The sequence below is a fragment of the Persicitalea jodogahamensis genome (genome assembly GCF_014651615.1).
In the GTDB taxonomy this organism is placed as follows: Bacteria; Bacteroidota; Bacteroidia; order Cytophagales; family Spirosomataceae; genus Persicitalea; species Persicitalea jodogahamensis.
Genome location: NZ_BMXF01000004.1, coordinates 1 through 57,671, shown reverse-complemented (window position 1 = coordinate 57,671; position 57,671 = coordinate 1). Strand labels below are relative to the sequence as shown.

General features: G+C 49.3%; 47 protein-coding genes and 2 tRNA genes (1 of these 49 running past the window's edge). 27 read left to right on the top strand and 22 right to left on the bottom strand.

What is annotated here, in order from left to right; translation table 11 throughout:
• Positions 1-912, top strand: the final stretch of a protein-coding gene (locus IE117_RS18675; RefSeq protein ID WP_189566037.1) for a PAS domain-containing sensor histidine kinase. 948 nt of this gene lie to the left of the window's left edge; only the last 912 of its 1,860 coding nucleotides appear in the window; its start codon lies off the left edge, out of view; it ends in the stop codon at positions 910-912.
• Between the two features lie 26 nt (positions 913-938).
• Here the strand turns inward: IE117_RS18675 and IE117_RS18670 are convergent, their stop codons facing one another.
• The 4 genes from IE117_RS18670 to IE117_RS18655 all read right to left on the bottom strand — a co-directional run bounded on the left by IE117_RS18670 (position 939) and on the right by IE117_RS18655 (position 4,530).
• Complete coding sequence (locus tag IE117_RS18670; RefSeq protein ID WP_189566036.1) at positions 939-1,829, bottom strand: sulfate/molybdate ABC transporter ATP-binding protein; 891 nt, start codon at positions 1,827-1,829, stop codon at positions 939-941.
• Positions 1,810-2,484: a molybdate ABC transporter permease subunit gene (modB, locus tag IE117_RS18665; protein WP_189566035.1), complete on the bottom strand. Its 675-nt coding sequence runs from the start codon at positions 2,482-2,484 to the stop codon at positions 1,810-1,812. Before modB ends, IE117_RS18670 begins: the two co-directional genes overlap by 20 nt.
• Before the next feature lie 48 nt (positions 2,485-2,532).
• Positions 2,533-3,300 carry a molybdate ABC transporter substrate-binding protein gene (gene modA / locus IE117_RS18660; protein ID WP_229581138.1) on the bottom strand — a complete coding sequence of 256 codons (768 nt, stop codon included), beginning with the start codon at positions 3,298-3,300 and terminating at the stop codon, positions 2,533-2,535.
• 75 nt (positions 3,301-3,375) lie between these two features.
• Complete coding sequence (locus tag IE117_RS18655; protein ID WP_189566034.1) at positions 3,376-4,530, bottom strand: FAD-dependent oxidoreductase; 1,155 nt, start codon at positions 4,528-4,530, stop codon at positions 3,376-3,378.
• Between the two features lie 183 nt (positions 4,531-4,713).
• Here IE117_RS18655 and IE117_RS18650 point away from each other — a divergent pair, with 183 nt between their 5' ends.
• From IE117_RS18650 to IE117_RS18630, 5 genes are all read left to right on the top strand, one after another.
• Positions 4,714-5,175 (top strand): Rid family hydrolase, encoded by a 462-nt coding sequence (locus IE117_RS18650; protein WP_189566033.1) that lies wholly within the window; start codon positions 4,714-4,716, stop codon positions 5,173-5,175.
• A gap of 143 nt (positions 5,176-5,318) precedes the next feature.
• Positions 5,319-5,394, top strand: a tRNA-Thr gene (locus IE117_RS18645).
• Between the two features lie 160 nt (positions 5,395-5,554).
• Complete coding sequence (locus IE117_RS18640) at positions 5,555-6,457, top strand: carbon-nitrogen hydrolase (protein WP_189566032.1); 903 nt, start codon at positions 5,555-5,557, stop codon at positions 6,455-6,457.
• Positions 6,458-6,564: 107 nt separating this feature from the next.
• Positions 6,565-7,989, top strand: a complete 1,425-nt coding sequence (locus IE117_RS18635) for a phytoene desaturase family protein (RefSeq protein WP_189566031.1) — start codon at positions 6,565-6,567, stop codon at positions 7,987-7,989.
• 381 nt (positions 7,990-8,370) lie between these two features.
• On the top strand, positions 8,371-9,609 hold the full coding sequence (locus tag IE117_RS18630; RefSeq protein ID WP_189566030.1) for a sensor histidine kinase: 1,239 nt from the start codon (positions 8,371-8,373) through the stop codon (positions 9,607-9,609).
• 228 nt (positions 9,610-9,837) lie between these two features.
• On the opposite strand, the gene IE117_RS18625 is transcribed toward IE117_RS18630, so the two are convergent.
• A complete protein-coding gene (locus IE117_RS18625; RefSeq protein ID WP_189566029.1) occupies positions 9,838-10,485 on the bottom strand; it encodes a response regulator transcription factor in 648 nt (215 codons plus the stop codon).
• A gap of 338 nt (positions 10,486-10,823) precedes the next feature.
• Here IE117_RS18625 and IE117_RS18620 point away from each other — a divergent pair, with 338 nt between their 5' ends.
• The 3 genes from IE117_RS18620 (at position 10,824) to IE117_RS18610 (ending at position 15,083) form a co-directional block, all read left to right on the top strand.
• A complete protein-coding gene (locus IE117_RS18620; protein ID WP_189566028.1) occupies positions 10,824-11,933 on the top strand; it encodes a fatty acid desaturase family protein in 1,110 nt (369 codons plus the stop codon).
• A 65-nt stretch (positions 11,934-11,998) separates the two neighbouring features.
• Entirely contained in the window at positions 11,999-12,211 is a 213-nt protein-coding gene (locus IE117_RS18615) for a hypothetical protein (protein WP_189566027.1), read from the top strand.
• 343 nt (positions 12,212-12,554) lie between these two features.
• Positions 12,555-15,083: a glycosyl hydrolase gene (locus IE117_RS18610; RefSeq protein ID WP_189566026.1), complete on the top strand. Its 2,529-nt coding sequence runs from the start codon at positions 12,555-12,557 to the stop codon at positions 15,081-15,083.
• 96 nt (positions 15,084-15,179) lie between these two features.
• Here the strand turns inward: IE117_RS18610 and IE117_RS18605 are convergent, their stop codons facing one another.
• Together IE117_RS18605 and IE117_RS18600 are read right to left on the bottom strand one after the other, a co-directional pair.
• Positions 15,180-16,838 (bottom strand): N-acyl-D-amino-acid deacylase family protein, encoded by a 1,659-nt coding sequence (locus IE117_RS18605; protein WP_189566025.1) that lies wholly within the window; start codon positions 16,836-16,838, stop codon positions 15,180-15,182.
• A 95-nt stretch (positions 16,839-16,933) separates the two neighbouring features.
• Positions 16,934-18,514 carry an N-acyl-D-amino-acid deacylase family protein gene (locus tag IE117_RS18600; RefSeq protein ID WP_189566024.1) on the bottom strand — a complete coding sequence of 527 codons (1,581 nt, stop codon included), beginning with the start codon at positions 18,512-18,514 and terminating at the stop codon, positions 16,934-16,936.
• 150 nt (positions 18,515-18,664) lie between these two features.
• Between IE117_RS18600 and IE117_RS18595 the strand changes: the two genes are divergently transcribed.
• The gene (locus IE117_RS18595) at positions 18,665-19,525 is read left to right on the top strand and encodes an NHL repeat-containing protein (RefSeq protein ID WP_189566023.1); all 861 of its coding nucleotides are present in this window, start codon (positions 18,665-18,667) and stop codon (positions 19,523-19,525) included.
• 187 nt (positions 19,526-19,712) lie between these two features.
• Here IE117_RS18595 and IE117_RS18590 read toward each other — a convergent pair whose 3' ends face one another.
• The 4 genes from IE117_RS18590 to IE117_RS18575 form a co-directional block, all read right to left on the bottom strand.
• On the bottom strand, positions 19,713-21,428 hold the full coding sequence (locus tag IE117_RS18590) for a GMC oxidoreductase (RefSeq protein ID WP_189566022.1): 1,716 nt from the start codon (positions 21,426-21,428) through the stop codon (positions 19,713-19,715).
• 97 nt (positions 21,429-21,525) lie between these two features.
• Positions 21,526-22,062: a gluconate 2-dehydrogenase subunit 3 family protein gene (locus IE117_RS18585; RefSeq protein WP_189566021.1), complete on the bottom strand. Its 537-nt coding sequence runs from the start codon at positions 22,060-22,062 to the stop codon at positions 21,526-21,528.
• 143 nt (positions 22,063-22,205) lie between these two features.
• Positions 22,206-23,921: a GMC oxidoreductase gene (locus tag IE117_RS18580; protein ID WP_189566020.1), complete on the bottom strand. Its 1,716-nt coding sequence runs from the start codon at positions 23,919-23,921 to the stop codon at positions 22,206-22,208.
• Between the two features lie 128 nt (positions 23,922-24,049).
• Positions 24,050-25,528 carry a sulfatase family protein gene (locus IE117_RS18575; protein ID WP_189566019.1) on the bottom strand — a complete coding sequence of 493 codons (1,479 nt, stop codon included), beginning with the start codon at positions 25,526-25,528 and terminating at the stop codon, positions 24,050-24,052.
• Between the two features lie 89 nt (positions 25,529-25,617).
• Between IE117_RS18575 and IE117_RS18570 the strand changes: the two genes are divergently transcribed.
• Positions 25,618-26,736 carry a D-TA family PLP-dependent enzyme gene (locus tag IE117_RS18570; protein WP_189566018.1) on the top strand — a complete coding sequence of 373 codons (1,119 nt, stop codon included), beginning with the start codon at positions 25,618-25,620 and terminating at the stop codon, positions 26,734-26,736.
• 5 nt (positions 26,737-26,741) lie between these two features.
• Here the strand turns inward: IE117_RS18570 and IE117_RS18565 are convergent, their stop codons facing one another.
• The 3 genes from IE117_RS18565 to IE117_RS18555 all read right to left on the bottom strand — a co-directional run bounded on the left by IE117_RS18565 (position 26,742) and on the right by IE117_RS18555 (position 28,507).
• Entirely contained in the window at positions 26,742-27,038 is a 297-nt protein-coding gene (locus IE117_RS18565; RefSeq protein WP_189566017.1) for a winged helix-turn-helix domain-containing protein, read from the bottom strand.
• 69 nt (positions 27,039-27,107) lie between these two features.
• On the bottom strand, positions 27,108-27,755 hold the full coding sequence (locus IE117_RS18560) for a hypothetical protein (RefSeq protein WP_189566016.1): 648 nt from the start codon (positions 27,753-27,755) through the stop codon (positions 27,108-27,110).
• Positions 27,756-27,811: 56 nt separating this feature from the next.
• Positions 27,812-28,507, bottom strand: coding sequence for a DUF1361 domain-containing protein (locus tag IE117_RS18555; RefSeq protein ID WP_189566015.1), 696 nt, complete (start codon positions 28,505-28,507; stop codon positions 27,812-27,814).
• A gap of 310 nt (positions 28,508-28,817) precedes the next feature.
• Between IE117_RS18555 and IE117_RS18550 the strand changes: the two genes are divergently transcribed.
• The 5 genes from IE117_RS18550 to IE117_RS18530 all read left to right on the top strand — a co-directional run bounded on the left by IE117_RS18550 (position 28,818) and on the right by IE117_RS18530 (position 37,480).
• Positions 28,818-30,527 (top strand): type I restriction-modification system subunit M, encoded by a 1,710-nt coding sequence (locus IE117_RS18550; RefSeq protein WP_189566014.1) that lies wholly within the window; start codon positions 28,818-28,820, stop codon positions 30,525-30,527.
• Positions 30,524-31,450, top strand: coding sequence for a DUF5655 domain-containing protein (locus IE117_RS18545; protein WP_189566013.1), 927 nt, complete (start codon positions 30,524-30,526; stop codon positions 31,448-31,450). The genes IE117_RS18550 and IE117_RS18545 overlap by 4 nt, the downstream gene beginning before the upstream one ends.
• Complete coding sequence (locus IE117_RS18540; protein ID WP_189566012.1) at positions 31,447-32,703, top strand: restriction endonuclease subunit S; 1,257 nt, start codon at positions 31,447-31,449, stop codon at positions 32,701-32,703. Before IE117_RS18545 ends, IE117_RS18540 begins: the two co-directional genes overlap by 4 nt.
• 30 nt (positions 32,704-32,733) lie before the next feature.
• The gene (locus tag IE117_RS18535; RefSeq protein ID WP_189566011.1) at positions 32,734-35,694 is read left to right on the top strand and encodes a type I restriction endonuclease subunit R; all 2,961 of its coding nucleotides are present in this window, start codon (positions 32,734-32,736) and stop codon (positions 35,692-35,694) included.
• A 76-nt stretch (positions 35,695-35,770) separates the two neighbouring features.
• Positions 35,771-37,480: an RNA/DNA-binding domain-containing protein gene (locus IE117_RS18530; protein ID WP_229581134.1), complete on the top strand. Its 1,710-nt coding sequence runs from the start codon at positions 35,771-35,773 to the stop codon at positions 37,478-37,480.
• Positions 37,481-37,822: 342 nt separating this feature from the next.
• Here IE117_RS18530 and IE117_RS18525 read toward each other — a convergent pair.
• Both IE117_RS18525 and IE117_RS18520 read right to left on the bottom strand, forming a co-directional pair.
• Positions 37,823-37,895: transfer RNA gene (locus IE117_RS18525), tRNA-Thr, on the bottom strand.
• A gap of 108 nt (positions 37,896-38,003) precedes the next feature.
• Entirely contained in the window at positions 38,004-40,547 is a 2,544-nt protein-coding gene (locus IE117_RS18520) for a DUF349 domain-containing protein (RefSeq protein ID WP_229581132.1), read from the bottom strand.
• A gap of 98 nt (positions 40,548-40,645) precedes the next feature.
• Here IE117_RS18520 and pdxH point away from each other — a divergent pair, with 98 nt between their 5' ends.
• Positions 40,646-41,287 carry a pyridoxamine 5'-phosphate oxidase gene (gene pdxH, locus IE117_RS18515; RefSeq protein ID WP_189566009.1) on the top strand — a complete coding sequence of 214 codons (642 nt, stop codon included), beginning with the start codon at positions 40,646-40,648 and terminating at the stop codon, positions 41,285-41,287.
• 34 nt (positions 41,288-41,321) lie between these two features.
• On the opposite strand, the gene bshB1 is transcribed toward pdxH, so the two are convergent.
• The 5 genes from bshB1 to IE117_RS18490 all read right to left on the bottom strand — a co-directional run bounded on the left by bshB1 (position 41,322) and on the right by IE117_RS18490 (position 47,112).
• Complete coding sequence (gene bshB1, locus IE117_RS18510) at positions 41,322-42,056, bottom strand: bacillithiol biosynthesis deacetylase BshB1 (protein ID WP_189566008.1); 735 nt, start codon at positions 42,054-42,056, stop codon at positions 41,322-41,324.
• A gap of 133 nt (positions 42,057-42,189) precedes the next feature.
• Entirely contained in the window at positions 42,190-43,272 is a 1,083-nt protein-coding gene (locus tag IE117_RS18505) for a M23 family metallopeptidase (protein ID WP_189566007.1), read from the bottom strand.
• A 139-nt stretch (positions 43,273-43,411) separates the two neighbouring features.
• On the bottom strand, positions 43,412-44,368 hold the full coding sequence (gene trxB / locus IE117_RS18500) for a thioredoxin-disulfide reductase (RefSeq protein WP_189566006.1): 957 nt from the start codon (positions 44,366-44,368) through the stop codon (positions 43,412-43,414).
• Positions 44,369-44,578: 210 nt separating this feature from the next.
• The gene (locus IE117_RS18495; RefSeq protein WP_189566005.1) at positions 44,579-46,477 is read right to left on the bottom strand and encodes an OmpA family protein; all 1,899 of its coding nucleotides are present in this window, start codon (positions 46,475-46,477) and stop codon (positions 44,579-44,581) included.
• Positions 46,474-47,112, bottom strand: coding sequence for a 7-carboxy-7-deazaguanine synthase QueE (locus IE117_RS18490; protein WP_229581130.1), 639 nt, complete (start codon positions 47,110-47,112; stop codon positions 46,474-46,476). Before IE117_RS18490 ends, IE117_RS18495 begins: the two co-directional genes overlap by 4 nt.
• A gap of 191 nt (positions 47,113-47,303) precedes the next feature.
• On the opposite strand from IE117_RS18490, the gene IE117_RS18485 reads away from it, so the two are divergent.
• The gene (locus tag IE117_RS18485) at positions 47,304-48,341 is read left to right on the top strand and encodes an oxygenase MpaB family protein (protein WP_189566004.1); all 1,038 of its coding nucleotides are present in this window, start codon (positions 47,304-47,306) and stop codon (positions 48,339-48,341) included.
• A gap of 100 nt (positions 48,342-48,441) precedes the next feature.
• Here the strand turns inward: IE117_RS18485 and IE117_RS18480 are convergent, their stop codons facing one another.
• Entirely contained in the window at positions 48,442-48,963 is a 522-nt protein-coding gene (locus IE117_RS18480) for a SixA phosphatase family protein (RefSeq protein ID WP_189566003.1), read from the bottom strand.
• A gap of 112 nt (positions 48,964-49,075) precedes the next feature.
• Between IE117_RS18480 and mnmE the strand changes: the two genes are divergently transcribed.
• The 9 genes from mnmE to msrA all read left to right on the top strand — a co-directional run bounded on the left by mnmE (position 49,076) and on the right by msrA (position 57,519).
• Positions 49,076-50,431, top strand: a complete 1,356-nt coding sequence (gene mnmE, locus IE117_RS18475) for a tRNA uridine-5-carboxymethylaminomethyl(34) synthesis GTPase MnmE (protein ID WP_189566002.1) — start codon at positions 49,076-49,078, stop codon at positions 50,429-50,431.
• Positions 50,432-50,451: 20 nt separating this feature from the next.
• A complete protein-coding gene (locus tag IE117_RS18470; protein WP_189566001.1) occupies positions 50,452-51,279 on the top strand; it encodes an SGNH/GDSL hydrolase family protein in 828 nt (275 codons plus the stop codon).
• Positions 51,276-52,133, top strand: coding sequence for a hypothetical protein (locus tag IE117_RS18465; protein ID WP_189566000.1), 858 nt, complete (start codon positions 51,276-51,278; stop codon positions 52,131-52,133). Before IE117_RS18470 ends, IE117_RS18465 begins: the two co-directional genes overlap by 4 nt.
• Positions 52,134-52,149: 16 nt before the next feature.
• Positions 52,150-53,058 (top strand): tRNA (adenosine(37)-N6)-dimethylallyltransferase MiaA, encoded by a 909-nt coding sequence (miaA, locus tag IE117_RS18460; protein WP_189565999.1) that lies wholly within the window; start codon positions 52,150-52,152, stop codon positions 53,056-53,058.
• A gap of 12 nt (positions 53,059-53,070) precedes the next feature.
• Positions 53,071-53,493, top strand: a complete 423-nt coding sequence (locus tag IE117_RS18455; protein WP_189565998.1) for a hypothetical protein — start codon at positions 53,071-53,073, stop codon at positions 53,491-53,493.
• Positions 53,490-54,755 (top strand): metal-dependent hydrolase family protein, encoded by a 1,266-nt coding sequence (locus tag IE117_RS18450; RefSeq protein ID WP_189565997.1) that lies wholly within the window; start codon positions 53,490-53,492, stop codon positions 54,753-54,755. The genes IE117_RS18455 and IE117_RS18450 overlap by 4 nt, the downstream gene beginning before the upstream one ends.
• A 244-nt stretch (positions 54,756-54,999) precedes the next feature.
• The gene (locus IE117_RS18445) at positions 55,000-56,283 is read left to right on the top strand and encodes a citrate synthase (protein ID WP_189565996.1); all 1,284 of its coding nucleotides are present in this window, start codon (positions 55,000-55,002) and stop codon (positions 56,281-56,283) included.
• Positions 56,284-56,349: 66 nt separating this feature from the next.
• Positions 56,350-56,625, top strand: a complete 276-nt coding sequence (locus IE117_RS18440; RefSeq protein WP_189565995.1) for a YidH family protein — start codon at positions 56,350-56,352, stop codon at positions 56,623-56,625.
• A 399-nt stretch (positions 56,626-57,024) separates the two neighbouring features.
• Positions 57,025-57,519 (top strand): peptide-methionine (S)-S-oxide reductase MsrA, encoded by a 495-nt coding sequence (gene msrA, locus IE117_RS18435; protein WP_189565994.1) that lies wholly within the window; start codon positions 57,025-57,027, stop codon positions 57,517-57,519.
• The last annotated feature ends 152 nt before the right edge of the window (positions 57,520-57,671 follow it).

Here is a 57,671-nt window from a genome sequence, read left to right as displayed (position 1 = left end):
TACCGGATGAAAAGGGCCGATGGAGAATACCGCTGGCTGCTGGCCCGGGCCACCGCGCTTACCAACGAGGCCGGCGAAACCATACGTTGGTTTGGAACCTGCACGGATATTCATGACCAGAAGGTTGCCAATGACACTCTGGAACAGAAGGTAGCCGAACGGACGCACGAACTGGAAACCGCCAACGAGCATTTAAGAAGCGTAAATGATGAACTCCAGCAATTCAACTACGTCGCGTCGCATGACTTACAGGAACCGCTGCGAAAAATAAAGATATTTTCGGAGCGCATAAAACTCCTTGACTTCGAAAACCTTAGTTCTGCTTCCCAGGGATCGCTCGACCGGATTATGGATTCAGTGGACAGAATGTCCAATCTGTTGAAGGATCTGCTGGATTTCAGTAGCGCCAGCCGTGAGGATCTCTTCACTAGGGTGAATTTGAATGAGATCATAGTAGATATTCAAAGTGACCTTGAACTACTCATCGCGCAGAAGTCTGCGACACTTGATGTGGCGGATTTGCCCACGATCGAGGCTATTCCGTTGCAAATGCACCAGTTGTTTTATAATCTTATCAATAATGCGGTGAAGTTCGCCATCCCTGATCGCAAACCCCTGATACGTATATCGTGCATGGCACTGACAGGAAAAGCAATTGAACAATTGCGGTTATCACGCAAAAAAAAATATTTCCAATTGACCATTCAGGATAATGGAATTGGGTTTGAACCACAGTACGCCGAAAAAATCTTCGAACTCTTCAAACGCCTGCATGGCAAGCAGTCTTACCCGGGAACGGGTGTGGGGCTGGCACTATGCAAGAAGGTAGTCGAAAATCACCTGGGACGAATTTGGGCTGAGTCGGAATATGGGAAAGGAGCCACTTTTCACGTGATTTTACCTCTAAAATAAGACTTCGGCCCCCTTCCGGCGGATTGTCAGCGTACTTTTTCAAACACAGGTTTGTCTACTGAATATCTCAGTACAAAAGGTTGCCCGACGACCAGGCTGGTTGCTTCAGCGGCTGATAACCTGAACTTGTGAATCCTCTGATCTATCAGCGCCTGCACTGTGGCCATGCCATTTTCAACATGGCAGGAAAGTACTTCTCCGTAAAGTACAGGGCCCGGGGATGGTTCAAATTCGCTGGTGTAAACCTGCTCAGGCGTGCCCTGATTCATTATTTTCCCCTCATCCATTTTCACCACCTGATCGGCGAGTCGGAAAATTTCGCCCAAATCGTGGGTAACCAGAAGTATGGTAAGTTGGTACCGGCGGTGGATCTCTAACAAATAATCCTGCAATCGCAGTCGCATTGCGCGATCCAGCGCGGAGAGGGGTTCATCCAGCAACAGTAGTTCCGGATTGGGTAGTAAAGCCCTGGCCAGCGCAACACGTTGCTGCTGTCCACCGGAAAGCTGATGAGGGCGGCGGTCGGCTAGCTTCGTGAGTTCAACTTCTCGCAGCAGTTCGTCCACACGGCCCTGGTCTTCTCCTTTTTTTAAAGCGAAAGATACGTTTTGGCGCACGTTAAGGTGCGGAAAAAGTGCATAATCCTGGAAAACCAAGCCCACCCGGCGCTGTTGGGGAATCTTGAAAATCTGTTTGTCAGAATCAAACCAAACTTCCTGCCCAAACGCTATTCGTCCCGACTGAGGCTTTACCAGACCAGCGATACTACGCAAAAGGGTAGTTTTCCCCACTCCCGAAGGCCCGGTCAAAGCGGTGATCGAACCGCGCTCCAACCGCAATTCCACGTTCAGAGTCACAAGGCCTTCGGCGGTGCGAAGGTCGTGACATAATTGGAGTTCAAGCGGGGTGTCGGACACGGAAAAGGCGATTGTTCACGGAATAAACCAACAGCAGAATGGCAAAGGTAATCACAAAAAGCACGAGCGCATACTGGTTGGCAGCTGAGTAGTTGAGGGCTTCTACCTCGTTGTAAATTGCCAGGGATGCCACCCTCGTCACGCCGGGAATGTTCCCACCGATCATGAGTACTACGCCAAACTCGCCGACGGTATGGGCAAAAGTCAAAACGATGGCCGTAAGGATCGCCGACTTGGCATTGGGAAGCAGTACTTTGAAAAAAGTCGTCCAGGGAGTCTTTCCCAGAGTATACGAAGCCTCGCGTAATGATACAGGTAAAGCCTGCAAACCCGCCTGCAGAGGATATACCATAAACGGCAGACTGTAGATGACCGATGCCACCACCAGCCCCGGAAATGAGAAAACCAGTCTGAGACCTATTATCTCCTCTATCCAGGCGCCAAAAAAATAGCCCGGGCTAAACGCCAGCAAAAGATAAAACCCAAGCACAGAGGGTGGCAGCACGAGTGGCATGCCGATGATTGCCTCTACCAGCACTTTTCCCCGAAAACGGCTGTACGCCAGCCAGTAAGACAAGGGCAAAGCCAAACCAAACAAAATCAGCGTTGCAATCGACGCCAGCTTGAAAGTAAGTACCAGGGGCTCAAAATTCATCTTCCAGCATTCGTAGTTTCACTTTGGTACTTTGACACTAAACATGATTCACTCGACCCAGTACCCATATTTCCGAAACAGAGCCTTCGCTTGCTCGGAATACAGAAAATCATAAAATTCCTGACTTTTCTGTTTCTTAGGTGAAGATTCGCTGTGTTTTAAAAGAATCGCCGCCTGATTTATTGGCGAATAGTCAGCGGAATCCAGCTCACTCCAACGGCCCTGCCCTTTTATTTCGGGTGAAAGTACCATGGATAATGCCGTAAACCCCATTTCTGCCGCGCCCGCGGCTATGTACTGGGTAGTCTGGGCGATGCTTTCGCCATACACCAGCTTGCTTTTTACCTGATTGTACAGTCCGGCTTTGTTAAGTACCTGCACGGCCGCTGTGCCGTACGGTGCAGTTTCGGGGTTAGCCAATGCGATTTTTTTTATTTCAGGGTCGGCAAGCCTCTGGATATCAGGAGTGATTGTGGAGTCACTTGCCCAAAGTACCAGGGCTCCCCGGGCATACACCCGAGGGCGTGTTTCCGCTCCGCCGTTGTCAAATATTTCCTGCGGATAGCGCGTGTCGGCAGACACAAACAAATCGAATGGGGCCCCTTCGCGGATTTGGGCCGTCAGCTTACCCGATGAACCTACAACGATTTCCAGTCGGGTGTCTGTCTGCTTTTCGAATTCCTTTTGCAACGCCTGCATCACAAACTGAACATTGGCTGCCGTTGCAACGACTACTTTATCGTTGGGCCTCGAACAGGCAACAACCAGCAATACCCCTACCCCAATTAGCGTAGCTTTAAATCCAAATTTGCGCACGGTACTTCATTGTTTTATTCAAAACGACAATGAAGTAAAGGTAGCAAGGATGCGTCAATACGGAAAGTTAAAGCGTCAGCCACGCATATTTTTCATGACATCCTGCAAAATCGTCACGACCTTCTCAGTCTGCTCCCGGCTGGGCGTAGTATCCCAATTGCCCAGTATTCCGTTACTTCCCATGTAAATCCCATCTTTCCGGGCAATAAAATTAGCCCCCTCGGTGCTCAGTTTGTACTGAATATCGGCTTGGGGGATCAGACAGGACAGTTGACCCGAGACCGGCGTGATTTCTTTATCATTGAAAACGGGCTTGGCACCCAACCCCATGCAATTGACTATTACTTTTTCCGGTAAGGCGTCGATGTCCTCGACTTTCTTTATTTCCCGAATTTTAACCTTTCCACCAAAAGCCAGAAACTCCTGTAAATGATGGTGAAGGTACGCCGGAATGTTGAACATCATATTGGAGCGACGCGTCACATAATCTGCCGAAAAAGGGTGCTCTTTTTTGCTTAACCGGACGCGTTCAGGAATAAGCCCCTCAATGTCAAACTGCTCGCCGCCGCCCGTGGGTTCAGTAGCGCCAGGGGCTTCTTTCCTGACACTGTACTCATCTACCCAAGAGGTGATGTCGTTTAGTCCCAGCAGAAACTGGAATCGCCGGAAAGAGAATAGCGTAGCGTCCTTCCAAATATCCTCAAACCCAGGCTTGGCCACCGCGGGATCGCACACCCGCGACGCGGGAGACCAGGTGCCGGTAGCCAGGTTGCTGGTCACGTTAGGCGGAACATCTTTTGTATAAATAGTCACCTCGCAACCGCTCTCCTGCAGCAGGCAGGCGGTAGCTATTCCTACGGTCCCACAGCCCAGCATAGCTATTTTTCGTTCGGGGGTAGCCATAACCAGATTCCGGGCTACGTTACCCGTCCCCCAGGAAAGCGACCAGCCGCTTCCGCCATGCCCGTAGTTATGGACGATGAGTTTGTTTCCCATTTGCTCGGCTTCGACACGTGGACCCGAAGGCCGAAAAGGTCTTAGTCCCACGGTTTCCTTCACGATACGATCCATCGAAAGCCGGAGTTTGGGGATTTGGTGATATCCTCGATTAATGTAAAATTGCTTGTCGGCATACCGTGGGCCAGGCCGGGTAGCACAAGAAGCCACTGCACCTGTTGATACAACAAGACTTCCAATCCCTGCTTTTTGAAAAAAATCTCGGCGGTTCATAAGTTGAATTAAGTGAGGATCCGGGCAAATTTGTTTCCAGTAAAAATAGGTGCCGAAAAAGTTGATGACAAATAATATCCCGTATTATTTTAGATTTGCAGAATATAGTTTTTAAAATTTATCATTTCGTACTAATAATAAACTGTATAATTCAATATAAAAAGAATCACCTGGATAGCACTCATGGGATTATCGATCCTTTTAAGTTTCGCTTCGCTTGCACAGACGGTAGAATTCTATGGTTCACCAGCCTCTGTCATTTCCTCAGGTGCCGTTTTCCCCGCAGGAAAAAGAATGCTATGGACCAGCGGCACAACAGGTGGCGTGGCAGATAGCACGGCAAAAGAGGGTACTCGAGAGAGATTTGGGGATACCCGCACTCAGGCTCTGAGCATCCTTGCCAATTTTGAAAAAACCTTGCGGGAGAAGGGGTTGAGCACAAAGGACGTACTCATGCTGCGTGTATATATTGCCCCAGACAAAAGTACCGGAACACATGATTATCAGGGCTGGTACGATGCCTATGCCAAGTACTTCGGCACTGCCGACCAGCCGACCAAGCCCATCCGATCAACAATCGGCATTGCGGGTCTTGCCAATACTGATAAATTTATCGAAATAGAAATGGTGGCAGTATACCCGTAACAGACATCAAAAATTTTGACATAATAAAATCCCGATTCGTATATTTGCCTCTCCAAACACGACGTCTTCTTAGGTGAGTGGCGGTTGGGCGGCCCATAGGGTGAGGCACTCGTGGTAGCCGGGTCGAGAATCATCAATATCACGCCTCCTTAGCTCAGTTGGTAGAGCGACGCATTCGTAATGCGTAGGTCGCAAGTTCAAGTCTTGTAGGAGGCTCCACAAAAATCCCGCTGGCAGAAATGTCTGCGGGATTTTTTGTGTTTAGTACGGTAACGTCAGTTATACACGCCTCACGTACCTTATGAAAGCTTATTCGAGTTAAGTAGCTTTGTAAATATGAAATGCAATGGCTCTCTTAAGAGTCAAGGATAAAAAATCAATGAATAAAAAAGTAAATATTGGTCTGGTGCAAATGAGCTGCACTGATGACCCAAACGAAAACTTCCACAAAGCCACCGGGAGAATCCGGGAAGCGGCTGCCCAGGGGGCGCAGATCATCTGCCTTCAGGAATTATTCAAGTCGCTGTACTTCTGCGATGTAGAAGATCACGCTAACTTCAACCTGGCCGAAGCTATTCCGGGCCCGTCCACCGAGGCATTGGGAGAGCTGGCCGCCGAACTAGGTGTTGTCATTATAGCGTCCCTTTTCGAACGGCGCGCCCAGGGACTTTACCACAATACCACCGCTGTGCTGGACGCCGACGGAAGTTACCTGGGAAAGTACCGCAAGATGCACATACCGGATGATCCGGGCTATTATGAAAAATTTTATTTCACACCCGGTGACGCCCCCACGGATGGCACCGCTGGCACTGAAGAAATCGGCTATCGGGTATTCAATACCAAATTTGCCAAAATTGGTGTACTCATTTGCTGGGACCAATGGTACCCCGAAGCGGCCCGCATAACGAGTCTCATGGGAGCTGAAATTCTGTTTTATCCGACGGCCATTGGTTGGGACAAACGCGAAACTGACCTCGTTACCAACCAAGAACAGTACGGTGCCTGGCAGACCATTCAGCGCAGTCATGCCGTGGCCAATGGGGTGTTTGTGGTGGCCGTCAACCGCGTGGGAACCGAGGGCGACCAGCAATTCTGGGGGGGGTCTTTTGTAGCAAATCCCCACGGGCGGTTGCTGTATCTGGCTTCTCACGATGAAGAGGTTGTTCATACCCAGGAAATAGATCTGGCAGTAATCGACCACTACCGCACTACCTGGCCCTATTTCCGGGATCGGCGCGTGGACTCTTACCAGCCCATTACGCGTCGGTTCATTGATTGAACGATCATTCAATGCCAATACCTGAGTAATCTGCATTGGCACCGACGCCCCCAGAAGTTCAATAGTCCGTGCCAGCCAACCTTTGAATACACCTAACGACCAAATGGATGCGCAGAGATTATGATGCCGTGGTGGTTGGTGCCGGACCGAATGGCCTTTCCGCCGCCATCGTCATGGCGGAGGCCGGACTGTCAGTTTTGCTTATCGAACGAGCCAGGGTAGTTGGCGGCAGTACCCGGTCCGAGGAACTCACCTTGCCGGGTTTTATTCATGATGTGGGAGCAGCGGTAGTTCCGCTGGCCATCAGCTCTCCATTTTTTCAATCGATTCCACTCCATGAACACGGATTAACCTATTTGTATCCCCCGGTAGCGCTGGCCCACCCTTTCGATAACGGTACGGCAGCAATGCTACTAGGTTCAGTACATGAGACATCACAGACTCTGGGGCCTGATGGGCATACTTATGGAAAGCTCCTATCCCCGATAGTGGATCATTGGTCGGAACTTTCTCATGATTTGTTGAGCCCGTTTCAATGGCCACGCCATCCGGTGGATTTTGTCAGGTTTGGGTTGAAAGGTTTATTACCCGCAACTACTTTGGCCAATCAATTCAAAACCCAACCAGCCAAAGCACTTTTAGCGGGAATGGCAGCCCACTCCTTTCAGCCACTCACCACCGTAACTACCTCGGCCATTGCTCTGACGCTCATGGCCTCAGGCCACAGCCATGGTTGGCCCGTAGCCGAAGGAGGGACTCAAAGTATCGCCAACGCCCTTGCTTCATACTTCAAGTCACTCGGCGGCCATATAGAGACTGATCGGCAGGTAGATGATCTGAATGAGCTGCCGAAGGCCAAAGTTTTTCTGTTAGACCTCACGCCTCAACAAGTCCTGCGAATCGCCGGAAACCGGCTTTCGGAAACCTATCGAAAGCGGCTGGCCAACTATCGGTATGGTTCTGGGGTATTCAAGGTAGACTGGGCACTGCGCGAGGCCATTCCTTTTTTGGATGCCGGCTGCCGGCGAGCCGGGACTGTTCATATTGGCGGATCGCTGGAAGAAATTCAAAAAAATGAACAGTTGACCGCGGATGGGCAGCATCCCGAAAAACCATTTGTACTCCTTGCCCAACCAAGTCTGTTTGATGCTGGCCGAGCACCGGCGGAAAGACATACCGCCTGGGCTTATTGCCACGTTCCACACGGCTCAACTATAGACATGACCGACCGCATCGAACAGCAAGTCGAGCGGTTCGCACCGGGTTTTCGGGAGATCATTATGGCCCGGCATACCATGAATACGGCGCAGTTCGAGGACTGGAATCCCAATTGTGTGGGCGGCGACATCAATGGCGGCAACATGGATTGGAAGCAGTTCCTGACCCGTCCGATCACGAGCCTTAACCCCTACCAGACTTCCGACCCTACCCTATACATCTGCTCATCGTCCACGCCGCCTGGAGGCGGGGTACACGGTATGTGTGGCTACAACGCGGCACGGGCGGCGTTGCGGGGTAGTTTTGGAAGGTAAGCTGGCAAGGCACCTGTTCAAACTACCCCAAACTGGCCTTTTACAATGTCAATGCGTTATGAGTACCAATCGGGGCATTTCAAACAGACTGACTTTTAAGGGGTGAAGTACTGGTTTTTAATAAGTTGCCCGTACTTTACCTTTGTGCCGCCATCTTAGTTTAGGGTAGTTCAAACCTAGACAATTGGAGAAGATTACCTCTCCTTCTTATCCCGTCCCCAAACAGCCCACTAGTTCCAGTTTAAAAAAAAACGGGCGTCAAATGACGCGTAATGGTGGAAGGTTAAAATGTGATTAAATACTTCACACTTAACGTTAGGTCTGAGATCATCGGGACTTTCTAATTTTAAAGACAGAATATGAGGACATGTTATCCGGGTGATGAATTATAGTGATGAAGAACTTATAAAGGATATTGAACGGGTTAACCGGATTTCAATCGTCCCTACCTTACTGGATGTGGTATGCCAGACTACGGGTATGGGCTTTGCTGCGATTGCCCGTGTTACTGAAACACGATGGATCACGTGCAGTGTCCGTGATGACATTCAATTCGGCTTGGTTCAGGGAAGTGAACTGAAGGTAGAAACGACGATCTGTAATGAAATCCGGGACTCTTTCCAGCCTGTCATCATCAACCATGTGAAGGAGAATGATCTGTTCTGCAATCATCCCACCCCGTTAATGTATGGATTTCAGAGTTATATCTCATATCCGATCATCTTGAAAACGGGTGAGTTCTTCGGTACACTCTGTGCGATTGACCCCAATCCTGCGGACTTGGAAAATCCAAAGATTAAAGGCCTCTTTATGGCCTTCTCCGATCTGATTTCCTTTCACTTGCAACAAATCGAGTTGCTTGATGAAAGCGATAAGACAGCCAGGAATTTGAACAGGCAGCTCAGTAACTCCCTTGATGAAAACAGGCAGTACCGCCATATTTCCAGTCATACGCTACAGGAACCACTCCGCAAGCTCAGAATCTTCAGTGGAATGCTGGTTGATTCAATAAGAAACAAGGAAATTGAGAAGGCTGAACAGTTCGCACTTAAAATAAACGACGGTGCCGATCGGTTTTCAAATCTCATCATGAGCCTTTCTGACTTTTCAATTCTGGAAGAAAACGGTGCGACCGTTCAGCCGGTGGACTTGGAATATACTGTCGGTGTGGTCAAAGCGGAGCTACGTTTCAAATTGGATGAGAGGGATGCCACTGTTAATGTGGGCAACTTGCCGACCGTGCCGGGGGTACCCCTGCAAATGGAGCAGCTTTTTTACCATCTATTTGACAATGCAGTCAAGTTTTCAAAAAAAGACGTGCCTCTGTTAATATCCATCTCCAGCCAGGAATACACTCGCTCTGTGGAGGGCACACACCTTATGCCGGAGAAGCGGTATGTCGAGATAAAATTTACAGACAATGGCATAGGGATCGACCGGTTTCAGCTCGAAAAAATCTTCGACATGTTTTCCCAAATTCCCTCAGAAACAGTTCAGGAAGGGTCAGGAATAGGTCTTAGCATTTGCCGAAAAATAATTCGCAACCATTCTGGTTTGATTACCATCCATTCTGATCAAGGTGCAGGTACCACGGTTTCGATTATCCTTCCTACCAGCTAAGGAAGCACTTATCATTGATCGCGTGCGTTTCTTTCCAGCGGTAGAAATCCATATAAGTTTCCTGGAAACATTTTACTGGCGGGCTTCCGTAGATTTATCCCCACCCCCATCTTTTAAAGGAGGGCTAACTCATTGAGGTGTTGCCCGGCAAGCCACGGGGAACACTCTGGGCTGCAAAAGCAATTCATCCTGACAAAAGCGAGCTGAAATGATTATCCCATGTAGCTCCTATTGCTCAAAAATTTCTTTCAGTTTGAGAATATTGTCAACCCCCAGCTTTGAAAATATATTGGCTTTGAACCTACTGACCGTAGAAATATGCAAGCCTAGTTTTTCGGCAATGGCAGTAATGGAAAGCCCCTGCACCAAGTACCCTGCGATCTCGAACTGACGGGGAGTGAGAATATCCTGCATCTTAACCACAGCATGGTGTAAAAGCAAAAAAGCAAATAAAGTCTGCATGTACTCCGGCGAAAGGTACATCTCCCCGGCCATGACCCTTTCGATGCACCCTGACAGTTCAACCAAATCAGCATTCTTCGAAAAAAAGCCGTTGACTCCTGATTTCAGGCTTGCAATCGCATGCTGAGGCGATTGTTCCTCCCCGTAAATAATCAGGAAGCAAAAAGGAAACCTTTCTTTTATTTCGATCGCCAATTGGTCGTTTCCAATCAGCGACTGGTCATTAAGTACCGAGATAAAAAGTCCTGGCTCTACCTTTTGGTTGTCCCGCTGAAACTGAGCTACATTTTGGGCCTCTATGACGGTGACATTTTCAGAATTTTGTCTGATCAGGACGGCAAGCCCCATTCGGTTTATAGGGTGCGTGTCCAGTATTACGATGGTTAGAAAGGAAGATTCATTTGAGACGATCATGCAGTTGGGCCAGAGTGTACCGGTAGCGAACGATTAGGGACACGTATCGGATCGATAGGGTAGTAATGCTGTTAGTTCAATTAAAGTCGAAAATAGTATGAAGTCACCAGTTTGTGGCTGAAAAGATAAATATACAACATGGAAAATTGCAGAAGGTGTCCAAATAGCGATATTACAAGTAATTGTATATCAGCACACAACTAATTGCACACTAGTATGCAACAAGTGGTAACTACTAGCGTTGGTAAACTAGAAAGGATCGTGGACGAGCTTAGATTTTAGAACTTATTCCTCAGTCATTCGACAAATAAGTCAGTAAATCTAAATGCTTCATCTTCATGGACACGTATTCAAAAATCAAATTTCATCCTGCTCAGAAAAGCCTTTTTTTCTCCACATTGAAAAAAAGGGTGGACGATTACTTCGAACAGACCAATAAATCCCGGTACGGAAATAAAGCAATGACAATCAAAAGCATTGTTTTGCTCTCTGCCTATATTGTTCCCTTTATTATCCTCCTATTCACCAACCCGCCGCTTTGGATCAGCCTGATTTTATGGGTGGTCATGGGACTTGGCATATCCGGCATCGGAATGAGTGTGATGCATGATGCCAATCATGGAGCCTTTTCAAAAAATCCAACCGTGAACAAATGGATGGGGTATACCATCAACCTGGCGGGCGTCGGGGTCTTGAACTGGAAGCTGCAGCATAATATTCTACATCACACGTACACCAATGTCCCCGAGGTGGATGAGGATATCAAAGACCGGAAAGTCATCAAACTCTTTCCTGACTCAGGCGCCACTTGGTTTCATCGTTTTCAGTGGATCTACGCATTTTTCTTTTATGGGATTCTCACCTTCTACTGGGTTCTGATAAAGGATTTCCTGCAATTTTATACGTTTATCAAATCGGGACTGCTCCGCCAATCGATTGCCGAAAACCGTAAGTTGTTGTTGGGGTTAATCGGGATCAAGGTTATTTATTTCGGTTTGCTTTTTGTCCTTCCGGTGGTAGTTTTCAATATTCCCTTCCTGGAAATTCTCCTCGGTTTTTCGCTGATGCATTTTACCTCAGGATTGATGCTCACCGTGATTTTCCAATTAGCCCATTCAGTGGAAGGGACCCACTACCCGGTGGCAAATTCCAAGGGAGTTATTGAAAATGACTGGGCGATTCATCAGCTTGAAACTACGGTTGACTTCTCCCCCCGCAACAAATGGCTAGGGTGGTACGTAGGCGGTCTGAATTTTCAGATCGAGCACCATTTGTTTCCCAAAGTGTGCCATGTACACTACGCGGCCCTTGCCCCTATCGTCAAGGAAACGGCTGAGGAATTCGGCTTGAACTACTGCGTCAATGATACTTTCATGATTGCCCTGAAATCTCACATTGCCAGTTTGCGCAAGTTTGGCACCCCGCACTTCAATGAAGCCATTGGCTAGCAGTGCCTTTTATGGGATTCCCTGGGTACGACCCAAATTCTACCCGGGTGAAATTCTATGATTTCTTGGCGAGGTGCCAATCCAGTGCCGCTGCTCCCGTGCGGGCCGATTCATGCGGCCATGAAAGCACGACATCCACCGCAATCGTGGCGCGCACCTCGGCTGGCAAGATGAAAAATACCTTGACAGACGAGTTCGACAACTTCTTCACATCACGAGGAATAAGCCTAAGTACCCCATCGGTGGCGGTCAACACTTCATTTTTCGGGATGATGTAATCGTGGTCGGGCTCAAGCTTTATCTTCTCCTAAATTTCGTGGACGGGCAGGCTGGTTTCCTTGGCCAGAATTTCGGGAGGGGAACTTTCATGGAGGGATTGAACCTGAGAACTAGCTCGTAGGCCAGGCTCAGATAATCGCGGAGAGCCTCAACAAACTGCTTTCAGACATCGAAACTACCTTCGGACGCATAGCGCCCGTTTCGGAAAATTATGGTCCAAAGCCATCAGTTCGTCATTTTTCTTTGCTGATCCCACGAATAAAAAAGTACTTTGTAGGTGGTAAAAATGAATACGCTAATTTGGGCCAGAAAATGAAATTCCAGGCTCTTCACCGAAATAGAATGTTGCACTCCATCAAAGTAGTACTTCTCCTGATTTTAATAGCCGTCGGCCAATCACACGCCCAAAAAGTTTCTACGGCCAAACCCTGGACTTTCTGGTGGTGGATGGGCAGTGCCGCCAACGAACAGGACATCACGGCTCAAATGGAAGGTTTCAAAAAAGCCGGCCTGGGCGGAGTTCATATTATTCCGATCTACGGTGTGAAAGGTTACGAGAAAGAGTTTCTGCCATTCCTCAGCAAAGACTGGCTTGCCATGATGCAGCATACCGTGCGTGAAGGCAAACGGCTGGGCTTGGGCGTAGACATGACTACCGGAACGGGCTGGCCGTTCGGTGGCCCCACGGTAACGCCGGAAACAGCGGCTCGTACCATGAACGTGAAAGACGGCAAAATAGCGGTAAAGCCCACCGGACAAAAAGTAAAGCGGGCAGCGCCCGGTGGCGAGGGATTGGTTTTGGATCCGTTTCATCCCACCGCTATGCGCGAGTACCTGACATGGTTCGACTCTACGCTGATCCAATCGCCAGAACGGCCCAGGTCGATGTATAACGATTCTTACGAGGCCTACGGCGCTAACTGGACGGTCGATTTCCCAAAAGAATTTGCGAGGCGGCGCGGCTACGATCTCCTTACCAAATTGGATATCCTGACCGATACAACTACCAAACTACCCGCGCAGCTGGTTCGGATGGACTACCACCAGACCATCGCCGAACTCCTCCTGGAACGCTACGCCCAACCCTGGACGCAGTGGAGTACCAAAAATGGCTTCCAGACCCGCTACCAGGCCCACGGCTCGCCGGGCAATTTGCTGGACCTTTACGATGCCGCCACCATCCCCGAAACCGAAGCCTTCGGGACCAGTCGCTTCCCGATTCCCGGTCTGCGCATCGACCCCGACTACTCGATCCAGCAGTTTGGCACGCCCAATCCGCTGGCCATGAAATTTGCGTCATCGGCAGCCCATTTTTCGGGTAAGCCGCTGGTAAGCTCCGAAACGGCTACCTGGCTGGCCAATCACTTTAAGGTATCGCTTTCGCAGGTCAAGCCCCAAATCGACGAACTTTTCACGGCGGGCATCAACCACGTTTTTTACCACGGAACTACCTATTCCCCCCCGTCGGAAAACTACCCCGGCTGGCTGTTTTATGCCTCGACGCATTTCGGCCCTACCTCGCACTTTGCCGCGCAATTTCCGCTCCTGAATCGCTACGTGGAGAACTGCCAAACCCTCCTGCAAAATAGCCAAGTGGATAACGATGTCCTTGTTTATTTCCCCATCCACGACTTGTGGGCCACCAATTCACCTTCGGGCGGCGGCGTCCATTTGCTGGAAGTTCACCACGTCGATCGCTGGCTTCTGAAACTACCCTTCGGGAAGTTGTGCGAGAAGCTTTGGGAAAAAGGCTTCACCTTCGATTACGTCTCGGATCTTCAACTGTCGCGGCTGAGGGTGGCAAAAGGCGGCAGTATCAATTCGGGGCACAGCACCTACCAAACTATTCTGATTCCGGCGAGCACCTACTTACCCGAAACTACCCTTAAAGAATTGCAACGGCTCGCGGCGCTGGGAGCACGCATTGTTTTTGAAGATCATACGCCTTCCCATGTCACTGGATTCGATGGCGCTGATCGCCGTCAGGAGCAATTTACCAAATCACTTTCTCGCCTTCTTAAAGGAAAGACGGTATCCGTCACGAGCGACTGGGAGAAAACGCTGATCAGCAATGGCGCCGCTCAGGAAGAAATGGCTGAAAAAGGGCTAACGTTTATCCGAAAAGTCTACGATGGCAAAGCTATGTACTTCGTGGCGAATGTGGGTGACGATTTTAAAGAAGACTGGCTGAAACTGGGTAAGGATTCGTACTTCACACGCTACGACCCACTCACCGGCGAGGAGACAGAGCTTCCCGCCCGCCGACGTGGCAATTCCACGGAGCATTTCCTCTCCCTGCTGCCCGGCCAGTCCTGTTTTCTGAAAGGGACTACGACCAAACCCAACCTGGAAACAGCGAATGTATTGGCAAATAATTTTCCCGTAAACGGAAACTGGGCGGTGACTTTTCTGAAAGGAATGCCCTCGTTACCCAAGCCGACTTCGGTTTCAACTTTGAAATCCTGGACCACTTTCTCCGATTCCGCCGGATACTTTTCGGGCACGGCACGCTATACGCTCTCCTTTGAAGTACCCGAAAATATTGCCACTCAGAAAAACATTGTCCTGGACCTGGGCGACGTGCGCGAAGCGGCTTCGGTAAAGCTCAATGGTAAGCCCATCGGCGTGGCGTGGAGCATTCCGTTCCAGCTCAAAGTACCTGCGGAAACCCTGCGGGCGGGTACGAATTCGCTGGAAATTGAGGTAAGCAATCTTTCCGCCAACTACATGCGACTACGCGACCAGCAGGCGCCGGATTGGAAGAAATTTTATGATACCAATATTGTAGATATTACCTACAAGAAATTCGACGCCAGCCATTGGGAAGCGATGCCCTCGGGCTTGTTAGGGCCGGTGCGACTGAGGTATTAGCAAATTTATGCGCTGATAATCAACTAAGTGAGCATGGTTAAAGACTTGTTAGGTACAGCGGAAGTACCTCACAGCTTGGGAAAAAGTAAAAGTACCTTACTTTTTCCCCGGACCGTACACCGCCCGGCCCGGCGTAGCGCCGGTAGGTTTGCCGTCTTCCAGTACCAGAGTACCATTTACGAACACATCGACCACACCCTCAGCCAGTTGGTGGGGCTGGTCGTAGGTAGCTACGTCGCCGATGCGGGCCGGATCAAATAGGACCACATCGGCAAAATAGCCGGGTTTCAAAGATCCTCTTTCCGGGATGTGCAGGTTCTGGCAAGGGAGTGAGGTAAGTCGACGAACCGCTTCGGACAATGAGATGACCTTTTCCTCGCGGACGTATTTGCCCAGCAACCGGGCAAAGTTCCCATAGGTTCGTGGGTGTGGACTGCCTTTGAGACGATTTCCTTCCGGCGCGATCGAAGCCGCGTCGGACCCGAAACTCATGTATGGTAAAGCAATCTGCTTTTTTACATTTTCCTCCGACATCAAAAAATACGCCGTCCCAACCCGCGAGTCATCCATCACCACCAAATCCATAGCAGTTTCGTACCAGGGTTGACCGCTTTGGGCAGCCACCTCGGCGAGAGTTTTGCCCACGTATTTGCGCAAAGAATCCTGCTTGAATCCCTGCAAAATCATTCCTTCCGGTCCGGCCGCCAGGGCCAGATTTTCCCAATCGCCGGCGGGTTCGGTCATGGCTTTGGCTACTTTTTGCCGAGTTTCCGGGTCTTGCAGTCTTTGCCGCCAGGCTTGCAGGCCGCCTTCCTGCACCCAGGGCGGCATGGCTGCGTCGAGACCAGTGGCCCCGGCGGTGTAATTGTACATATTAGCCGTGATGGCCAGACCCGCTTGGCGCGCGCTGTCTATTTTCGCAATCACGCGGTCAAGTTTCTGCCAGTTGGATTTTCCGGCCGCTTTCAAGTGGTAGATTTCCACCGGAATCTTCGCCCGTTTACTGATGGCGATCATTTCATCCACGGCCGCTTCGAAGCGGTCCCCCTCACTGCGCATGTGGGCCGTGAATATACCGCCGTATTCGCTTGCTACCTTCGCCATCGCCACCAGTTCGTCTGTCTTGGCAAAAGTGGCGGGGACGTATATCAGGGCGGTCGTTAGCCCCATCGCGCCTTCCTGCATAGCTTGCGCCACCAGCGCCTTCATGTGGTCGAGTTCGGCGGGCGTGGGATCGCGGTTGATTTGCTGCAGCTCGTGTTCCCGGATTTCGGAAGCACTGACGAAGGAAGCAAAGTTGGTGGCCACCCCTTTTTGCTCCAAATGCCGCATGAACTCGCCGAGGGTCGTCCAGCTGACGTCGAATTTTTCTTCGTCCTGCTGTTGCCGCATTTCGGCTTTCATGTTTTCGGAAAGCGGCCCCATCGATACTTCCCCGAAAACTTCCAGCGTCACGCCCTGTCTTATATCCGAAAGTGATCGCCCGTCGCGCAGCAGAGAGATGTATGCGTGACTGAGCATATTCACGAAGCCCGGTGCTACCGCCATTCCATGGACATCGATCTCCCGCTTGCCCCGACCCGGAAATTTCCCCATCGCCGCGATTTTATCCCCCTGAATCGCCAAGTCGCCGACCGTTGGCGCGGCTCCGGTCCCGTCATAAAGTGTGCCGTTGCGGATTACGACGTCGTAGGTTTGGCCGAATGCGTTGAGAGTTAGGCAGGAAAACAAGAGAAAGACGGAGAGGGGTTTCATAAGGTGGATGGTAGGTGAGAATTAAAATGCTCCAATAAAAGACCAATAAATGAGGAATTCAAAGTACTATGTGGGGAGTAATTCTTCATTATGCTTCAAAGTACTTCCGCGCTTTTCAAAGTACCTCCACTTCTAACCCCCGTATGCTTCCCCTCCTCCACAGTCACTTCCCCATTCACCAATACATACTTGAACCCAACCGAATACACGTGCGGATTGGCGAACTCCGCCGCATCACCAACGGTGGCTTCGTCGAAGACTACAATATCGGCTGCCATACCGGGGAGCAATAAGCCCCGGTCGCGGAGCCCAAATTTCTGGGCGGGCAGTGAAGTCATGCGGCGGATGGCTTCTTCGAGGCGGATCACCTTTTGGTCGTGGACGTAGCGGCCCAGCACGCGGGCGTTAGTACCGTACGCGCGGGGGTGCGGCATGCCCGAACCAAACTTGGCGATGCCCGCGTCGGAAGCCACCATCGCGAAAGGGTATTGCATGATGCGCACCAGATCCTTCTCGTCCATGCTGAAAAACACCATTTGGGTGCGGCCTACGGATTCTACCATTTCAAGAATCGTCTCAGCTTCCTCCATTGGCTTGCTTTTGCGGCCTTTAAGTTGATTGATTTCGCTGATATTCTTGCCATTGTAGCTGATATCAGGTCCGTAGCGCGCCACCTGCGCGTACGAAAAGCTTTTGAGTTGCTTCTCTTTCAACCGATCGGCCATTTGCTGCTTGATCTGTTTGCGGATGACCGGATCTTTCAGTCGGGCATGAAGGGAGTCACGGCCCCCACTGAACGCCCAGGTCGGTACCGTCGTGTCGAGCGAAGTACTGCTGGCTACGTAGGGATACTGATCCACCGTCACGTCCAGCCCTTCCTTCCGGGCGTTGTCCACCAGCGCCAAAGTTTCCACCGAGCGGCCCCAGTTGGGTTTGTAGGTGACCTTGAAGTGTGAAATCTCGACGGGCATGTTGGCATCGCGGCCAATGGCGATGGCTTCACTGACCGCCTCCGTCACGTTGTCGCCCTCGTCGCGGATGTGCGAGGCGTACACACCGCCGTGTTTGGCGGCCGCTTTCGCCAGCGCAACTACCTCCGGCGTCTTGGAGTAAGTACCCGGCACGTAGATCAAACCCGTGGATAATCCGACCGCGCCTTCGCGCATGGCTTTCTCGACGAGGGCTTCCATTTGGGCAAGTTCAGCGACGGTAGGGTCGCGTTGCGCGTCGCCCATCACGGCCCGGCGGACGGTGTTGTGGCCGATAAGCGAAGCCACGTTGATGGAGGTTTTGACGGAATCCAGCCGGGCAAAGTACCTCGCCATGTCCAGACTGGAACCACCACAATTGCCCGTCACGACGCTTGTGACGCCATCGTGGATGAAGTTGTCCGCCGTGGGCGTCACCATTTCGTCGCCCTCGATGTGGGCGTGGACATCGATGAAGCCGGGCGCAACGACTAATCCTTTGGCGTCGATGACTCGCTTAGCTTCGGCTTTATCCAATTTTCCAATGGCAGCTATTTTTCCGCCCTGCACAGCGATGTTGCCGTAGTACCAGGAATTGCCGGTGCCGTCGATGATGCGGCCATTTTTTATGAGGACGTCGTAGGTTTGGGAAAAGGCCGGGCCGGAAAGCAGGACCAGCCCAAGGAGTAGGGATAAAAACGAGCGCATAGTTTTTAGAATTTGTGTTTAACTGCCAAACTACCAAATGTTAAGGAATCAGGAATTGGATTTCTAAACAGATTAGATAATCGCTTCCCGTCCCTTTGTAAGCTTTAACACCACAATTTCCATTTTTTTTTAACCAAACTACCCAAAACTATGAACATTAAACCCTTCATCCTGCTGGCCTCCTTAGGACTGCTGGCCTCCTGTGACACGAAAAATGACGAAGGCGACGGCATGGATTCCACCACCGTGGCAGAGGCTTCGCTGGAACAAATCTGGGCCACGGATACCACGCTTATGACGCCCGAATCGGTACTGCTTAATGATGGTACTTTGTACGTGTCGCTCATCGATGGCCAGGGCGGCGATAAAGATGGCAAGGGCGGTGTGGCGAAAGTCGGCACCGACGGCCAAATCATCGACGCCAATTGGGTGACCGGACTCAGCGCGCCCAAGGGAATGGGCATCACGGACGGCAACCTTTACGTGACGGACCTGACTGAATTAGTGCAAATTGACCTGGCGACCGGAAAAATCGTGAAGAAAATGGCGGTGGACGGGGCCGCCGGACTCAATGATGTTTCAGTCGGCTCGGATGGCACCATTTACTTTTCCGACAAGAATACCGGAAAAATCCACACCCTGAAAGACGGGGCGGTTGCGACCTACCACGAAGGCATCGATAACCCCAATGGCGTGCTGGCCGTAAGCGATGGGCTACTCTATACCGAAAGTGGCAAGCTGCAAAAAATCGATGCGCAGAAAAACGTGACGACACTGGCGGAAGGTATGGACAAAAGTACCGACGGAATCGAGGAAGTGAGCCCCGGCGAGTACCTGGTTTCCTGCTGGGCCGGCGAGGTCTATCACGTGAAAGACGGCACTGCGACCAAGCTGCTGGACACCAAGGATATCCAGAGCAATACGGCCGATATTGGCTACGACGCGGCAAAGAAGATCGTGTACGTACCCACTTTCTTCAAGAATAAGGTAGTTGCCTACCAGTTGAAGTAGGCTTCGGCTGGTTCGATAGCCCGGTCCACTCAGCCTGACAAGTCGGTCGGCGGTCGGCGGTCGGCGGTCGGCGGTCGGCGGTCGGCGGTCGGCGGTCGGCGGTCGGAAATTACAAAGGCAGATTCTGTACCCAACAGAATCTGCCTTTTTTTAGCCAAGTGCCGATGGCCGATAGCCATCAGCCCCTTTACAAATTCTTTTTCTTCAATTCCTTCACTGCGTGGTCAGCTGCACGAGCGGTGAGCGCCATGTAGGTTAGTGAAGGGTTGACGCAGGAAGATGAAGTCATACAGGCACCGTCGGTCATAAAAACATTAGGCACGGCATGTATCTGGTTGTGCGCATTGAGCACCGAGGTTTTGGGATCCCGGCCCATCCGGGCAGTACCCATTTCGTGAATGGCCATACCGGGATACGAGCCCGTATCGTAGGGTTTCACATTTTTCAGGCCCGACGTTTCGAGCATCTCCGCGGCATCGTTCGCCATGTCGATGCGCATTTTCTTTTCATTTTCTTTAAATTCTGCATCAAACACAATCAACGGCAACCCCCACTTATCCTTATCAGTTTTGTGCAGGTACATGCGGTTTTCGTAATACGGAAGGGTTTCGCCAAACGCGATCAAGCCCATTGTCCAGGGACCGGGCTTCGTGGCCGCATCTTTGTAAGTAGCACCGAAGCTCAACTCAGCGACATTGTGCTTCCAGTCGCCCCGTCGGCCTCCGCCCTGGTAGCCGAAGCCCCGCACGTAGTCACGCTTATCCTTACCGATGTTGCGGTAGCGGGGAATATAAATACCGTTGGCACGGCGTCCGTAATAATATTTGTCCAGATCCCCTTCCCACTTGCCGTTGGCCCCCACATGGAAGTGATGATCCATGAGGTTGTGCCCCAGCTGCTCCGAATCGTTGCCTAATCCATTAGGAAAGCGGTTGGATGTGGAATTGAGCAAAATACCGGCCGATGCCATGGCTGAGCCGCAGACAAAAATAATTTTGGCGCTGTACTCACGCTCGTCCAACGTCTCAGAGTCCACCACGCGGACGCCCGTAGCACGTTGTTTATTCTCGTCATAGAGAATCTCTGCCACGATCGAGTCGGGCCGGAGCGTGAGTAGCCCCGTTGCAGCGGCTGGCGGCAAAGTACACGACTGTGAGCTGAAATACGCTCCGTAAGGGCACCCAAGGCGGCATTTGTTGCGGTATTGACACGGGGCTCGCCCGACACCGAGCTGTTCCTTACGCGCTTCTGATAGGTTTGCCACGCGACCGATCGTCATCGTGCGGCCCGGAAAGTTTTTCTCTATCCGTTTGCGCACCTCTTTTTCCACGCAAAACATCTCCATTGGGGGCAAAAATTCGCTGTCGGGTAGTTGGGGAAGGCCCAGTTTCTCACCCGAAATTCCCGCGTGTTTTTCCACATAAGAGTACCAGGGAGCAATGTCCTTATAGCGGATGGGCCAGTCAACAGCAATTCCCTCCTTGGCGTTGGCCTCAAAATCGAAGTCAGACCAGCGGTAGGACTGCCGCCCCCACAAAATGGACTTGCCACCCACGATATTGGGACGGAACCAGTCAAAACGCTTGTCCTCATGGTAGAGGGCATCCACGTCTTTCATCCAGTAACCGTCCGTTGTGGCATCGTAGAAGCCGTCGCGGGTCAGTTTGGGATGCGTCCGCTTTTGTTCCATCGTCATCAAGCCAGCGTGCTCAAATTCCCAGGGTGCTTTGGTGGCATTCTCATAATCGGTAACGTGGTCCAGCTTGCGGCCACGCTCCAGCATCAGTACTTTCAGCCCCTTTTCTGTAAGTTCCTTAGCCGCCCAGCCGCCGGTTACCCCTGAGCCAATGATGATCGCATCGTAGGAGTTTTCCTCGGTTGCTCTAATATTCAAATTTGCCATTCGAAGGATGGATTAACAACTGTAAGGACGCGGCAACGTCAAGGTGGTTCCTCGCGTCATCGCGTCCTTAGAATTTGGTGATTTTAAAACAGAATCTTTACCCCAGTGCCCAGGCTTTCTGCCCTGGCTTTATGGGAATGCAAGCTTCCAGCCGACCAGGGGTTTCCAGGTACTCCAGAGCCTGAGTGGCCCCGATTTCGGAGGTAAAGTACCCAACGGCGGTGTAGTTTTTCATGCGCTTGAAAAAATTCCTGTCCGTTTCGATCAGCTTTTTTACCATCGACACCTTTTGGTCGTTTGTCAAAGCCACGAATCCTTTGCCGAAAGCGGCCTTGCTGTCTTTTTCAAACGTGTCGAGGGACGCATAAAATTCTTTCTGCTCTTCCATCGGATGGCAGTCGCGAATGACCCGGATGATGAATTGCTCGGCGCCAGCGGCCTTTGCTCCCGGCGTGTCGGTAGTTGGAATTATGACATCGGCAAGTTCGGCCAAAAGCTTTTCCTGCTGAGGTGTGGCATAAACGCTATCGCCGAAATGTGTTTTTTCACCCAAAATCCCGGACACGACGGGTCCGGACAGAGCGACACCACCCATCAACAGGCTAATCCGTTGTACGGCCTCTCTACGATTCATTTTCATATTTTTTTAGGTATTAGATGTTTGGGATGACTGCACTAATTGTGCTTCAGGCTATAAGCCGTAGGGAATATGCTTCTGGGTGTATATTAATCAACAGAGCTTACAGCCTAATGCTTAGAGTTTAAAGCAGCGAAGCGCTAAATATTCTTTTTCTTCAACTCACTCACCGCAAAAGCGGCGGCACGAGCGGTAAGAGCCATGTAGGTCAGCGAAGGGTTGACACAGGACGCTGAGGTCATGCAGGCACCGTCCGTTACGAATACATTAGGCACGTCGTGAACCTGATTGTTGGCATTCAGTACCGATGTCTTGGGGTCGCGGCCCATGCGCGCGGTGCCCATTTCGTGGATGGCCATGCCCATGAAGGACTCGCCTTTATTAATGCGGACATTTTTGACTCCTGCCGCCTCGAGCATTTCGGCAGCATCATTCGCCATGTCCTCACGCATCTTGAACTCATTCTCATGGTACTCGGCGTCGAACACCACCAATGGCATTCCCCATTTATCGGTATCCTTGGGGTCGAGGTACATTTTGTTTTCGTAGTAGGGCAATGTTTCGCCAAAACCACCCAGTCCCATGCTCCACGGTCCGGGCTCGGTGGCTTCCTTCTTATAATCGGCCCCGAAGCTCAGTTCGGCCACATTGTGCATCCAGTTGCCGCGTCTGCCGCCGCCCTGATAACCAAAGCCACGCAGGTAGTCGCGCTTGTCGTTGCCTATATTCCGGTAACGTGGGATGTAAATTCCGTTGTTTCGGCGACCGTAATAGTATTTGTCCAGATCGCCTTCCCACTGCCCACCCGCCCCGGTGCGGAAGTGGTGGTCCATCAGATTATGGCCAAGCTGCTCGGAGTCGTTGCCCAGGCCGTTGGGGAAACGATTGGATGTCGAGTTGAGCAAAATGGCCGCCGAGGCCATCGCCGAGGCGCATACAAAAACGATTTTTGCATGGTACACCCGGACATCCATCGAGACTGAGTCCACTACGCGAACACCCGTGGCTCGTTTCGTATTCTCGTCGTAAATCAAATTAGTCACGACCGAATCAGGGCGCAAAGTCAGCAGGCCTGTTTTTGCAGCAGGCGGCAAAGTACACGATTGAGTACTGAAATAGGCGCCGTAAGGACATCCCAGATTGCATTTTGCGCGGTACTGGCAAGGGGCACGGCCAATGCCCATTTGTTCTTTTTTGGCTTCGGAAAGGTTGGCCACGCGACCAATGGTCATGGTACGGCCCGGGAAATTCTTCTCGATCCGCTTGCGCACCTCTTTCTCCACGCAAAACATCTCCATCGGGGCCAGAAACTCGCTGTCCGGTAGTTGGGGAAGGCCCAACTTCTCGCCCGAAATACCCACATGCTTCTCGACGTAGGAGTACCAGGGGGCGATGTCTTTATAACGGATGGGCCAGTCGACGGCAATACCTTCTTTGGCGTTGGCCTCGAAGTCGATGTCTGACAAACGGTACGACTGCCTTCCCCACAAAATAGACTTACCGCCGACAATATTGGGGCGGTACCAGTCGAAACGTTTCACTTCTTTGTAAAGTGAGTCAGCATCATCCATCCAGTAGCTTTCGGTCATCTCATTGTAGGGATAATCCCGCGCCAGCTTTGGATGTGCCGCCTTTTGTTCCTCCGTGAGTTTGCCGTTATACCGAAACTCCCAGGGCGGTTTTGTTGCATTTTCGTACCCCGTGACGTGGTCAAGGTTGCGGCCCCGCTCGAGCATGATGACTTTCAAGCCCTTTTCGGTCAGCTCTTTGGCAGCCCAGCCGCCTGTGACACCTGAGCCGATTACAATGGCATCATAAGTATTTTCTTGGGTCGCTTTTAGGTTTAGATTAGCCACTTTTGGATTATTTGGTAATTGAAGAATGATTTGAGTTTCTGAATAAAATGCGGATTGGGACAACGAAATACCTGTCCACTTAATAAAGACTGCAGAAGCTTCAACTTCTAACCTAATGATGACGACACTCAGCGACTATGCCCCTGATTTTTAATATGTAACAGTCTTTTCGCCAGCTCTTTGGCCTTACCAGAATTTTTATCAGCAAGATCTTTCGTTTCACCGGGATCTGAGGACAGGTTGTATAGCTGTCCGCCAGGTTGGCCCGGCTGGACATATACCCGTTTGGGTTCAGTGAAGCCTCCGGATCCCAGCGCCTCGACATATTTCCAGTCGCCTTCGCGCAGAGCCAGCATTCCGTCGCCTGACTGATGGATAATCGATTGTCGAACTGCTTTGTTACTTTTCCCAGCCCAGACAGGCCAGAAGTTAAAACTATCTTCGGCAGTATTTTTACTCAAAGTACCATTGACAATATCGGCCACCGAGGCGAATACGTCCGTCAGGCATAGGGTCTGGTCGGTTTGAGAGCCTGGCTTTATTTGTCCGGGCCACTTGACAAAGAATGGCTCCCGGTGCCCGCCTTCGTAAATATCAGCCTTCATCCCGCGCCATTCACCGTTGGCACGGTGGTCAAACTGATCAATTTCCGGCTGCCGCCAGTATGCCCCGTTATCGGATGTGAAAATAATCAGCGTGTTTTCGGTCAAACTCAAGCTGTCCAGCAAAGCCACGATGCGCCCGACGGCATCGTCAGTTTGCGCCACAAAATCGCCGTATAGCCCAACCTTCGAACTACCCTTGAACGGGGCCACGGGTACCCAGGGGGTATGCGGCGAATTGAGCGGAAAATACAGGAAAAAGGGTTTGTCTTTATTATTCCGAATAAATCCTTCGGCTTCGTCCACGAAGGCGGGCAGGGTCTTCTCTATGGTGAAATTCTGCGCGATGACGCCCCCCCGGTGGAAGCGGTTGATGTGACGGCCTTCGGTAAGATCAGGCTCCCCCACGTAAGGCTGCATGGGTAAGCCAAGTACCTGACCGTTCCTGACAAAACAATACGGCTCCATGTCCAGCGAAGCCGGGATGATAAACGAGTAGTCGAAGCCGGCAAGTTCGGGGCCGGGGGTAGATTTGTCGAAATCTACATTGCTGCCATCGGGGTAGACACCGCCCTTATCCACTTTCGCATTGGCATCCTTGGCCTGCCAATCGAGCCCCAGATGCCACTTGCCCACGCATGCCGTCTCATATCCCTCTTTTTTCAGCATGGAAGCGATGGTTTCGCGGTCAGGCTCGATCAAGGGAGCCGAATAGCCGTGCAATACCCCCTGCTTCATGCGCGACCGCCAGGAGTAACGGCCCGTCAACAGAGCGTAACGCGTGGGCGTACAAACCGCCGAAGGCGAGTGTGCGTTTGTGAAGCTCATGCCCGCCTTAGCCAAAGCATTAATGTGGGGAGTTTGGGTTTTTGCGTCAGGGTTGAGATAACCCACATCACCGTAGCCAAGGTCATCGGCCATGATCAGCACAATGTTCGGATTTTTACTTTGTCCAGAAACCAAAGTGGTAACAAATGCAAAAAGGAGAACAGAAAGGAATCTCATGGAGGTCAGGTACGGAATAGGTTTCAATGGGTCAAATTAGCTATTTTTGCTTAACAGAAAACGCCTTTTAACCCTAAACCTACTTACTCTTGAACGTTACTGCTCCCGCCGCCTGGTACGAAATTCAGAATCCTGAAAAGGTGTTCACCCCCGGTTTGTTGATTTACAAAGATCGTGTTGCTGCCAACATCGACGCCATGATCGACATAGTGGGCGACCCGAAGCGGCTGGTTCCGCATGTGAAAACGCACAAGATGGGGGAGGTCATCCGGATGCAGTTGAATGTGGGCATTGACAAATTCAAGTGCGCGACCATCGCCGAGGCCGAACTGCTGGCAGATACCGGGGCCAACTGGGTTTTGATCGCCTACCAGCTGGTAGGTCCAAACGTGGCGCGGCTGTTATCATTGAAAGCAAAGTACCCCGATATTCATTTTGCTTCTCTGGTGGATTCGCTGGAATCAGCCCGGATGCTGAATGCTCAGGCTCAGGGGGAAGTATTTCATGTTTTCATTGATGTCAACAATGGCATGAACCGTTCCGGCTATCCGGTGTCCGAAAACCTGCTTAATCTCTATAAAAACATTTCGGAACTACCCCAGCTCGATTTGCAGGGACTGCACGTATACGATGGCCACATTCGTGACGAGGATTTTGCCGAAAGAAAACGGCACAGCGACGCGGACTTCGCACCCGTCGAGGCGCTTCGGAAACAAATAACCAGCGCCGGATTGAAGGAACCGATGATTATTGCAGGAGGTACCCCAACCTTCAATGTTCATGCCTTGCGGGGAGATGTGTACTGCAGTCCCGGCACCTGCCCGCTCTGGGATTGGGGCTATGGCGACAGATTTCTTGATCAGCCATTCCAACACGCGGCACTCGTGGCGACACGGGTAATCTCCAAACCCACATCAGGGATTATTACGGTTGATCTCGGTCATAAAGCGGTTGCTGCCGAAAACCCAATCGACCGCCGGTTTCGTTTTTTGAATCTGGAAGGCTACGAGGTAGTTAGTCAAAGCGAGGAGCACGGCGTGATAAAAGTATCGAATTGGGAGGCTGTCCGGATCGGCGATTTACTTTATGCTATCCCCTACCATGTCTGCCCCACGGTAGCCTTACATGAAACAGCAGCCGTTATCACTAATGGTACGGCAATCGAAGAATGGGAAGTCAGGGCGCGGAAACGCAGGATTACGATTTGACAAATTTATTGCTCACCCCGAACCAGCGCTTCAAGAGCATCCAAATGTTCGGAAAAAGCCTTCTTCCCTTTGATGGTAGCCAAGTAGGTAGTTAGCGGCTTCCGACCAACGAACTGCTTTTTCACTTCCAGAAATCCCAGTTCTTCAAGCGCCCGGAGGTGCGAGGCCAGGTTGCCGTCGGTGAGCTGCATCAATTCTTTCAACTCGTTGAAACTAACCGATTCATTCACTACCAGCACCGACATTACACCCAGCCGTACCTTACTTTCGAATACCTTATTGAATTTTTCCAGCCAGATCATTTTTTCAATTTTGAATGATAGAATGTTGCCTTCGCCAGAGTACGCTTATTCAATGGCAGCGGCCAACCGTCATTCGCTCATTCCAGCATTGAGTTCCCTCCGAAAGTACATAATGCTCCCATACAGAATGTGCAGGAAGCCGAAGCCTGCCACCCAAAACAGAAAAAGTGCGGCGTAAGAGTTGACAAACATGGCGGCGCAGCCCAGTGCTATTTCGGTAATGCCCAGGTACGTCACTTCCTTCCAGGTATGTTTTCCGGCATTGATGAGCGCCAAACCATAGAAGATCAGCGTGGCCGGAAACACGAGCATGATCGGTCCCCTGAACAGCAGTGCCACGCAGAAAACCCCACCCGCCGCCAGCGGCGCGGCCATGCTGCCGACCAAACGCCGGGAGGCCGAATTCCAGACGCTTATGCCCCGGTGATACGCTTTGCGGGCGGTGAGGACGATGACCAGTGTCAGCGACACTACCAGCACCGACAGGCTATCCAAAAATAAAAACAAGGCCATTTCCTGCCGATGTCCGGGACGCAGGTTCCAGTAGGTGGTGCCGTTCTGGGGCGCCCAGGCGGTTTGGTATTGGTCGTAGGCTGCCCCCGCCCCGGCCAGCGCGATCATTCCCATCGCAATACCCGACAAGCCACTCAGCGAAAGAAACTTGGTTGATCGCTCCATGAGACTCCTGATCTCCTGCAACTCGTGTAATGGCTCCATTTTAATTTTGAATGATAGAATGAGTAAATAGTCGAGTCCTGTATTCACCCATTCTATCATTGGCTCATTCTATCATTAATCTCGTACTTCCGCAGTTCGTAATACGCATAAAACGCCAGATACACCAGCAAGAGGGAGAACGTGAATGAAACCGTTAACTGCCGGGCCAGGTGGTTGTGGGCGCTGTCCCAGATAGCCCAACCCAGCGCCATTGGATTGGTAAGAATATCCCAGCTGTTCCAGCGCCCGTAACGGCCCAGGTAGATGCCAAAGGCCACCAGAACGGAGGACGCCAGCACACCAAGCCAGGCCAATACCGGGCCGTGCTTTCCGGCCACCACCTTGTGGATGATGTACCACGAATAGGTACCCGCCAGCATGCCCGTCATCGCAAAGCTAAAAAACATCAGCGAGTCATACCAGATGGTGACAGGGTCGGCGTGTTTGATGTGCATGAGATCGGTGATCATGTAAAAAGAGTTGGGAACGAGCAATAACCAAAGCGCTAGTCCGGCGAGCCGGGGCAGCAACGGCAATCGGTCGATTTGATCAAGTTCCTGGAGAACTTTGGCGACCAGCAGCGGCAGCAAAGCCAAAAACAGATTCCAGACCATGAAGCGGTAGTTCCCGTCGTGTGTTACCATGACCCGGACCACCCATAAACTGACACTCATCCCGGACACGATGCCTAGTAATAGTAGTTTAGGGTTCCGGTAAATGTAGCGGAGCAGGTAGGGTACGGGAATTTCCATGGTAGTTTTGTTTTTATGAAAGTACTTTGTGTGGCAAAGTAGAAAAGAAAAATGCAAAGTTGCAAATAGCCTGATATCCTTTTTTACGGATAGCCGAATATTTCTGTTAACAAACTTCGTTTCTACGGGGGAAAGCACGAGTAAAGCTTTAAATATGTAGGCATTCGATTTGGTTCATTCACAAATTTATTAAGCGTAAATCCTGACCCCGGTAGTGAAATTTGGTATCAGACATGCTTTCCGTTATCAGTCCTGCTGTGCTTTCTTGCTATATTGTATCCCTATTTAGACTTTCTACCAAACCACACTGATGAATACCCACCAGGAAATCTCCTCCTTTATCTGGAATGTTGCCGACGATGTATTGCGCGGACTCTTCAAACAGCATGAATACGGGGATGTCATTCTCCCATTTGTAGTACTCCGAAGACTGGATTGCGTACTCGAACCCCAGAAAGACGAGGTTCACGCGCTCTGGAATCAGTACAAAGACAAGATTGATGACCCCACTCCTATTATTCAGAGTTTCATCGGACTAAACTTCTTCAACTACTCTCAGTTTGATCTTTCCCGTTTGACGGCCAATAGTCTCAAACTCAATTTTCAGAACTACCTCAACGGGTACTCTAAAAACGTGCTGGAAATCATTGACAACTTCCAGTTAGAGAAACCTGTCGATAAGTTGTTAAAGAATAATCGGCTTTACCTCCTTATTAGTAAGTTCAAGGGAATTGACCTGCACCCTGATGTCGTGAATAACCACACAATGGGTCTGGTATTTGAAGAACTGCTGAGGAAGTTCTCGGAGATGAGTAACGAAACCAGTGGAGAACACTACACCCCGCGTGATGTGGTGAAGCTGCTGGTATCTTTTGTGTTTGGTGAAAACCGGGACGATCTGATGGGGGAAGGAAAAATCAGGAGTATCTACGATCCCTGTTGTGGTACGGGTGGTATGCTCACGATTGGGAAAGAATGGGTAGTTGAAAACACTAATCCTAACATTGACCTTCGTCTGTATGGTCAGGAACTCAACCCCCAGACCTATTCGATCTGTAAATCGGACATGTTGATCACCGCCGAGAATCCCAGTAACATACGTTTGGGTTCATCGCTTTCGGAAGATCAGTTTCAGGGTTTTCGATTCGACTACATGATTACCAATCCACCATTTGGAGTCAGCTGGAAGTCAGAACAGGAATTTGTGGTTTCTGAGTCACAGAATCCCAATGGTCGTTTTTTCGTGGGTACTCCCCGTAGTTCCGATGGTTCCCTGCTGTTTTTGCAACACATGATTTCCAAGATGGAACCACGGGGTAGCCGTATTGGAGTCGTGTTCAATGGTTCACCACTATTTACGGGTGATGCCGGAAGTGGAGAATCAGAAATCAGGAAATGGATCATCGAGAACGACTGGTTGGAAACGATTGTCGCCCTACCCGATCAACTGTTCTTCAATACCGGAATAAGTACCTACATCTGGATTGTGACCAACAACAAGAAACCGCACCGGAAAGGAAAAGTACAACTCATCGACGCGACGGGTTTTCATGGTACCATGAAGAAATCGTTGGGGAGTAAACGTAAGTTCATCACTGATTCGCAACGGGAAAGCCTATTGGAAATCTACCAATCCTTTAAAGAATCAGAAGTTTCGAAAATATACCCCAATGAGTACTTCGGGTTTACCAAAGTGACCATCGAACGTCCCCAGCGCAATGAAGCGGGTAAGGTGATAATGGATAAAAAGAAGAAACAACCCAAAGCTGATTCTTCGTTACGGGACTACGAGCGCATTCCTTTACAGACCGACATCGACGCGTATTTTGAGAAGGAAGTACTTCCTCACGTACCGGATGCCTGGATGGAAACGGATAAAAACAAGGTGGGGTACGAGATCAACTTCACCAAGTACTTCTACCAGTACAAACCCTTACGCAGTCTGCATGAGATTACGCAGGATCTGTTACGGTTGGAGGAAGAGAGTGATGGTCTGATGGCGAAACTGATTGGACAATGAAACTCTACACCATCGACGGGAATCGACTGAAAAGTGTTGACAACCATTCTTTTAAGTTAGAGAAGGAGATTCAGACTTTGGTAGAGAACAATCTGGACGAACTCTTCAACCTGGAATTCGTCAAGTCTGAACTCCCAATCAAGAATTTTCGACTGGATACCCTGGCGTACGATCAGGAAAACAAATCGTTCGTCATTATCGAGTACAAGAGGGAGCGTAATTTCTCGGTGATTGACCAGGGGTACACCTACATGTCCATTCTGCTGAACAACAAAGCAGATTTCATTCTGGAATACCACGACCATTGCGGTATTACCCTTAAAAAGAACGAAGTAGACTGGACGCAATCGAAAGTGATTTTCATTTCGCCGTATTTCACGGAGTATCAAAAAACATCGGTCGATTTTAAGGACGTACCCTTTGAACTCTGGGAAATAAAAAGGTACGTGAATGGGCTAATTGGACTGAACCAGCACAAAACAACTTCGAAAGAAAGTATTACTGCTACCTCAAAATCGAAGGAAGATGTAGTTCTTAAAGTAACACAGCAGGTTACCGTACATACAGAGGAGTCATTACTTAATAAAAGCAAATCGAGACCAGAATGGGTGGTGGAAATCTATAAAAAGCTAAGAGATCGGGTACTGAATTTGGGTGAAGTGGAAGTAGTACCCAAAAAACGTATAGTCAGTTTTCAGAGAAAGTACCCCATTTTGGGAGTATCGATTCATAATGAAGGCTTGTATTGCGTCCTCAACATGAGGAGGGGTACTTTACAAGATCCTTCTGGTTTTTCCATTCTTTTTGACGAGGATGCTTTACATGTGGGTGAGGGAGATTACTATTTTAATATCCAACAGGATACTGACCTTGATTATGTCATGTTTCTAATTAATCAATCCTACAAGAAAAAATTAGCATGAGGAAGTACAGTAACTATAAAGATTCGGGGGTTGAGTGGATTGGGAAAATTCCTGAACATTTTAATCTTACTTCAATAAAAAATTTAGTTACAACAAAGGTTACCGATGGCCCACATGAAACTCCTGAATTTTTGGACGAGGGAATTCCATTTTTATCAGTAGAAAGTGTTCAAAATGGAAAATTAGATTTTGACAAGAAAAGAGGCTATATATCGCCAGAATTGCATGAGGTGTACTCAAAAAAGTGCAAACCTCAAAAGGATGATATATTCATTGTGAAATCCGGTTCGACCACTGGAAAATCCACAATCGTTGAAACTGACGAGGATTTCAATATTTGGTCGCCTTTATGTATTGTTCGATCTGATACAAACAAGATAACTCCACGATTCGCATTTTTATCTATCCAGTCGGCATATTTTAGAAGGTTTGTTGAACTAGGGTGGAGTTTCGGTACCCAGCCTAATATAGGTATGGGAGTGATTGAAAATATAAAAATCATAGTACCCCCTCTCCCTGAACAACAAGTCATCGTCACCTACCTCGATGAAAAAACTACCCTGATTGACGACCTGATCAAAAAGAAACAGGAGAAAATTCAACTACTCAAAGAAAAACGCACTGCGCTCATCAAACACGTCGTCACCAAAGGTCTTGATCCCGAGGTGGAGATGAAGGATAGTGGAGCAGTTGATTTAGGCTTAATACCTAGCCATTGGAAATTAATGAAATTGAAATTTGTGGCAGGATTACAGAGTGGAAATTCGATTACCTCAGATTCTATTGACGAGGTAGGAGATTATGCGGTTTACGGTGGAAATGGTCTCAGAGGTTTCACTACCTCCTACACACATGAGGGTCACTATGTTTTAATAGGAAGACAAGGTGCGTTGTGTGGAAATATCAATTATGCCAATGGGAAGTTTTGGGCATCTGAACATGCGGTAGTAGCATCTTTAAAAGGTAGTTATGAAACTACCTGGTTGGGTGAATTGCTAAGAATGATGAATTTAAATCAGTATTCATTGGCATCCGCACAACCAGGTTTATCCGTTGAAAGGATTCAGAACCTAGATATTCCAGTTCCACCTTATTCCGAACAACAAGCAATAGTCACTTACCTTGACGAGCAAACCCAACTCATCGACCAAACCATTCAGCAGGAAGAACAAAAAATAGATCTCTTGAAAGAATACCGCCAAAGTCTGATCTCCGAAGTAGTCACGGGTAAAATCTGCGTACTCGATACTTAAAATCCCTCAACCTCTTCCCCTCACCACATAATGACCGAAAAACGCTTCGAGGACCACATCGAAAACTACCTTACCACCACCGGGGCAGGAGGTTTAAAGTATGCATCGGTTCACCACACCCTGTATGATCGTGATCTGGGTCTGATTCCATCTGAATTCATCGCGTTCATTCAGGATACCCAACCCAACCAATGGGAGAAGTGGCAGGTACAGTTTGGGGAGCAATCAGAAGAAAAACTCGTCAAACGACTTTCATCCGAGATTCAGAAACACGGAGTCATTCACGTACTGAGGAATCAACTACGTGACCGGGGCGTGTACCTGGACCCGGTGTACTTTGAACCCAAAACCGGACTCAATCCCGAACACCAGGAGAAGTACCTGCTGAATCGTCTGTCGGTGGTACGTCAGGTACACTACTCCAAAAACAACGAGAATTCCATTGATCTCATGCTGTTCATCAATGGAATACCCATTGTCAGCATCGAGTTAAAAAATCAACTCTCGGGTCAGAACCTCACCCACGCCATCAAACAGTACCAGTTTGACCGGAATCCACACAACGAACCCCTGTTACAATTCAAAAGGTTGCTGGTTCATTTTGTGGTAGATAACGACACCGTAGGCATGTCCACCCGACTCAACGGAGCAGACACGAAGTTTCTACCCTACAATAAAGGAATCGTCAACCCCATCGTACCGGATGATTATAAGGTATCGTACCTGTGGAAAGAGGTTCTGACGCCTAACTCAGTCCTCGACATCATCGAAAACTTCGTGCTGGAAACTACCGAATCCGAAAAAGAGTGGAGTAGCATTCAGAACAGAGTTATCGAGAAGAAAAAAGACCTGTTGATCTTTCCCCGGTACCATCAGCTGGATGTCATTCGTAAACTGCAAAACCAAATCAGACTGGAAGGAACGGGTCACAACTACCTGATTCAACACACCACCGGATCAGGAAAAAGTTATAGCATCGGTTGGTTAGCGCATACCCTCACTTCTCTTTACAGAAATTCCACCGATACTACCCGACTGTTCGATACCATCATCGTCGTGACGGATCGGAAGGTACTTGACAAACAACTCCAAAAAACCTTGACCGACCTGGAACAAACCTCCGGGGTAGTCAAAACCATTGATAAAAACTCGGCCCAACTCAAAGCATCACTCGGAGTAGGGAAAGACATCATCGTGACCACCATTCAGAAATTCGGGGTCATTGCAAAAACGATGTCCAAACTCAGTGGAAGAACCTTCGCGGTCATTATCGATGAAGTACATTCGTCACAAAGTGGTGAATCCTCCAAAAATTTAAAGAAATCACTCTCCGTCAATGAATACGGTGACGAAGAACCCGAAGACTACCAGGATGTACTCGAACGGGAAATAGGTAGTCGGGGAAAACAGAAACACATCTCGTTCTTTGGTTTTACGGGTACTCCCAAAAACAAGACGCTCGAAATCTTTGGTCGTAAAAATGAATCGGGTCAGTTTGAATCGTTCCATACCTATTCCATGAAACAGTCCATCGCGGAAGGGTACACCCTCGACACGCTGGAACATTTCACCCAATTCAAACGCTGGTTCAAACTACGTACCGACGATCCTAATGAAGAAGAACTGGAACTACCCGAAGGGAAGGTAAAACGTGAACTGGTATCGTATGTAGACTCCCACGAAGAAACCATTCGTCAGAAAGTGTCTATCATTCTGAACCAATTCGTCAGTCATACCTCAAAGCAGATTAACGGTCGCGCGAGAGCAATGGTGGTGGTTCGTTCCCGGAAACACTGTGTGTTGTTCCAGATGGAGATGGTCAAACAAATGAACGAATTACAGCTACCATACTCGTGTCTGGTCGCATTCAGTGGTTCCATTCAGCACAATGGCAAGGAACATACGGAACACTCGTTGAATACGGAGAATGGACTTCAAAACGCGGTAAGTATTCCTGATGGTTTGAAAGATCCCATGTACCGGATTCTGATCGTGTCCAGTAAATTCCAGACCGGATTTGACGAACCGATGATTCATTCGATGTTTGTGGATAAAAAACTGGGTGGAGTACAATGCGTACAAACCCTTTCCCGATTGAATCGCACCATGAAGGGGAAGACCGATACCTTCGTACTGGACTTTGTGAATGAACCGGAAGAGATTATTGACGCATTCCAACCCTTCTACGAATCCACGATTCTCACCGGAGAAACTGACTCATACAAACTCTACGAACTGGAAACCGAAATCAGGGGGTTCAACCTGTTTACCAAGTACGAGGTAGAGGAATTCTGCAAGCTGTTCTATTCAGAACGGGAGTCCGACGCAAAGCTGCTTCACTTCCTTGATGGAGCAGTTGAAAACTGGTCAAGGATCGAATCAGAGGAACAGAAGGAACATTTCCGGTCGTTGATCAACTCCTACTGTCGGTTGTACAACTACATCACCCAGGTCATCAACTTTCAGGACGCAGAACTCGAAAAACTGTTCATCTACCTGAAATACCTCAAAAAGAAACTACCCCACCGTAGCTCCACCCCGATTGACCTATCCGATTCCATCGACCTGGATTCACTACGCATCCAAAAAATCGGTGAACTGAAACTCACCCTGGAAGACATAAAAGGAGAACTCGACCCAATGTCAGATAGTGGTAGTACGGGCAACATGATAGAAGAACCACTGGAACTACTCAGCACTATCATTAACAAGTTGAATGAGACTTTTGGAAGTGGACTGACAGAGGAACATCGCATTCACCTCAACAACGTCTACAAGCGCATGAGTGAAGATGAGACTTTACAAAAAGTAATGAAGGGAGACAACTCCGAAACCAACAAACGCAAGTACTGGGATGAAATGATGAGCAAACTCTTCCTGGAATACGTCAATGACAACTTCGACTTTTTCCGCACGGTAGAATCACCTGAGCGGAAACCTATCATCTCGGATGTGATGTACAATCACTATCGAAGGCAAAAAGGGGAGTGAGGTATTCTGTATCACTACTATAATACCAATTTGCTATAATTCAACTAATTGTATTGATCATCAAGATTTGTCAAAAGTGAGTGAGGACATTACGTTAGAACGACTCAAACGTCTGAAAGAATCAGAAGATAAAGTTGAGTTCAAGGAAGCTAAAAGGAATTTTCCTTTTGCAGGAGGACAACATACCGATCAAATTGAAAGACGGAAATGTTTTCTGGGATATGTCGTAGCACTCGCAAATGAGCGTGGTGGAACACTAGTACTTGGTATGACTGACCCATATCCCCACAAGGTTGTAGGTACCAACTTTGGGGAAGGTGAACTTGGGCAGTTAGAGGATGAAGTCTATAAGCGCATTCATATTCGTATAGACCTCAAAGAGCTATACGAAGATTCAATGAGAGTTTTAGTGGTAACAGTACCTTCTCGTCCAGTTGGTAAACTGATCAAGTTTGAAGGAGTACCACTCATGCGTATAGGTGAAAGTCTGCGCAATATGTCAGACGAGGAGATGTTTAAAATACTTTCTGAGACAGAACCCGACTTCTCCGCAAAAATATGTGATGGTCTTTCCATAACTGATCTGGACAAGAGTGCTATCGGTATTTTGAAGGACAAATACGCCTTGAAACAGAAAAATTCTGGTTTTAGAACTTTGTCTGATGAACAGATTCTCTCCGATTTGGATTTGAGTCGGGATAACAAACTGACATATGCCGCATTGATTCTATTGGGAACTCAGACTGCAATCAGAAAGTATCTTCCCCAAGCTAGAATCATCATAGAATTTAGAGATTCAGAAACATCCATTCCTCACGATTGGCGTGTTGAGGTAGACGATGCTCTGTTTATAGGAATCGAGAAGATTTGGTCAGAGATACGAAATAGTAACGCTTCAATCAGAAGTGGACCTTACATCTATTCAGTACCTTTCTTTAATGAAGAGGTTATTCGCGAATCGCTACTGAACGCTATTGCGCATCGAGATTATAGTCTTACATCTGAAACAGTTATCAAACAGTTTCCTTCAAAAATAACCATAACCAATCCGGGTGGATTTCCTAAAGGGGTAACGCTGGAAAATATCTTGACGATCAATAGTACCCCTAGAAGCCGTTTGTTATCTGAAATATTGCTCAAAACTGGTTTGGTAGAGCGTTCAGGTCAGGGAGTAGATAAGATATTCTCCTTAACCCTTTCAGAAGGTAAACCAACTCCCGATTACTCAGAATCAGACCTCTTCCAGGTTTCCCTTACTCTGGACGGAAAAATCTCGAACCCTGCTTTTTACATTTTTATTTTTAACACACAAAAAGAGCGTAATGAGGACAACAAACTTGGTGTTCATGATATAATCACACTCGCAAAAATACGAGATGGACACCAAGCTGATTTGAATCCCGTCGTTGTTGGGAAGCTGGTAAATGAGAGACTCATAAGGAGTACTCATTCTCGATTAGTACTCGGCGATTTCTATCAGAAGCTAGTTAGAGATGAACAATCTCCGTCTATTGGAACCTATCTGCTTGAAGAAGTGAAGATCATTGTTGAAGTAGCTGAGAAAAGCAAGAAGGTAAAAATGGGGGTGTTCGTTAAGTCCTTTAACAAGGCGCTAAATCGTGAACAGGTTAAGTATTTAGTGGATAAGCTTGTAGAAGATGCTATTTTGATGAAAGAGGGTAAAGGTTCAGGAACAACTTACTCGCTAAATGAGAGAATCACTATTTCAGAAGATAAGATGAGTAAAGTAGTAGATATGTTGAACGAGAAATACAAAGATCAATAATTCCACAAAGAATTTGGAGAATTCCACAAATGATAAAGCAGAGAGATAAAACAAATACAAGAACAATAAGAGAAATAGAGGTAAGTATATTGCTTAACAAGATTTAGAGCAACTTTTAAAGCTGGAATAAACTGTTAGAAATCAATCTAGGAACATTAAAAGAAGATTTCACGATACACAGAATTCCACAAAACTCTACAAAATTCCACAGAACAGCACAGAACAGCACAGAACAGCACAGAACTAAACAGAACAGTATAAGTCTGAGTAAATCAAATCAATTTTGTGTATCAAATAAAAAAGCACTTACGAGTTTTATCTCATAAGTGCTTGATTTTTAAGAGCCTCCAGTCGGGATCGAACCAACGACCTACTGATTACAAGTCAGTTGCTCTACCAGCTGAGCTATGGAGGCTTGTTACAATTGATCGCCTGGTGACGATTTATCGTGGGGCAAAAGTAGTACTTGAAATCATACAGCGCAACTAAATACAAGAAATATTTAGTTGCGCTGCTGAGTTTATTAAATCGCCTCCTGAATTACAGTCAGTTGGTGTTTCAATGCTTCAAGCTCTTCGGAGGCCTTTTTTATTTTCTCTTCAAACTGAGCCTTCACTTTGTCGGCAGATTTAGATTTTGCGAAGAACTCAATGTTGTTTTCCCACAATGCAATATCGTTTTCCAGTTGCGTGACTTTGCGGCGGATATCACTCTCCTTGCGGTTGAGGTTTCGACTGCTATCGCCCTCTCTCACCATGGCCACCTCACTTTCAAGAATTACCTGCTCTTTCTGCTTGCTCGAAAGCTTGCCCAGTGAGCCAACATAAGAATTGACAGCGTCAATGTACCGTTTCTGAATCTTCTGCATGGCCTTACGGGGAACGAAGCCAATTTTGGCCCACTCTGCCTTAAAATCATTCAGGTTGGCCAATGTCGAGTCGCCGGGATCAGCGGCAGCCTTTTCTATGCGATCGCAGAGCGCCTCTTTTTGGGCCAAGTTTTCCTCAAACTCCTTATCCTGCTCTTTATGCTTGCTACGCTTGTTGTTAAAGTACGCATCGCAGGCCTCCTTGAAGCGTTTGTAAATTGAGTTCTTAAACTTCTCCGGTACCTGGCCGATGCTCTTCCATTGTTTCTGAAGTTCGATGATTCGCTGGGTGTTTGCCGCATTATCCTCACCGGATTCCAGAATTTGATCGACTTGCGCGCAAAGATCTTGTTTAGCCTTAAGGTTTACTTCACGCTTAGCCTCCAGCTGCTTGAAAAATTCGCTCTTATTGTTGAAAAAAGTTTTCAGCGATCCCCAGAATTTCTTGCTCAAATCCTTACCCTCACCCCGCGGCATCGGACCTTTTATGGACTGCCATTCTTCCTGATAAGCGATGATTTCGCGTGTCTTGGCATTCCATTCATTGATACTGCCCGACGAGAATGTCGTGTAAGGAATGATGGTTTCATAGATTTTTGACTTTTTCTCATAAATCTCCACCATGGACTTTTTCTGCTCTTCGTACTGGGCACGGCGAGCGTCGTACAAGGCATCGAGCGACTCTTTGAACCGCCCCCAAAGCAACTCCTGCTCCTCACGTGGCGCGGGACCTACATGCTTATATTCCTCGAAAATTTCGTTGCCTTCCTTGAGAATCTCACGACTCATTGGGCGCTCTTCCAGCGTCTTGACCAGGGCTTCGATCTTTTCGCAAAGCTCTACTTTCAGGTCGGAATTTTTCTTTCGGTCGAGCTCTTTTAATTCAAAGTAGATGTTCCGGTTGGAGAAATACCGATCGACCAACGCATTGTAGGTGGCCCAGAGAGTACCATTGTGGGCCGAAGAGACATTGCCTGCCTGCTTCCACTCTTCCTGAATTTTCTTGAATTCCTCCCAGCTATTTTTGATATCCGCCGCTCCGACCTCCTGGCTGTCATCAGTGTCCACCAGCTCACGCAGCCGCTGCAGTAGTTCAGTTTTCTGGTTAAAATTCTGATCGCGATTCTTGTCGAGATCCTGGAAAAATGCTTTCCTTTTCGCTCGGATTTCTTTTAACAGATTTTCAACCTGTGATGTCTGCGCATCATGGGTGTATTCAAATCCGTCCTCAGAACCGGTATCGGCCACATATTTTTCCTTGGCGGCATCCCATTCAGTGCGTTTCATCTGAGTGAGCACCGGGCGAACTTCCTTCACTACCCCATCGATCCGTTTGATCTGTTTCATACCAACCCCAGTTGCCGATATCACAGCCAGTTCTTTTTCTAGGGCAGCCGCCAGTTCTTCTTTGGTGGCCGTGGCATAATCAAGCTCCTCACTGTCGTCCGAATCATCCTCGTCGTCTTCATCCGAGTCATCGGTTGTCGCGTTATCATCGTCGTCATCGTCCTCCTCGTCATTTTCTGAGGATTCATCAGTGGGAACCGAGGCATCAGCAGGCGCTGCTTCAGGCGAGGCAACCCCTTCGTTATCTTGCTCATCGGCAGTTGATTGAGCACCCTTAGGTATATCGGCAGACGGGCCTGAATCGGTAGTTGATTCTGTTTCAGATTCGGGCTTGTTGCGATCTGCAGCGTTTTCAGCCAGATCGTATGCTTTCGTCAGCAGCTCAGGATTTTCGTGAGGAACACCGGAAATCGCTACGGCAGCTTCTTCAGATGCCTCAGACGAATCTGCATCGGTTTCGTCCGTTACTGGCTGAACGGACTCATGGTCGGCAGCGGCCTCGGCCATTTCGTAGGCTTTGCCAAGCAATTCAGGGTTTTCGTCCACAGTACCCGAAATCGCTACATGCGTCTCTTCCCCTAATTCATCCAACGTCTTAGTGTGTACCATATCGTCATGTGAAGAATCAATGGGCGGCACCAGTTTGTCAGTTTCAATTTCATCCGTACCATCGTCATTAGCCAGCTGGAGGTCCGGTGTTTGGGCCTCCGCCTCTTCTGGCTTCGCGGCAGAAAGTTCATTCGTACTCTCTGGAGTCGGATTGGTTTCCTCTACTGATTTAGAAACGTCGGCTTGGTTTGCTTTTTGGGTTTCTTCCTGTTTGTCTGGTGCGTCGTTCGATTGCTGAGTCATCGGGTTCGGTTTTTCGTAAGTCGTTTAAGGACAAATTTAACAATCTTTATTTGAAAAGGTTAAATTTGCTTACACAAGCCAAAATCAAGTAGAAAAGCATGGATAATAATATCGCCGACCTAAGGAAAGAATATACCAAGAATGGTTTGAGCGAAAACGAGGTATCGGACGCACCTTTGCCACAATTCAAAATTTGGTTCGACGATGCGCTGAATGCCGGCGTGCCAGAGCCCAATGCCATGCATCTGAGCACGGTATCGGAGGATGGTCGCCCCAGTAACCGGGTGGTGTTGCTTAAGGAGTTGGATGACGAAGGGTTTGTTTTTTACACCAACTACCACGGTAGAAAAGGTCGCGATCTGGCCATCAATCCATTTGCCAGCCTTACTTTTTTTTGGGTGGATTTGGAAAGGCAGGTTCGAATTGAGGGGAAGGTTTCAAAAGTGACTGACCTGGAATCTGACCAATATTTTTCAGTGCGGCCCAGGGGTAGCCAGATCGGAGCCTGGGTTTCGCACCAGAGCGAAATTATTCCTTCGCGCGAAATTTTGGAGCAAAAACAGGCGGAATACGAACTACAATTTGCAAATAAAGAGGTGCCGCGTCCGATGCACTGGGGTGGCTACCGTCTGATTCCCGATTGGATTGAATTCTGGCAGGGGCGTCCGAGCCGGCTGCATGACCGTATCCGCTATGAGCTCCGGAATGAAAAATGGGTAGTCCGACGACTGGCGCCTTAAAAAAGGCACACGAAATTTGGCTACGCGTAGAATTTCAGTAGAAGACAGATATGTCCTGCACGCCCAATTGACGTCTTGAAGTGAAACCCTCACCATATTTCACTCCTATGGCATGTCCGAACTCCTCGGCTCTCGCCTTGATAAAGTCCATAAATTCGGGACTCGAAATATAGCTCTGGGGTTCCGAATCATCCATTGGATTTTCTTTGGGCACAAAGAACTGGCTTTCAAAGGCCAGCATCGCGCTTACCTTCTTTTCCCAGAAAGGAGTAATGTCTACCACAAAGTCAGGTTTAATGTACCGATCCTGGATCATGTGAAAGACATTTTTCGGTCGCCAGGCTTCCTGCTGATTTCCGGCCGCATCATACGTTTCGATCATGCGCAATCCTGAATAAAAGCAACTTTCATAAATCAGTTGCCCTCCGCGTCCATGATCGGGGTGGCGGTCTTCCACCGCGTTTGCCAGCACGATGTCGGGCTGGTACTTGCGGATGTACGGTATGATGGCGCGCTGGTGTACTTCGTCATTTTTGAAAAAGCCATCGGCTAACCCAACGTTATCCCTCACTTCAATGCCTAAAATATCCGCAGCATTTCTGGCTTCCTGAATCCGACCTTCGGGCGTTCCACGGGTACCGAGCTCACCGCGGGTCAAATCGAGAATTCCCACTTTTTTGCCAAGCGCCATTTGGGCAAGCAAGGTTCCGGCGCAGCCTAGTTCAACGTCGTCGGGGTGGGCCGCAATAGCCAGGATGTCTAATTTCATTGCAGGCAGTCGGCTTTCGGCTTTCAACTTTCGGCCTTTTTAAAAATAAATACTCAGAATAAATGAAATTGTAAATGAACTCGAGTCCAACGTTCATCCTTGCCCATCAAGGAGCTGGTCGAATGCCATGCCTCTACTTAACCCGGAGTTTCTGGCCGATGCGGAGAGTGGAGCGAGTGGATATACGGTTGAGCTTGGCTAATGATGAGACACTCAAACCATAACGGCTGGCGATGGATGACAGCGTTTCGCCGGAGCGGACGCGGTGCAGCATCGTACGAACATACGCAGGCTTTTCGCCAGCTTCGTACTCGCTTTTCGAGGTTGAACGTCCGCCACGCAAATAATCGTACACACTGGCAGTCAAGGTAAAATGGTCGGAACGGACCTGCTGTTTGGGCCAGTCGAAGATATTATTGGAGTCAAACGGATTACCCTCGTAGCGGTTTTCATAATGAAGGTGCGACCCTGAACTGCGACCGGTACTACCTCCCAAACCAAGGATATCCCCGGCTTTCACGATTTGTCCGGACTCAACCAACTGCTTCGACATGTGGCCATACAGTGTTTCCAGGCCATTGTAGTGGCGCACCATAACGAAGCGGCCATAGCCATTGCCATCCCAGCCCACTACGCGAACGATACCATCGAAGGTGCTGTACACCGGGTCGCCGGTTTCGAGATCAATGTCGGTTCCTGTATGCCAGCGTCCCCAACGGTAACCAAAATTGGAAGTAATTCGCGGTACTTCGACGGGCGTGTTCCAGAATCGGTTTTCGGCCGGATCAAACAATTTCAAATCAATTGTTTCGTCAAATTCCAGCGGGTTCATGCTGTACGGGTCAATGGTACGCTCGTCCCAAATGACATAGTATTCAGCAATTTTGACCCATTCGTCGCCGATTTGCATCGAATCCACTTCCAACAGCACCTCGGGTTCTCCTTCGTCGATAGTACTGGTATCTTCACTCACCACGGGATTGAGCGGCTTTACCGGTTCGAATTGGCTTTGGAACTGAATGTTTGAGGTCTCGACCTTAAAATCGGCTTCCGGCTCTCGTTGCGGTTCGGCCGTTTGGAAGTTCGGGTTGGCCGTCGACGTGTTGTTTTGATTTATTTTTGGATTCTTGCGGAATTTTCCACGCTCCTGAGCCTGGGCATTCAGCACCAAAGCCCCCATTGCCCAGAGAAGGCAAACAAAAAATTTTAATTTCATATAAATTCTTTCGCTACCGGACAGCCGGCAGCCTTGAAGTAAGTATGAATAAAACAGCCGGAACAAAAAAGAATTGTTCCTTACCATCCCGATATTTTCCAACAAAAAAACAGCAGGAGCGTATCCTGCTGCGTTGTGATTACATTACTTGCGGTTCAACCATCATTTCGTGTTCGGCCAGGTAGCGTTCAGCGTCGAGAGCCGCCATGCAGCCCGTTCCTGCGGCCGTTACGGCCTGCCGGTAAATGACATCCTGAGCATCTCCACAGGCAAAGACTCCCTGTACGTTGGTGTAGGTGCTTCCCTTTACAGTTTTGATGTAGCCGGCCGCATCCATATCGATCTGGCCTTTAAAAATATCAGTATTAGGCTTATGGCCAATCGCCACAAAGAAACCGGTAGCGTCGAGAATACGCTCTTTGCCTGTCTGGTTGTTCATGACTTTTACACCTTCCAGTTCTTCATCACCCAGTAGTTCGACAGTTTCCGTATGCCACAGTATCTCTACGTTTGTCAGGGACATGAGGCGCTTCTGCATGATTTTGGACGCCCGCATCTCATCACGGCGTACCAGAACAGTCACGCTACGGCAGAGTTTGGCGAGGTAGCTGGCCTCTTCGGCCGCAGTGTCGCCGGCACCAACTACCACCACATCCTGTCCGCGGAAGAAGAAACCGTCGCAAACCGCACAGGCCGAAACGCCTTTGCCATTCAGCCGCTCTTCACCCGGAAGCCCGAGCCACTTGGCAGAAGCACCCGTGGAAATAATAACTGCCTCAGCTTCGATTACGTACTTTTCGTCGATCGTCACTTTGTGCTGACCGCCGGAAAAGTCGACGGAAGTGGCCATGCCGTACCGCACGTCGGTACCGAAGCGCTTGGCTTGTTTCTCAAAATCCATCATCATTTCCGGACCAGTAACACCATCGGGGTAACCGGGGTAGTTTTCAACGTCGGTCGTGATGGTCAGCTGGCCGCCAGGCTGAGGGCCTGTGTACAGGACGGGCTTCAGGCCTGCCCGAGAGGCGTAAATGGCAGCCGTATAGCCGGCGGGTCCCGATCCGATGATCAGGCAATCAATTTTTTCAGGAGACATATATTCAATGGACAATGGATGAAGAACAATTGGGAATGTGACTGTTTGCCAATCGTTTGTTATCCAAGTAATTTAAAAATCTGTTTCAGAGCAACTGCAAAGAATGGAACGATGACGTATCTCGGGCCAAACCTAGAACAAACTCATCCATAAACGAACAAAAACCAGATCACAAAAGTGCAAAGATTCTTGTAAAAAGCCAAGATTACGTCATTTGATACGCCATTCAATCCGGCGGTTCTGACGCCGGTTTTCTTCGGTGGTATTCGGAACTTTCGGTTTGGTTTCTCCATAGCCTGTTGCGCTGAATCGAGGGCTGGGAATGCCGGATTCGGCCAGGTACTTCGCCACACTTTGGGCCCGCTGCTTCGAAAGTTCAAGATTTTCCTTTTCCCCGCCCACGTCGTCGGTATGGCCCGCAATTTCGATGAACAAGGTAGGGTTATTTTTCAGGAAGGCGACCAGCTTTTGCAGCTCAACTTTCGATTTATCGTCCAGTTCGTAGGCTCCGGTGGCAAAAAAGATGTTATTCAATACCTCCACACGGTCTTTCTCCGCTTTTTCCAATGGAATATCGAGCCGGACTGCCGGCATGGAATCGCTGGGAACGAAGGTCATACTTTTAAACAGATAGCCGTCCCTTACCACGTACAGGGCATGTTCGCTGTTTTGATTCAGCACAGCCAGGTACTCGCCTGTGCCGGGCTGGGAAGTGAAAGTCGCCACGCGCTTTTGGCTGCCTAAATCATATAATTCCAGAGAGGCTTCCAGTGGCGCATTGGTGCGCTGATCGAAAACTTTACCCTTGATATAGTTAGTCGGCACAAACATTTGCTGCAGGGTGTCAGGAATGGCAAACTCGTAAAGCATCGACCGCCGCCCCTTCGAAGCGGGGCGATCGTCGGTGTAGTAGGCAGTTTTTCCATCGGAAGAAATGTACATGCCTACCTGGTCGGCTACGGTATTGATCGGGTAGCCCAGGTTTACTGGCTGGTTCCAAATGGTATCCGTACGCTGCGAAATGAAAAGGTCGAAGCCGCCCATGCCCGGCATACCGTTCGAGGCGTAGAAGAGCGTATGACCATTTGCATGAATGAACGGAGCATTTTCTTCGTCAGATGTATTGATGGTTTTTCCCAGGTTACGTGGCATCTGCCACTGCCCGCTGCTGTCAAGGGTACTTTGCCAGATGTCCGACTTTCCAACACCTCCGGGACGATCGCTGGTAAAGTACAATACGCTCCCATCGGCAGATAGCGACGGTTGGGATTCCCAGTGATTGCTGTTTATGACATCCCCCATATTCTGCGGGGCCAGCCAATCTTCACCCTCTTTTTTAGTAAAAAACAGATCACAGCCGCCATACGTGTCTGGCCGGTTGCAAGCCGTGAATACCAGGGTTCGTCCGTCGGCGGAGATAGTGCAAGTACCCTCATTATTGGGCGAATTGATGTTTTTGGAAATTTCCTCAGGTACCTCCCAACCGCTTTTTGTCCGGTGAGTGATGTACATGTTTTCATCCCGTTCCGGGGTAAGGCCCGTAAAAATCAAGGTCTCATTGTCGGCGGTAAGCACCGGAAAGAACTGCGCCTGCAAAAAATTAATGGTATCGCCCAGCGAGCGCTTATCTATTTTCACCGGGTGCTGTATGGCTTTCTGGGCGAAGCGAGCGGAAGCAATCCACTTGCGCGTCACTAGTGCCAGATTAGATCTTTCGGGGTAAGCGGCGAGGGCCTTGTTGAGGTACACATCCGCCGAATCGTAACGTTCGCGCTGAAAGGTGTCACGTCCCAGCCACTGAAACGCCCCCGCTGTCTCGGGGGAAGCAGGAGCAAGGGCCGCTGCCCGCTGGTAGTGAAAGCGAGTACGGGCCGGTTGCCGTTGAAACTCATAAATTTGTCCCAGATGAAGGTGCGCCTCAGCTATATCCGGCTGCTTTTGAAGAATTTGCTCATACAAATTCTGGGCAAGTTCCAGTTTGCGCTCCTTCCAGGCAGCCTGAGCGGCTTCAAGTACCTGGCGGTCGCGGCGGGAGAGGGTTGCCTCCTGAGCCCTGGTCTGGCCAAAAATCAGAAGAAATAAGAATAATCCAAAAAGGCGGCACATCATGGAATGTTCATGAACTTGTGCGTCTGTAACGATATTTGCCAGCGCGGATTGTCCTTTATATAGTCAATAATCAGCGGTAGCATTTGCTCGTGCCGGCTCCATTCCGGTTGCAGGAGCAGTTTGCAGTGCGGCCCAACTTGTGCGGCATGCGCCTCGGCAAAAGCAAAATCACTTTTATTGAATATGATAGCTTTCAACTCGTCCGCTGCCGGATAAATGGAAGGATGTGGCGTTTTGAATTTTTTGGGCGAAAAGCAGATCCAATCCCAGGATCCGCTCAGAGGGTACGCTCCGGAGGTTTCGATGTTGGTTTGGAATCCTGCTTCCTGCAAAGCTGACGTGAGTTCACCCATATCATACATTAGAGGCTCGCCCCCGGTAATGACCGCCAGGCGCCCCGGATGCCCCATTGCCCCCTTGACAATTTCGGCAATCGCCGTTTTGGGGTGGGCTTGCGCATCCCATGACTCTTTCACGTCGCACCACACACACCCCACATCACAACCACCCAATCTAATAAAATACGCCGCCTTGCCCGAATGGGCACCTTCACCCTGTAAAGTATAAAAGGCCTCCATAATGGGAAGCGGGATGGTTGAAGTGACAACTGTACTTTGATCTGTTTCTCTATTCATTATTACTTACTAAACGGTCATGCCTGCTGCACCTCAAAAAACTAAACCCCGCTTCAAGAAGTTCTACCAATGATATTGCACCGAAATAGGTTCTGGAATTGGAAAACTATTTCTTTTTATAAAATCCCGACCCGCCGTATTGGTTCATTATACCAGTCGGTTGAGCTGTCAATCACTCATATTTAATTAAAGTGCGCAAAGATACGATTACAGGACGATCCTTCCCCGCTGACTTTCTGGAACCTTATCGCTATGTGGGCGATCCTGCCGCCGACCTGGTGATTGCAGCCGTAGCAGACCAGGGAGGTCATGCAACCGTCGGTCCGCTCATGCGATTCTTAACCGACTACGATGACTTTGACCTGACTGCTCAGCCTGATGCTGTCAGCGAATTTATCAATGGCCGATCTGCTTTCCCTGAAAGTATAGATAAAGACCAATTCAAAGGTGGAATCGCTTTTTTCTGGAAACATTATCAGCTGGTATCCCTACTGCTAGGTACCTACGCTCTCCCCTACTGCTATGCCGGTGCAAACGGGGCCAGAGTCTTATGGATTTCGGAACGAATCAAGAATAATACCTTCCAGCGACTGGAAGAAACCGGTGCATTCGTTTTTGGAATCATGCAGGAGCGAGACTGGCAGAACGGCAGCAATTTCGTTCGAATTGCCAAGATACGTTTGCTTCATGCCGCCGTCCGGTGGTTCACGCTCAACAGCGGCCGTTGGGAAACTTCCTGGGGGCATCCGGTTTGTCAGGAAGACATGGCAGGAACCAACCTTTCTTTTTCGTTCATCATTTTGAAAGGCTTCCGAAAGTTGAACATGACGATTTCCAGGCAGGAGGAAGAGTCGTACCTGTATTTCTGGAATATCGTAGGAGGCATGTTGGGTGTTGTTCCCGAACTTCTGCCCAAAAATATGCTGGAAGCTTACCGCCTGGACAAAGGAATTGCCGATCGACAATTTGAGTCGTCGGAAGCAGGCCGGGGACTTACCAAAGCCCTGCTCCGAGCCATTGAGAAACAAATCACTTCACCTACCATGCAAAGCCTCCCGGCGGCGCAAATGCGTTTTTTCCTGGGGGAAAAGATCGCTGATATCCTGGCCGTGCCCGAAGTAGCATGGGAAAAAGGCTTTTTGAAGCTGGCCTTGCAAACACCCATTTTCCCTACACTCATGTCGCTGCAAAAACCAGCCTCGCCAGTGCTGGAAAAATACTGGCGTTGAGGGGGTACTTTCAGCCCGAGGTTCAGACGACTTGGGTACTCCCTCTTTCTTCAAACCTAAAACATGGGACGGATGCCCCACCCTCTCGCAGCCGTACCCGTTACTCTGCCAATTCGCCAAAAACATTCTCTTGCAAGCGTATGAGCGGCGGACGCAGGAACCGTCTTTTCACCTTGACCACGAACAAATTATCGTAGTCACTGTCAGGGATGGTCTTCTTTTGATGCGTTACAGGCAGTTGGTCGAGCAATGGCAGGAGGGTGTTACTATGCCCAACTACCAGCACATTGCCACCACGCAGTTTTCGAAAATGTTTGGCTGCTTCCCAGAGCGTATCGGTTGCATAGGGCAAAATCGGTAGTCCGAGTTTTGTGGCCAGGGGCTCGGCGGTGGCGCGGGTGCGGGCAGTGTTGGTTGAGTAGATGTACTCAATATTCTTATCCGACAACGTATCCATCAAAGCCTGCGCCCTTGATTTTCCTTCCGCTGTCAGCGGCGGGTCATTGGCGGGAGTAAACGCCTTTTCGGCATGACGAACCAGATAAATCGTGTGACTGGAACAACCCACCAGAACCGCACCTGTCAGCCAGATACCCAGTAAAATCCAAATCTTCATTTTCATAGCCTTATCTTTGCAAAATACGGAGGGGCCGTGGATCTCGACTCACTTTTGAGTGTACACCGGGCCCCTAGATTGCAGCAAAGATAAAAATACCAACTTGGGAACCAGCATCGTGAATTCTGTTTCAGTCAATCAATACGAGCCGATCTGCGCATTGGCGACGGCTTCGGGGGTCGGAGCTATATCCGTTGTGCGGGTATCGGGAGCAAGATGTATTGAATTAGTTGACCATTGTTTCAAAGGAGCGAACCTCACCCTGGCCGAAAGCCACACCGTTCACTTTGGCACGATCCGGCAAAATAAAACGATCATCGACGAAGTTCTGGTCACGGTTTTTCGCTCGCCCCGCTCGTTCACCAGGGAAGATTCCGTGGAGATTTCCTGCCACGGCTCCGACTTCATCGTCCGCCAGATCCTGAAACTACTGGTACTGGGCGGTGCCCGTATCGCCCGGCCTGGTGAGTTTACCCAGCGTGCCTTCCTCAATGGCCAGTTCGACCTCGTGCAGGCCGAAGCCGTGGCCGATCTGATTGCTGCCGACTCCGCCGCCAGCCACCGAACGGCCCTCACGCAATTGCGGGGAGGGTTTTCTAAAAAACTACAATTATTGCGCGAAGAGCTGATTCACTTTGCCTCGCTGGTAGAACTTGAACTTGATTTTGGCGAGGAAGACGTGGAGTTCGCCCAGCGGGACGACTTACGGCAACTCATCTACAAGCTTCAGGCCACGATTCATCCGCTCATCGAGTCGTTTGACTACGGCAACGCTCTGAAAGACGGCATTCCGGTGGCCATCATAGGTTCACCCAATGTGGGGAAATCGACGTTGCTCAACGCCCTGCTAAACGAAGAGAAGGCTATTGTCACCGAGATCGCCGGTACGACCCGCGACGTAATCGAAGATACAATTGTGCTGGAAGGGGTGAAATTCCGCTTCATCGATACCGCCGGCATCCGCGTAACCCAGGATATCGTCGAGTCATTGGGCATCGAGCGTTCGCGCCGGGCCATGGAGCAGGCAGATGTGGTGCTGATGCTTTTTGATAGTGAAGCCACCAAACAGGAGGTGAAGGTTTTGGTGGCTGGCCTGCCAAAAGAGAAGAAAGTGATTTGGGTGAGGAACAAGGTGGATTTAACCACTGGTGCGCCCAAACTACCAGGCGATTCGATTTCCATCTCCGCAAAAACACAATCCGGATTGGAGGCGCTGAAGTCCATATTACTACAACAAGTTCAAACAAATGCTGCGCAGGATACAGTCGTGACCAATCAGCGGCATTACGAACACCTTCTGAAAACTTCCCAGGCCCTGGATGAGGTACTTTCTGGCCTCGACTCAGGCATTACGGGTGATTTCCTGGCTCAGGACATCCGCCTGGCGCTGTATCATCTGGGAGAGATTACGGGAACCATTGTTTCCGATGATTTGCTGGCGAATATTTTTTCTAAATTCTGTATTGGAAAGTAACACCCACCTAGTCCATATTCATGAAAAAAATTTTAATCCTTGTCCTCCTGTTTGCCATTAGCCTGGGTACTGCTCCGCGGAAAATAACCTGGCTGGCGCTCGGCGATTCCATTACGTATCTAAACGATCACCGTGAGCAAACCGGTGACCGCCTCACCAAAGGGTACCTGACCCGAATCGCTGAGAACAACCCTGAAATCGACTACATTAACAAAGGATACAACGGTTGGACGGCGGTCAAAATCGCTCAGAACATCGACTCCCTTGGCCTGACCAAAGCTGATGTGTACACCGTTTTTCTGGGTACAAACGACTGGTGGCAAGGCAAAAAAGTGGGCGTACTGTCAGACTATGAGAATAATACCGGAACGGGTACGGTGTACGGGTCTTTCAGAATTATTACGGATAAGTTGAGACTACTCAATAAGAAAGCGAAGATCATATTGATGACCCCTATGCAACGGGGCGATTTCGTGTATGTAGCCAACTATAAAAACAATGCTTTTGGCTCGTATAAACCGAAAGATGATCAGGAACTGGAACAATTTGCTGATGCTGTGGTATCGATTGGCAAGTTGGAGAAAATGCCCGTCGTTGATCTCTACCACGACAGCGGTATCACCTCAGCCAATGCTGTTCATTTCAAACGCTTGCGAAACCCCCAGTCCGGCAACTACCAGGATTATTCGTATCCCGACTACACCAATATTCCTTTCAATCCGGAAAAGGACAACTACCCGTATCCACCCGAGGCAATACACATGACCTACGACGGACTGCACCCTTCTGACAAAGGCAACGAGATTATTGCCAACATGCTGGCTAAGAAATGGAAAGGTTTCCGATGAGTCGTACTGATTTCTTGCGAGAAGTCAGTGATTGGTTGTCCACCTTGCCGGTTGATTTCTTTACAAAATCCGTCCCTCCTTCCGGAATTGATTCCTTTGAGATTAAGAATTCAAATGGTAAGTCTTTATATATTTTTCCAAAATCCATTTATGATTTCCCGGAGGAAAGAAATAGTAATCTCAGTGAATTTCACCAAAATGCAAGTACCGTAATCCTGTGGGATGATGTCTGGTATTCTAAACGGGAAATAGTTAAATCCAGAGTCAAAGCCCTGCTCGGCATTTCGGAGCGCATTCCGGCGAGATTAACCCAGGCACGTCGACTCGACCGCCCGGCTACCCAGCGTTTTTTGGAAGAAAATCACCTGCAGACCTCCATACTCTCAAAGTACAAGTACGGCCTTTACTTGCCTAAGAAGCATTTCAGAGTGATTGCTGACCCACCCGAGGCGGAGGAACTGTTGGTAGCAGCCGCAACTTTTGCCCGTCCAAGGGTATTTGATCGCGAAGGTTCATCGCATCGCTCCTATGAATTGGTACGCTTTGCAAACCTTCTGAACACGACGGTAGTTGGCGGATTAGACAAGCTACTCAGTCATTTCGTCAAGGAGCATCAGCCCGACGACCTGATGACCTACGCCGACCTGGAATGGTCGAGCGGGCGCAGCTACCGAAAATTAGGTTTTGAGCCGCACGAAGACATCCCGCCGCAGGAGTTTTGGGTTGAAATAACTACCATGGAACGCTTCTATCCGCATCGCCTGCCCGAAGGTATTTTGGGTGAAAGTGGGCAAGAACAAAGATTCGTAAAAATTAAAAACGCCGGAAGTCGTAAGTTTGTAAAAAATTTTTAATCAAAATCCCCTCCAGTTGATCGTAATTCTTGGCCCCACCGCCTCAGGTAAAACTCATTTGGCTGCCCAATTGGCCCACCGCATCGGCGGCGAAATCATCAGCGCGGATTCGCGGCAAGTTTATCGCGGCATGAATATTGGCACGGGTAAGGATTTGGATGAATACGTAGTGGATGGAGCACCCATTCCTTACCACCTGATCGACATTGTGGATGCGGGCGAGAAATACAATGTGCATCAGTTTCAGCTGGATGTGCAGCAGGTACTGCCCGAAATTGAGGAGCGGGGAAATTATCCCATTCTGTGCGGGGGCAGCGGGCTTTACCTGAACGCCCTTTTGCAAGGACACAGTTTCACGGGCATCCCCACCAACCCGTCGTTGCGGGATATGCTGGAATCCTATCCGCACGAGGTACTTTTAAAAGAGTTCGGCAAGAAAGTGACTGCTTATTCGCCAATTGCTGACACCTCCACCAAGAAGCGCACCATACGTGCCATAGAAATCAACAATTTTCTCGACGCAAATCCTGATTTCCCCATCCCTGAAACCGAACTACCCGATTTCAGGGTGTTCGGCATCGACCCCTCGACCAACCTTCGTCGGGAGCGTATCAGCCGTCGGCTCAAAGAGCGTTTCGACAACGGCCTGATTGATGAGGTGAAAGGGTTACTGGATCAGGGAGTTCCTGCCCAAACCCTGATTTATTATGGTCTGGAATACAAACTTATTACGCAATACCTGAACGATGAAATGATCCTGGTGGAAATGAAGCAACGCCTGGAAACGGAGATCCACCGCTTCGCCAAACGGCAAATGACCTTTTTCCGGAAGATGGAAAAGGATGGTGTGGACATCCGCTGGCTCCGCAATGATCAGACACCCAACGAATGGGTGGATACCATAGCCGACCATCTGGACTTGTAATTCTACAGCTGAATGACAAAAAATCTCACAACCACACTTCTACTGGTAATTCTTGGCATCACCGATGCCTATCTCCTCTCCCACCCCAATCTTATCGGGCGCATCGGTATCCTTATTTACCGGCACGATTACCTGAAAACCTTTCCGCGTGCCCTGGCCACGGTATTCCTTGTGCTGGGCGTATGTCTGTTTCTTTGTGAGGTTATCCGGCGCATCAAACTACCGCGTGCCGCCATTGGTTGGTACCTTATGCTGATGGTCCTGGGTATGGCGCTTTTCTCCTATGTTTACGTTAGCTTTTCCTCCCTTTCGTATAGCATGACGGGCAAAGCATTTATCTATGGAGCACACCTGCTGCCGATTTTAATGATCGGTATTTTCGGACGCTACCTTGTTTCCGCCATTTACAAAGCGCGCAATCAAACCGGAATATGAAGCAACTTTACTGCTTTCTGCTTGTTTTCGCCATCTCTTCCGTGAGTAATGCACAAACGGGCTATCTGCTCCGGCCCGAACGGGTTTTCGACGGTCAGGCAATGCACGACAACTGGGTAGTTTGGACGCAGGGAACCAAGATCATGGCCGCCGGAGAAGCGGAAAGCCTTCCCGACGAATCCCGTCAGGCTGAGAGTATTGAATTCCCTGGCGCCACACTCTTGCCCGGCCTCATCGAAGGGCATTCTCATTTGTTTTTACACCCCTACGACGAGACTTCCTGGAACGACCAGGTATTGAAAGAGCCTCGTTCGTTCCGTACTGCAAGAGCAGTCAAAAGCGCGGAGCAAACTTTGCTGGCGGGCTTCACGACGGTCAGAGATCTGGGTACCGAGGGGGCTGAATATGATGACGTAGGTTTAAAGAAAGCCATCGATGAGGGCATCATCCCCGGCCCCCGCATGATCGTGGCTACCCGGGCGCTCATCGCCTCAGGCAGCTACGGACCAAATGGTTTCAGCTCTGATTTCGCGGTACCGCAGGGCGCCGAAGAGGCTGATGGCCACGATAACCTGATTCGGGCCGTTCGAACCCAGATTGGCAAAGGAGCAGACCTGATAAAAATCTACGCCGACTACCGCTGGGGGCCAAATGGTGAAGCCCGCCCCACATTCAGTGAGGAAGAAATCCGGCTGATTGTGGAAACCGCCCGCAGCAGTGGCCGGCCCGTGGTTGCCCATGCCTCCACCGCCGAAGGTATGCGGCGTGCTATCAATGGTGGCGTAGAAACCATCGAACACGGAGATGGGGGGACGGCGGATATCTGGAAAATAATGAAAGACAAAAAGGTGGCACTTTGTCCGACTCTTGCTGCTGGCGATGCCATCAGTCAGTATCGGGGCTGGCGCAAAGGCCGGGATCCGGAGCCTGCGCGATTGACTGAAAAAAGGAAGAGCTTCAAGCAAGCCCTTGATGCCGGTGTGACTATTGTCATGGGCGGCGATGTGGGGGTGTACAGCCACGGCACCAATGTCCGGGAGATGATACTGATGGTGGACTATGGCATGAAACCTTTAGATGTTCTGAAATCAGCTACCTCCGGCAATGCCCGTATTTTCCACCAAGAGACGCGGATCGGCGCTATTCAGCCGGGGTTGTTGGCCGATTTGATAGTTGTAAGCGGCAACCCGGCCATGGATATTTCGGCGATCGGAAAAGTAGAAATGGTGATGAAAGATGGCAAAATCTTTAAAAAGCATTAGAGAACGCTATCTCTCTCCCTAAAAATCTGCCTCAGAACGCCAGTATGTAAGGAACTGGATAGAAAATCCAGATATTTTTTAAGATATTGCAAGCCCTCCGCGTTTCCCCTGTCTTTTGGCAAATGCGTATAAAACGATGATATAGCCCTTTAACAAGCGAGCTGGCCGACGGACAGAATAAAATACTTATCCGCCATCTGGTTCTCAAACTTTCAAAAATCCCTAAATATTTCGACGAATCTATATGTCACAAACTGCCCAAATGACCATTGAGGGTCAACAATACGAATTTCCAGTTGTCGAAGGCACCGAACAGGAGAAAGCCATTGACATCAGCAAGCTCCGGGGAAAATCCGGATATATTACCATTGACCCCGGTTTTAAAAACACCGGTTCCACCACGAGTGCTATCACCTTCCTGGATGGCGAAGAAGGGATTCTTCGGTACCGGGGCTATTCTATTGAAGACCTTGCTGAAAAAGCTTCATTTCTAGAAGTTGCCTACCTTCTGATTTACGGCGACCTTCCCACAGCAGACCAATACGCTGAGTTCGAACATGAGGTGCGAACACACACGCTGGTGAATGAGGATATGCGGAAAATTTTTGAGGGCTTCCCGGTCAACGCCCACCCGATGGGGACGCTCTCCTCGTTGGTAAGTGCCATGAGCGCCTTTTATCCCGATTCGTACGATTCGAACGTCCCAGCCGATACGGAAATGCACATCATCCGTCTGATGGCCAAAATGCCGACTATTGTCACCTGGTCCTACAAGAAATCGCAGGGACACCCGGTTAACTACCCTGACAACAGCCTCGACTACTGCTCGAATTTCCTGAACATGATGTTTGCGCTGCCCGTCGAAAAATACGAAGTCGATCCCGTGGTGGCCAAAGCGCTGAACAAGCTGCTGATCCTTCACGCCGATCACGAGCAGAACTGCTCCACTTCTACGGTGAGATTAGTAGGTTCTTCCCAAGCCAACATCTACACCTCTATTTCGGCGGGTATTGGCGCGCTTTGGGGTCCATTACACGGAGGAGCCAACCAGGAGGTAATCGAAATGCTGGAAGCCATCAAAGCGGACGGCGGCGATTCTCAGAAATATATTGATAAGGCAAAAGACAAAAACGACGACTTCCGCTTGTTTGGTTTCGGTCACCGGGTTTACAAAAACTTTGACCCCCGTGCCCGTATCATCAAAAAAGCCGCCGATGAGGTACTTGAAAAACTGGGCGTCAACGACCCTGTTCTGGACATCGCCAAGACGCTGGAAAAAGCCGCTCTGGAAGACGAATATTTCGTTTCGCGCAAGCTTTACCCTAACGTGGATTTTTACTCTGGAATCATCTACCGCGCCCTGGGCATCCCGACCAATATGTTCACGGTCATGTTTGCCATTGGCCGCTTACCGGGCTGGATCGCGCAGTGGAAAGAAATGCGCGAGAACAATGAGCCGATCGGTCGTCCGCGTCAGATCTACACGGGTCCTACAGAACGTGATTTCGTGGCGATGGACAAGCGTTAATTTATCTTTCAAAACAGTCCAGACACCGTCCGAATTTTCGTGGCGGTGTTTTTTTATTTTAAAATTATGGCGGAGACAAAACCGAAACTCTCAATCTCTGATTGGTTAGCCATCGAGCGCACCCGGTTAGCTAACGAGCGAACCTTTCTTGCGTACTTCCGTACCACATTAGCTCTGCTGGCGGGTGGCGTCACGATTCTCAGACTGGAAGCTTTTCAGGATATTCGTTGGTTGGGGTATGTTTTTTTGGCGTTGGCACCGATGGTTTTTCTGATAGGGATTTGGCGCCTGTTTTCGGTCAAGCGACGGATCGAGGACAGGTATCAAAATTTAAATGAGTAAGCCTGGCAACGCGAAGAAGCAGGAAACTGTTCTGGATTGGAAAACGTATCGTTAAGGAGGGAAAGGGGTAGTTTAAAATGACAGCTTTGCTAAAACAGATCCACGGAATTCCCGTTGGGTATTCCGTGATGTTGTACCGAAATAAAAGATACGGCGTGACCCGCACTACTTTCAATGCTGGGAAAAGCACAAAGCTTTACGCGGAGGAACTGGGAGGCAATGATTTCATCAGCTTGAATTACTACATAACTACCACGTCTGAAATCTTAAAGCCGTGCGAAATGCCGGAACAAAAAGTAATCGACTTCCTAATGAAGGCGGTGTTATTTTGCCATAAAAAATAAGGTAACAAGCAGAATTAATTGATAGTTGAAACAATTAAAAACAAACCATTAAATAATGAACGACTCAAAAAAGGCATACATTGCTGGCGGCTGTTTCTGGGGCATGGAGGACCTCTTCCGGGTAAGGCCAGGCGTGACAGACACCGAAGTAGGATACATTGGAGGCGAAAACGAAAACCCTACCTACCGAAACCATCCCGGCCATGCCGAAGGATTGGAAATAACCTACGATCCCAACGAAACGTCATTCCGGGAACTGTTGAATTTTTTCTTTCGGATTCATGATCCGACCACGATCGACCGACAGGGCAACGACATCGGCTCAAGCTACCGATCAGCCATTTTTTATCAAAATGCGGAAGAAAAAAACGATGCGGAAGAAATGATCCAAATCGTGAACGATTCCAAAAGGTGGAAAGGTACCGTGGCCACTACCCTGGAGCCGTACACCACCTTCTGGGCAGCAGAGCCGGAACATCAGGATTATCTGGTGAGAAATCCCAATGGATACACCTGCCACTTTGAAAGGTTTTCCGAGAGTTATATTTAAAGCAGAGCCTCAGAATATACGTCTAAACAAAAAGCCTTGCCAAAAAATTTGGCGAGGCTTTTTAGTAATTCCGACAGGATTCGAACGGCTGCGGCCGACCGTCTGTGACCGTCTGCTTGGAAGGCAGGTGATCTATCCAGTTGGCAACTGGC

What these genes read in the sequence shown, in the direction of transcription:
- modB (WP_189566035.1), bottom strand. Translation starts at nt 2,484, where the DNA reads ATGAATTTTGAGCCCCTGGTACTTACTTTCAAGCTGGCGTCGATTGCA.
- IE117_RS18655 (WP_189566034.1), bottom strand. Translation starts at nt 4,530, where the DNA reads ATGAACCGCCGAGATTTTTTTCAAAAAGCAGGGATTGGAAGTCTTGTT.
- IE117_RS18650 (WP_189566033.1), top strand. Translation starts at nt 4,714, where the DNA reads ATGGGATTATCGATCCTTTTAAGTTTCGCTTCGCTTGCACAGACGGTA.
- IE117_RS18640 (WP_189566032.1), top strand. Translation starts at nt 5,555, where the DNA reads ATGAATAAAAAAGTAAATATTGGTCTGGTGCAAATGAGCTGCACTGAT.
- IE117_RS18635 (WP_189566031.1), top strand. Translation starts at nt 6,565, where the DNA reads ATGCGCAGAGATTATGATGCCGTGGTGGTTGGTGCCGGACCGAATGGC.
- IE117_RS18630 (WP_189566030.1), top strand. Translation starts at nt 8,371, where the DNA reads ATGAATTATAGTGATGAAGAACTTATAAAGGATATTGAACGGGTTAAC.
- IE117_RS18625 (WP_189566029.1), bottom strand. Translation starts at nt 10,485, where the DNA reads ATGATCGTCTCAAATGAATCTTCCTTTCTAACCATCGTAATACTGGAC.
- IE117_RS18620 (WP_189566028.1), top strand. Translation starts at nt 10,824, where the DNA reads ATGGACACGTATTCAAAAATCAAATTTCATCCTGCTCAGAAAAGCCTT.
- IE117_RS18610 (WP_189566026.1), top strand. Translation starts at nt 12,555, where the DNA reads ATGTTGCACTCCATCAAAGTAGTACTTCTCCTGATTTTAATAGCCGTC.
- IE117_RS18605 (WP_189566025.1), bottom strand. Translation starts at nt 16,838, where the DNA reads ATGAAACCCCTCTCCGTCTTTCTCTTGTTTTCCTGCCTAACTCTCAAC.
- IE117_RS18600 (WP_189566024.1), bottom strand. Translation starts at nt 18,514, where the DNA reads ATGCGCTCGTTTTTATCCCTACTCCTTGGGCTGGTCCTGCTTTCCGGC.
- IE117_RS18595 (WP_189566023.1), top strand. Translation starts at nt 18,665, where the DNA reads ATGAACATTAAACCCTTCATCCTGCTGGCCTCCTTAGGACTGCTGGCC.
- IE117_RS18590 (WP_189566022.1), bottom strand. Translation starts at nt 21,428, where the DNA reads ATGGCAAATTTGAATATTAGAGCAACCGAGGAAAACTCCTACGATGCG.
- IE117_RS18585 (WP_189566021.1), bottom strand. Translation starts at nt 22,062, where the DNA reads ATGAATCGTAGAGAGGCCGTACAACGGATTAGCCTGTTGATGGGTGGT.
- IE117_RS18575 (WP_189566019.1), bottom strand. Translation starts at nt 25,528, where the DNA reads ATGAGATTCCTTTCTGTTCTCCTTTTTGCATTTGTTACCACTTTGGTT.
- IE117_RS18565 (WP_189566017.1), bottom strand. Translation starts at nt 27,038, where the DNA reads ATGATCTGGCTGGAAAAATTCAATAAGGTATTCGAAAGTAAGGTACGG.
- IE117_RS18560 (WP_189566016.1), bottom strand. Translation starts at nt 27,755, where the DNA reads ATGGAGCCATTACACGAGTTGCAGGAGATCAGGAGTCTCATGGAGCGA.
- IE117_RS18555 (WP_189566015.1), bottom strand. Translation starts at nt 28,507, where the DNA reads ATGGAAATTCCCGTACCCTACCTGCTCCGCTACATTTACCGGAACCCT.
- IE117_RS18550 (WP_189566014.1), top strand. Translation starts at nt 28,818, where the DNA reads ATGAATACCCACCAGGAAATCTCCTCCTTTATCTGGAATGTTGCCGAC.
- IE117_RS18545 (WP_189566013.1), top strand. Translation starts at nt 30,524, where the DNA reads ATGAAACTCTACACCATCGACGGGAATCGACTGAAAAGTGTTGACAAC.
- IE117_RS18540 (WP_189566012.1), top strand. Translation starts at nt 31,447, where the DNA reads ATGAGGAAGTACAGTAACTATAAAGATTCGGGGGTTGAGTGGATTGGG.
- IE117_RS18535 (WP_189566011.1), top strand. Translation starts at nt 32,734, where the DNA reads ATGACCGAAAAACGCTTCGAGGACCACATCGAAAACTACCTTACCACC.
- IE117_RS18520 (WP_229581132.1), bottom strand. Translation starts at nt 40,547, where the DNA reads ATGACTCAGCAATCGAACGACGCACCAGACAAACAGGAAGAAACCCAA.
- pdxH (WP_189566009.1), top strand. Translation starts at nt 40,646, where the DNA reads ATGGATAATAATATCGCCGACCTAAGGAAAGAATATACCAAGAATGGT.
- bshB1 (WP_189566008.1), bottom strand. Translation starts at nt 42,056, where the DNA reads ATGAAATTAGACATCCTGGCTATTGCGGCCCACCCCGACGACGTTGAA.
- IE117_RS18505 (WP_189566007.1), bottom strand. Translation starts at nt 43,272, where the DNA reads ATGAAATTAAAATTTTTTGTTTGCCTTCTCTGGGCAATGGGGGCTTTG.
- trxB (WP_189566006.1), bottom strand. Translation starts at nt 44,368, where the DNA reads ATGTCTCCTGAAAAAATTGATTGCCTGATCATCGGATCGGGACCCGCC.
- IE117_RS18495 (WP_189566005.1), bottom strand. Translation starts at nt 46,477, where the DNA reads ATGATGTGCCGCCTTTTTGGATTATTCTTATTTCTTCTGATTTTTGGC.
- IE117_RS18490 (WP_229581130.1), bottom strand. Translation starts at nt 47,112, where the DNA reads ATGAATAGAGAAACAGATCAAAGTACAGTTGTCACTTCAACCATCCCG.
- IE117_RS18480 (WP_189566003.1), bottom strand. Translation starts at nt 48,963, where the DNA reads ATGAAAATGAAGATTTGGATTTTACTGGGTATCTGGCTGACAGGTGCG.
- IE117_RS18470 (WP_189566001.1), top strand. Translation starts at nt 50,452, where the DNA reads ATGAAAAAAATTTTAATCCTTGTCCTCCTGTTTGCCATTAGCCTGGGT.
- IE117_RS18465 (WP_189566000.1), top strand. Translation starts at nt 51,276, where the DNA reads ATGAGTCGTACTGATTTCTTGCGAGAAGTCAGTGATTGGTTGTCCACC.
- IE117_RS18455 (WP_189565998.1), top strand. Translation starts at nt 53,071, where the DNA reads ATGACAAAAAATCTCACAACCACACTTCTACTGGTAATTCTTGGCATC.
- IE117_RS18450 (WP_189565997.1), top strand. Translation starts at nt 53,490, where the DNA reads ATGAAGCAACTTTACTGCTTTCTGCTTGTTTTCGCCATCTCTTCCGTG.
- IE117_RS18445 (WP_189565996.1), top strand. Translation starts at nt 55,000, where the DNA reads ATGTCACAAACTGCCCAAATGACCATTGAGGGTCAACAATACGAATTT.
- IE117_RS18440 (WP_189565995.1), top strand. Translation starts at nt 56,350, where the DNA reads ATGGCGGAGACAAAACCGAAACTCTCAATCTCTGATTGGTTAGCCATC.
- msrA (WP_189565994.1), top strand. Translation starts at nt 57,025, where the DNA reads ATGAACGACTCAAAAAAGGCATACATTGCTGGCGGCTGTTTCTGGGGC.